At 40.8% G+C, this 57671-nt stretch carries 56 protein-coding genes (2 of these 56 cut by a window edge); 25 read left to right on the top strand and 31 right to left on the bottom strand.

The genetic code is table 11. The features are described 5' to 3' along the window. The 7 genes from CVU62_04850 to trkD form a co-directional block, all read left to right on the top strand. Positions 1-2339, top strand: partial view of a hypothetical protein gene (locus CVU62_04850; protein ID PKN38189.1) — the end only. 3025 nt of this gene lie to the left of the window's left edge; 2339 of the gene's 5364 nt are visible here — the last part of the coding sequence; the start codon falls outside the window, past its left edge; its stop codon occupies positions 2337-2339. Positions 2340-2355: 16 nt separating this feature from the next. Next, a complete protein-coding gene (locus tag CVU62_04845) occupies positions 2356-2799 on the top strand; it encodes a two-component system response regulator (GenBank protein ID PKN38188.1) in 444 nt (147 codons plus the stop codon). Positions 2800-2817: 18 nt separating this feature from the next. Further along, a complete protein-coding gene (locus CVU62_04840; protein ID PKN38187.1) occupies positions 2818-4572 on the top strand; it encodes a hypothetical protein in 1755 nt (584 codons plus the stop codon). Between the two features lie 408 nt (positions 4573-4980). Further along, positions 4981-6243 (top strand): histidine--tRNA ligase, encoded by a 1263-nt coding sequence (locus CVU62_04835; protein PKN38186.1) that lies wholly within the window; start codon positions 4981-4983, stop codon positions 6241-6243. 5 nt (positions 6244-6248) lie between these two features. Beyond that, entirely contained in the window at positions 6249-8018 is a 1770-nt protein-coding gene (locus CVU62_04830; GenBank protein ID PKN38185.1) for an aspartate--tRNA ligase, read from the top strand. Positions 8019-8040: 22 nt separating this feature from the next. Further along, on the top strand, positions 8041-9924 hold the full coding sequence (locus CVU62_04825) for a histone-lysine N-methyltransferase (protein PKN38184.1): 1884 nt from the start codon (positions 8041-8043) through the stop codon (positions 9922-9924). Positions 9925-10599: 675 nt separating this feature from the next. Further along, complete coding sequence (gene trkD / locus CVU62_04820) at positions 10600-12453, top strand: potassium transporter Kup (protein PKN38567.1); 1854 nt, start codon at positions 10600-10602, stop codon at positions 12451-12453. A gap of 41 nt (positions 12454-12494) precedes the next feature. Here the strand turns inward: trkD and CVU62_04815 are convergent, their stop codons facing one another. Then, complete coding sequence (locus CVU62_04815; protein ID PKN38183.1) at positions 12495-12929, bottom strand: HIT family protein; 435 nt, start codon at positions 12927-12929, stop codon at positions 12495-12497. A 202-nt stretch (positions 12930-13131) separates the two neighbouring features. Then, entirely contained in the window at positions 13132-15102 is a 1971-nt protein-coding gene (locus tag CVU62_04810) for an ATP-dependent DNA helicase (protein ID PKN38182.1), read from the bottom strand. A gap of 322 nt (positions 15103-15424) precedes the next feature. Here CVU62_04810 and CVU62_04805 point away from each other — a divergent pair, with 322 nt between their 5' ends. From CVU62_04805 to CVU62_04790, 4 genes are all read left to right on the top strand, one after another. Then, positions 15425-16669, top strand: a complete 1245-nt coding sequence (locus tag CVU62_04805) for a hypothetical protein (GenBank protein PKN38181.1) — start codon at positions 15425-15427, stop codon at positions 16667-16669. Between the two features lie 252 nt (positions 16670-16921). Then, on the top strand, positions 16922-18163 hold the full coding sequence (locus CVU62_04800; GenBank protein ID PKN38180.1) for a hypothetical protein: 1242 nt from the start codon (positions 16922-16924) through the stop codon (positions 18161-18163). 145 nt (positions 18164-18308) lie between these two features. After that, positions 18309-20393, top strand: a complete 2085-nt coding sequence (gene fusA, locus CVU62_04795) for an elongation factor G (GenBank protein ID PKN38179.1) — start codon at positions 18309-18311, stop codon at positions 20391-20393. Between the two features lie 66 nt (positions 20394-20459). Continuing rightward, positions 20460-20951: a molybdopterin adenylyltransferase gene (locus CVU62_04790; GenBank protein ID PKN38178.1), complete on the top strand. Its 492-nt coding sequence runs from the start codon at positions 20460-20462 to the stop codon at positions 20949-20951. On the opposite strand, the gene CVU62_04785 is transcribed toward CVU62_04790, so the two are convergent. Genes CVU62_04785 through CVU62_04770 form a run of 4 tightly spaced genes read right to left on the bottom strand, consistent with a single transcriptional unit; the run spans position 20917 to position 22726 of the window. Next, positions 20917-21432, bottom strand: coding sequence for a hypothetical protein (locus CVU62_04785; GenBank protein PKN38177.1), 516 nt, complete (start codon positions 21430-21432; stop codon positions 20917-20919). The genes CVU62_04790 and CVU62_04785 overlap by 35 nt on opposite strands. Further along, complete coding sequence (locus tag CVU62_04780) at positions 21410-21718, bottom strand: hypothetical protein (protein ID PKN38176.1); 309 nt, start codon at positions 21716-21718, stop codon at positions 21410-21412. Before CVU62_04780 ends, CVU62_04785 begins: the two co-directional genes overlap by 23 nt. 7 nt (positions 21719-21725) lie before the next feature. Continuing rightward, a complete protein-coding gene (locus CVU62_04775) occupies positions 21726-22211 on the bottom strand; it encodes an HIT family hydrolase (protein ID PKN38175.1) in 486 nt (161 codons plus the stop codon). Between the two features lie 23 nt (positions 22212-22234). Next, a complete protein-coding gene (locus CVU62_04770) occupies positions 22235-22726 on the bottom strand; it encodes a YfcE family phosphodiesterase (GenBank protein PKN38174.1) in 492 nt (163 codons plus the stop codon). Between CVU62_04770 and CVU62_04765 the strand changes: the two genes are divergently transcribed. The 5 genes from CVU62_04765 to CVU62_04745 all read left to right on the top strand — a co-directional run bounded on the left by CVU62_04765 (position 22713) and on the right by CVU62_04745 (position 27251). Further along, positions 22713-23093, top strand: coding sequence for a hypothetical protein (locus CVU62_04765; protein ID PKN38173.1), 381 nt, complete (start codon positions 22713-22715; stop codon positions 23091-23093). The genes CVU62_04770 and CVU62_04765 overlap by 14 nt on opposite strands. Next, entirely contained in the window at positions 23093-25102 is a 2010-nt protein-coding gene (locus CVU62_04760; GenBank protein ID PKN38172.1) for a DNA ligase (NAD(+)) LigA, read from the top strand. The genes CVU62_04765 and CVU62_04760 overlap by 1 nt, the downstream gene beginning before the upstream one ends. An 86-nt stretch (positions 25103-25188) precedes the next feature. Further along, a complete protein-coding gene (locus tag CVU62_04755) occupies positions 25189-25458 on the top strand; it encodes an acylphosphatase (GenBank protein ID PKN38171.1) in 270 nt (89 codons plus the stop codon). 12 nt (positions 25459-25470) lie between these two features. Next, a complete protein-coding gene (locus CVU62_04750; GenBank protein PKN38170.1) occupies positions 25471-26685 on the top strand; it encodes a hypothetical protein in 1215 nt (404 codons plus the stop codon). A 17-nt stretch (positions 26686-26702) separates the two neighbouring features. Then, positions 26703-27251 carry a hypothetical protein gene (locus CVU62_04745; GenBank protein PKN38169.1) on the top strand — a complete coding sequence of 183 codons (549 nt, stop codon included), beginning with the start codon at positions 26703-26705 and terminating at the stop codon, positions 27249-27251. 234 nt (positions 27252-27485) lie between these two features. Here CVU62_04745 and CVU62_04740 read toward each other — a convergent pair whose 3' ends face one another. From CVU62_04740 to coaBC, 7 genes are all read right to left on the bottom strand, one after another. After that, the gene (locus tag CVU62_04740) at positions 27486-27935 is read right to left on the bottom strand and encodes a hypothetical protein (protein ID PKN38168.1); all 450 of its coding nucleotides are present in this window, start codon (positions 27933-27935) and stop codon (positions 27486-27488) included. A 342-nt stretch (positions 27936-28277) separates the two neighbouring features. After that, the gene (locus CVU62_04735; protein ID PKN38167.1) at positions 28278-29459 is read right to left on the bottom strand and encodes an aspartate aminotransferase; all 1182 of its coding nucleotides are present in this window, start codon (positions 29457-29459) and stop codon (positions 28278-28280) included. 34 nt (positions 29460-29493) lie between these two features. After that, positions 29494-29805: a hypothetical protein gene (locus CVU62_04730; protein ID PKN38166.1), complete on the bottom strand. Its 312-nt coding sequence runs from the start codon at positions 29803-29805 to the stop codon at positions 29494-29496. A gap of 65 nt (positions 29806-29870) precedes the next feature. Continuing rightward, positions 29871-30635 (bottom strand): hypothetical protein, encoded by a 765-nt coding sequence (locus CVU62_04725; protein PKN38165.1) that lies wholly within the window; start codon positions 30633-30635, stop codon positions 29871-29873. A 39-nt stretch (positions 30636-30674) separates the two neighbouring features. Continuing rightward, positions 30675-31976 (bottom strand): serine protease, encoded by a 1302-nt coding sequence (locus CVU62_04720; protein PKN38164.1) that lies wholly within the window; start codon positions 31974-31976, stop codon positions 30675-30677. A 33-nt stretch (positions 31977-32009) separates the two neighbouring features. Continuing rightward, entirely contained in the window at positions 32010-32552 is a 543-nt protein-coding gene (locus CVU62_04715; protein PKN38566.1) for a uracil-DNA glycosylase, read from the bottom strand. 182 nt (positions 32553-32734) lie between these two features. Then, entirely contained in the window at positions 32735-33943 is a 1209-nt protein-coding gene (coaBC, locus tag CVU62_04710; protein ID PKN38163.1) for a bifunctional phosphopantothenoylcysteine decarboxylase/phosphopantothenate--cysteine ligase CoaBC, read from the bottom strand. Between the two features lie 252 nt (positions 33944-34195). Here coaBC and CVU62_04705 point away from each other — a divergent pair, with 252 nt between their 5' ends. Further along, positions 34196-35512, top strand: a complete 1317-nt coding sequence (locus CVU62_04705; GenBank protein ID PKN38162.1) for a hypothetical protein — start codon at positions 34196-34198, stop codon at positions 35510-35512. A 49-nt stretch (positions 35513-35561) separates the two neighbouring features. Here CVU62_04705 and CVU62_04700 read toward each other — a convergent pair whose 3' ends face one another. The 12 genes from CVU62_04700 to CVU62_04645 form a co-directional block, all read right to left on the bottom strand. Continuing rightward, a complete protein-coding gene (locus CVU62_04700; protein ID PKN38161.1) occupies positions 35562-36428 on the bottom strand; it encodes an RNase adapter RapZ in 867 nt (288 codons plus the stop codon). 187 nt (positions 36429-36615) lie between these two features. Then, on the bottom strand, positions 36616-37083 hold the full coding sequence (locus CVU62_04695; GenBank protein PKN38160.1) for a PTS fructose transporter subunit IIA: 468 nt from the start codon (positions 37081-37083) through the stop codon (positions 36616-36618). Between the two features lie 192 nt (positions 37084-37275). Further along, the gene (raiA, locus tag CVU62_04690) at positions 37276-37812 is read right to left on the bottom strand and encodes a ribosomal subunit interface protein (protein PKN38159.1); all 537 of its coding nucleotides are present in this window, start codon (positions 37810-37812) and stop codon (positions 37276-37278) included. 163 nt (positions 37813-37975) lie between these two features. Further along, positions 37976-39448, bottom strand: coding sequence for an RNA polymerase sigma-54 factor (gene rpoN / locus CVU62_04685; GenBank protein PKN38158.1), 1473 nt, complete (start codon positions 39446-39448; stop codon positions 37976-37978). A 26-nt stretch (positions 39449-39474) separates the two neighbouring features. After that, entirely contained in the window at positions 39475-40197 is a 723-nt protein-coding gene (gene lptB, locus CVU62_04680) for an LPS export ABC transporter ATP-binding protein (GenBank protein ID PKN38157.1), read from the bottom strand. A gap of 24 nt (positions 40198-40221) precedes the next feature. Then, on the bottom strand, positions 40222-40770 hold the full coding sequence (lptA, locus tag CVU62_04675; GenBank protein ID PKN38156.1) for a lipopolysaccharide transport periplasmic protein LptA: 549 nt from the start codon (positions 40768-40770) through the stop codon (positions 40222-40224). Between the two features lie 12 nt (positions 40771-40782). Then, on the bottom strand, positions 40783-41337 hold the full coding sequence (lptC, locus tag CVU62_04670) for an LPS export ABC transporter periplasmic protein LptC (GenBank protein ID PKN38155.1): 555 nt from the start codon (positions 41335-41337) through the stop codon (positions 40783-40785). A 255-nt stretch (positions 41338-41592) separates the two neighbouring features. Continuing rightward, positions 41593-42123: a phenylphosphate carboxylase subunit delta gene (locus tag CVU62_04665; protein ID PKN38565.1), complete on the bottom strand. Its 531-nt coding sequence runs from the start codon at positions 42121-42123 to the stop codon at positions 41593-41595. 220 nt (positions 42124-42343) lie between these two features. Then, positions 42344-43486 carry a hypothetical protein gene (locus CVU62_04660; GenBank protein PKN38154.1) on the bottom strand — a complete coding sequence of 381 codons (1143 nt, stop codon included), beginning with the start codon at positions 43484-43486 and terminating at the stop codon, positions 42344-42346. Positions 43487-43539: 53 nt separating this feature from the next. Next, positions 43540-44364, bottom strand: a complete 825-nt coding sequence (locus CVU62_04655) for a 3-deoxy-8-phosphooctulonate synthase (GenBank protein ID PKN38153.1) — start codon at positions 44362-44364, stop codon at positions 43540-43542. Further along, positions 44361-46385 (bottom strand): hypothetical protein, encoded by a 2025-nt coding sequence (locus CVU62_04650; protein PKN38152.1) that lies wholly within the window; start codon positions 46383-46385, stop codon positions 44361-44363. Before CVU62_04650 ends, CVU62_04655 begins: the two co-directional genes overlap by 4 nt. A 35-nt stretch (positions 46386-46420) precedes the next feature. After that, entirely contained in the window at positions 46421-47311 is an 891-nt protein-coding gene (locus CVU62_04645; GenBank protein ID PKN38151.1) for a site-specific tyrosine recombinase XerD, read from the bottom strand. A gap of 115 nt (positions 47312-47426) precedes the next feature. On the opposite strand from CVU62_04645, the gene CVU62_04640 reads away from it, so the two are divergent. The 6 genes from CVU62_04640 (at position 47427) to CVU62_04615 (ending at position 50967) form a co-directional block, all read left to right on the top strand. Beyond that, positions 47427-47876 (top strand): ribose-5-phosphate isomerase, encoded by a 450-nt coding sequence (locus tag CVU62_04640; GenBank protein PKN38150.1) that lies wholly within the window; start codon positions 47427-47429, stop codon positions 47874-47876. Positions 47877-47987: 111 nt separating this feature from the next. Continuing rightward, positions 47988-48845 carry a hypothetical protein gene (locus CVU62_04635; GenBank protein PKN38149.1) on the top strand — a complete coding sequence of 286 codons (858 nt, stop codon included), beginning with the start codon at positions 47988-47990 and terminating at the stop codon, positions 48843-48845. Then, positions 48845-49843, top strand: coding sequence for a hypothetical protein (locus CVU62_04630; GenBank protein PKN38148.1), 999 nt, complete (start codon positions 48845-48847; stop codon positions 49841-49843). The genes CVU62_04635 and CVU62_04630 overlap by 1 nt, the downstream gene beginning before the upstream one ends. Positions 49844-49955: 112 nt before the next feature. Further along, entirely contained in the window at positions 49956-50207 is a 252-nt protein-coding gene (locus tag CVU62_04625; GenBank protein PKN38564.1) for a glutaredoxin family protein, read from the top strand. Further along, positions 50207-50539 carry a ferredoxin:thioredoxin reductase gene (locus CVU62_04620; protein ID PKN38147.1) on the top strand — a complete coding sequence of 111 codons (333 nt, stop codon included), beginning with the start codon at positions 50207-50209 and terminating at the stop codon, positions 50537-50539. The genes CVU62_04625 and CVU62_04620 overlap by 1 nt, the downstream gene beginning before the upstream one ends. Positions 50540-50682: 143 nt before the next feature. Then, positions 50683-50967 carry a hypothetical protein gene (locus CVU62_04615; protein ID PKN38146.1) on the top strand — a complete coding sequence of 95 codons (285 nt, stop codon included), beginning with the start codon at positions 50683-50685 and terminating at the stop codon, positions 50965-50967. Between the two features lie 191 nt (positions 50968-51158). Here the strand turns inward: CVU62_04615 and CVU62_04610 are convergent, their stop codons facing one another. The 5 genes from CVU62_04610 to CVU62_04590 form a co-directional block, all read right to left on the bottom strand. Continuing rightward, on the bottom strand, positions 51159-51926 hold the full coding sequence (locus CVU62_04610; protein PKN38145.1) for a hypothetical protein: 768 nt from the start codon (positions 51924-51926) through the stop codon (positions 51159-51161). Continuing rightward, the gene (locus CVU62_04605; GenBank protein ID PKN38144.1) at positions 51923-52207 is read right to left on the bottom strand and encodes an integration host factor subunit beta; all 285 of its coding nucleotides are present in this window, start codon (positions 52205-52207) and stop codon (positions 51923-51925) included. Before CVU62_04605 ends, CVU62_04610 begins: the two co-directional genes overlap by 4 nt. 10 nt (positions 52208-52217) lie before the next feature. Then, positions 52218-53114 carry a signal peptide peptidase SppA gene (gene sppA / locus CVU62_04600; protein ID PKN38143.1) on the bottom strand — a complete coding sequence of 299 codons (897 nt, stop codon included), beginning with the start codon at positions 53112-53114 and terminating at the stop codon, positions 52218-52220. A gap of 3 nt (positions 53115-53117) precedes the next feature. Continuing rightward, positions 53118-54863 (bottom strand): 30S ribosomal protein S1, encoded by a 1746-nt coding sequence (locus tag CVU62_04595; protein PKN38563.1) that lies wholly within the window; start codon positions 54861-54863, stop codon positions 53118-53120. Positions 54864-54990: 127 nt separating this feature from the next. Next, positions 54991-55659: a cytidylate kinase gene (locus CVU62_04590; GenBank protein PKN38142.1), complete on the bottom strand. Its 669-nt coding sequence runs from the start codon at positions 55657-55659 to the stop codon at positions 54991-54993. A gap of 104 nt (positions 55660-55763) precedes the next feature. Between CVU62_04590 and CVU62_04585 the strand changes: the two genes are divergently transcribed. Further along, a complete protein-coding gene (locus CVU62_04585) occupies positions 55764-57194 on the top strand; it encodes a hypothetical protein (GenBank protein PKN38141.1) in 1431 nt (476 codons plus the stop codon). A 72-nt stretch (positions 57195-57266) separates the two neighbouring features. Next, a complete protein-coding gene (locus CVU62_04580; protein PKN38140.1) occupies positions 57267-57488 on the top strand; it encodes a zinc ribbon domain-containing protein in 222 nt (73 codons plus the stop codon). Here the strand turns inward: CVU62_04580 and CVU62_04575 are convergent. Next, positions 57450-57671, bottom strand: partial view of a hypothetical protein gene (locus CVU62_04575; GenBank protein PKN38139.1) — the 3' portion only. 27 nt of this gene lie beyond the right edge of the window; 222 of the gene's 249 nt are visible here — the last part of the coding sequence; its start codon lies off the right edge, out of view; its stop codon occupies positions 57450-57452. The genes CVU62_04580 and CVU62_04575 overlap by 39 nt on opposite strands.

Below are 57671 nucleotides of genomic sequence, written 5' to 3'. Positions count from 1 at the left end.
CTCTCACAGATTCTCAGGGGAACATCATTGGAATGCTCAGTACATTAATTGATATCACCGAACGCAAGCAGGCTGAAGCGGAAATAGCCGTACTTTCCAACGCTCTCAAGCTAGCCCTAGACCCCATTCTGATCGTTGATCTGGAGGGAAAGGTTATAAGCGCAAACGAAGCCGCAAAGAAACTGTTTGAGACAGAAGATCTTGGGGTAAGCGCCCTGGATTATGTCGCGCCAGAAGATAAAGAAAGGGTTACTTCAACAATGCAAGAGTTACTGATGGGCAGTGGTGTTAATGTCACCGAGTTCACTGTCATTACCAAGAGTGGGCGCAGAGTTTTCATTGAAGCAACTGGAAATCTGATAGTGGACGCAAATGGTAAAGCAAACGGGATCGTGGTTGTGGAGAGAGACATCACCGATCGCAAGCGTATGGAAGCAGCATTGCGGGACAGCGAAACAAAATTAAAGGCGGTAATCCAAGGCTCTCCTGTTCCACAGTTCGTAATAGATCAAAATCACAAAATACTTTACTGGAACAAAGCTCTGGAAGAAATATCCGGAATCAAATCGGCCGACATATTAGGAACTAACAAGCATTGGCAAGCTTTTTATCATAACGAGCGTCCATGTCTTGCCGATCTGCTGGTTGATCAACAAATAAATCTCATCCCTGAATTATATAAAGGAAACTGTAACGAGTCCAATTACTCGGAGGGAGCTTACGAAGCAGAAGGTTTTTTTCCAATCATGGGTAAAGAAGGAAAGTGGCTTTTCTTCGGTGCGGCACTGATTAGAGATGCTCATGGTAACATTATCGGTTCGGTAGAAACACTGGAAGATATAACCGAACGCAAGAAAGCTGAGGATGCTCTTCAAAAAGAATTTGTTCGCCTCCAAACCATGGTCAGCAATGCTCCGGTAGTAATATTTGCCGTCGACAAGCATGGCATCTTCATTCTGTCTGAAGGAAAAGCACTTTCGACTATGGGATTGAAGGGCGGCGAGGTCGTAGGCCGGTCCGTGTTTGATGTGTATCGCGATCATCCCGATGATCAAGAACATTTCCGTCGAGCGCTGCAAGGAGAAGCGTTCACTGCTCTTGTCAGTGTAGGGGATCGCTTTTTCGAAGCCTACCACGAGCCTATTTTAACAGCGGAGGGCAAGTTTGACGGTTCATCAGGTATCCTGGTTGACGTAACTGAACGCAAAAAAGCTGAAGAAGAGTTGAAAAGATCTATAGTTCTTAACAAGGCCATACTCGAAAGCGTTCCCGGCATTCTTTATCTCTATGACAACGCCGGTCATTTAGTGCACTGGAACAAACAACATGAAGAATTAACCGGTTATTCCGGCGACGAAATTAATGGGAGATATATACTGGACTGGTTTGGTGACATAGAGCCTGATACATCATCTATTAAAAAAGGCATAGCCGATGTTATGAACAATGGTCACGCTACAGCAGAGGGACGTCTTATAACCAAGGATGGACGGGCAATTCCCATGATTTTTACCGGAGTAAAACTAACCATCGCCAACAATAATTATCTTCTTGGAGTTGGTATTGACATTACCGAACGAATGAAAGCTGAAAAAGAACTTGAAAAATACCGTGAGCATTTGGAAGAACTGGTGCGTGAACGGACGATTAAACTCGAAGCATCCAATAAGGAACTGGAAGCGTTTTCCTATTCAGCCTCTCACGACCTGCGCGCCCCCCTCAGGTCAATTGAGGGTTTCAGTCAGGCGCTTCTTGAAGACTACTGTGATAAACTGGATATACAAGGCAAGGATTATTTGACAAGAATAAAGACAGCCACAAGAAGGATGGCGGATCTTATAGAAGATATGCTGCAGCTTTCCCGTATTACACGAATGGAAATGAACATTGAAAAAATCAATCTTACTGTGATTGCCCGGTCAGTAATGAGTGAGTTGCAAAAGTCTCAACCCCAAAGGCATGTTGAGATAAGTATTGCTGACTCTCTGGAAGACACTGCAGATTTGAGATTAATGCGCATCGTCCTTGACAACTTGCTTAGCAACGCCTGGAAATTCACAGAAAGGCAGACAAAAGCTAAAATAGAATTCGGATTATTGAAGGCGGAAGGTGGAGGAAAAGTATATTTCATCCGCGATAACGGAGCCGGTTTCGATATGGCTTACGCAGACAAACTATTTGCCCCTTTCCAACGCCTGCACGCTGATGATGAATTTCCCGGGACTGGAATTGGATTGGCCACCGTGCGGCGCATTATCAACCGCCACGGAGGCAAGGTTTGGGCGGAAGGAGAAATAGACAAAGGCGCAACTTTCTATTTCAGTCTTAATGAGAAATAAAATTAAGAGGTGCCCCATGTCAAACGACAAGAAGATATTACTGGTGGAAGATAACCCAGATGATGTTGAGTTAACTCTGCGCGCATTTAAAAAAAATAATATTATAAATAAGATCATTGTTAAGCGCGATGGAGCGGAAGCTCTGGATTTCTTCTTCGGTAAAGAAGGCGCTGTCAATGATCAGAAAAACGATCTGCCCGTTTTAATTTTGCTTGACTTGAAACTACCGAAAATAAATGGTATTGAAGTATTGAAAAAGCTGAAAGCCGATGAAAGAACAAAACTGATTCCCGTGGTAATACTGACATCTTCAAAGGAGCCGGGCGATCTTCTCATCTGCTACAAGCTTGGGTGCAACAGCTATATACGCAAACCCGTTGACTTCAGTCAGTTCATGGAAATGGTAAAACAACTGGGACTTTACTGGCTTCTTATAAACGAAGGTCCGAATTTGTTATAATTTTAAGGAGACAAAACAATGAATATTTTTCTCCGTGTTCTAATCGTCGACGATTCGGATGATGATGCCAAGTTGATAATACGTCAGTTGCGCAATGGAGGATATGATCCGAAATGGGAAAGAGTGGAGACTGCCGAAACCATGAAAGCAGCTCTTGAGAGCAAACAGTGGGATGTTATTCTCTGCGATTATAAAATGCCGCGTTTCAGCGCACCCGCCGCCCTCAAAGTTTTGCAAGACATAAAAATCGATATTCCTTTCATTATTGTGTCCGGCGCTATCGGAGAAGATACGGCAGTGGCGGCAATGAAATCAGGCGCACACGATTTCCTGATGAAAGACAAACTTGCCAAGCTCGTAGTCGCAATAGAGAGAGAAATCCGCGAAGCCAAAATAAGACAAGAAAAGAAAACCGCAGATGAAATGCTGAAAAAAAGTGAAGAAAATTTCCGTCATTCCCTCGATAATTCACCTTTAGGCATTCGCATTGTATCCGCAGATGGCAAAACTCTTTACGCCAATCAGGAAGTTTTAAAGATTTATGGTTTTGACAGCATTGAAGAATTTTCTACCATTCCCCACAAAAAAAGATACACTCCGGAGTGTTATATCGAACACGAAAAAAGAGAAGAAAGAAGACGGCGCGGCGAAATCATTCCGTATTATGAACTGAGCATCATCCGTAAGGATGGCGAAATACGCTATCTGGAAGTATTTCGCAAACAGGTGCTTTGGAATGGTGAGTTACTTTTTCAGGCGCTCTATTCCGATATTACCGAACGCAAGCAGGCCGAAAATAATCTGCTGGAAAGCGAGGAGAGGTATCGTATTGTTGTGGAAAATGCCCATGAAGCCATCATCATCACACGAGATACGAACGTCGTGTTTGCCAATAACGCCGCCGCCGAACAAATAGGTTATTCCAAAGAAACTCTAACATCCGGGTCTTTTACGAACTTTATCCATCCCGAAGATCGCAATATCGTGACCGAGTACAGCACAAAAAGATTGAAAGGAGAGAACGTCCCCTCTATATATTCTTTCAGAATTATTACTCATGATGGAAAAATAAAATGGGCAGAACTGAATGCCACTGTCATTGAATGGAACAAAAAACCGGCTACCTTGAATTTTTTGAATGACATCACTGAGCGTAAATTGTTGGAGGAAGAACGCATTGAAGGTTATAACCGCATTAAGAAAACATTGCAGGCTACTGTACAATCGATCGCGCTGCTTGTAGAAACGAAAGATCCTTATACATCCGGCCATCAACAGCGAGTTGCTCAACTGGCTGTGGCAATTTCCCGGGAAATGGGTTTAACATCCGATCAGCAGGATTTCATTTACACCGCATCCATCATCCACGACCTCGGCAAAGTATCAGTTCCATCGGAGCTTCTCAGCAAACCCACAAAGCTTACCGAAGTGGAATTCAACTTAATTAAAACTCACTCCCCTGCCGGATATAATATTCTGAAAGATATCGATTTCCCCTGGCCGGTAGCCGATGCCGTTCTTCAACATCATGAAAGAATGAACGGATCAGGTTATCCAAATCACCTTCAGGGAGACTCCATTCTTCTGGAGGCGCGTATTCTGGCTGTTGCCGATGTCGTAGAGGCCATTTCTTCCCACCGCCCATACCGTCCTTCACTGGGAATAAACTTTGCACTGGATGAGATTTCCAAGAACAAAGGCACCCTTTATGATGACAATGTTGTGGATGCCTGCCTGAAATTATTTCTAGAAAAAAACTTTGCCTTTAGTTAATAAATATTCTCTAATCCCTTCTTTTTCTTTTTTGAAATTGAAATTGTAGGGTGGAGGTTGTGTAACCTGGCATGACCTTCAGGTTATCAGGATATTCACTTTGATTACCGCCTCCGAGACTGTTTCGCAAGAATAAATATAACCATTTAATGTCCTCCGCCAGCGGAGGTGTCACGTATCGACAGAAGTGGATAAAATTCACGCAAATCGTAAATAACTAATAATATTAATTATGTTTCAAATAATTCCACCCCTGCCCCCGCCAGTGGGGACATTATTCATAACTGTAATCAATACATGCAATTAAGACACAGTCTCTTCGCGGGAATGACAGAGTAAATGAGCATTTTTCCCATTGCCAAGAATAACTGAATATGTTAGAAAATTAAATTTTAATGGATATAAGTTATGGAAAAAATTACAGCAATTCGAGGATTTAAAGACATTCTACCTGAAGACTCTCTTCTCTTCTGGAAGGTTGAGTCTATAGCCCATGAGGTTTTCAATTCGTTCGGCTATCGGGAAATCCGCGTTCCAATTGTCGAAAAAACAGACCTTTTTAAACGAAGCATTGGAGAAACAACCGATATCGTTGAAAAGGAAATGTACACCTTCGCCGACCGGGACAACGAAAATATAACCCTAAGACCGGAAGCTACCGCTTCTGTTATCCGCGCCTATATTGAACACAATATGTCCTCTTCCGAACAAATAACCAAACTTTTTACGATCGGTCCGATGTTCCGCCGCGAAAGACCTCAAAAAGGACGCTTCCGCCAATTTAATCAGATTGATGTCGAATTTTTCGGCGAAGAAAAACCTCAATCGGACGCTGAAATAATTTTTATGCTGATGCATTTCTTAACAAGCACGGGATTGAGAAATCTGGAATTGGAAATTAATTCTCTAGGCTGCCCTGATTGTCGCCCTTTATTTTCCAAAGCTGTCATTAATTTTTTAAAAGGAAGCGAAAACGATCTCTGCCCCGACTGCCAAAGACGCATAAACACCAATCCCTTGCGCGTTTTCGATTGTAAAGTGGAAACATGTGCCGCGACTATTGCCAACGCGCCCCGGATACTTGATTTTTTATGTACGGACTGTGAAAATCATTTTTCACAGGTGCAATCATTTCTTCACGATTTGAATACTCCTTTTATTATTAACGCCCGTATGGTGCGTGGGCTGGATTACTATACAAAGACAGCATTTGAAGTTAAAACAAACGCACTGGGCGCGCAAAACGCGGTTGCCGGCGGAGGTAGATACAATAGCCTGGTTAGTGATCTGGGAGGGCCCGAAGTTCCCGGAATTGGTTTTGCCGTCGGATTTGAAAGACTTATAGCCTGCCTGCCTGAAGAAGGAAGTATTAAATTTAAAACTGATTTATTCATTGCTGCACTGGGTCCAAAAGCACAGAAAATAGCTTTCAACCTGACCAATGAACTGAGACGCGCCGGAGTGATTGCAGAAATGGATTATTCTGACAAGAGCCTGAAGAGTCAACTAAAGCGAGCGGACAAATTAAACAGTTCCTTTTCTCTTATTTTCGGTGATAAGGAAATTGATAAAAAACAAGTTTTATTAAGAAACATGCAGACAAAAGATCAACAGGCAGTTCCTCTGGATGGAATGCTGGATTCAATAATTAAAATTATTAAAGAGAGGTAAAAGTTTTGGCTGATTTTTTAACAAAAGATAAAAGGACGCATTACTGCGGAAATCTGGATATTTCTCATGCCGGACAGGAAGTAATTCTGATGGGCTGGGTGCACCGCCGCCGTGATCACGGTGGAGTTATTTTTGTTGATTTACGCGATCGTGAAGGAATAGTACAGGTTGTTTTCAACCCTGAGGCCGGAAATGCCCACAGCGAAGCGCATAAAATTCGTTCTGAATTTGTTCTTGCCGTAAAAGGCAAAGTTCGCAGAAGGCCTGAGGGCATGGAAAATCCGGATTTGAAAACCGGCGGAATTGAGGTTATTGTCTCCGATCTGGAGATAATGAATGAATCCAAAACTCCGCCCTTCTCTTTTGACGATGAGGACATTTCGGAAAACATCCGCCTTAAATACCGCTATCTTGATTTGCGACGTCCGGTGATTCAAAAGAACCTTTTTTTACGCAGTCGTCTGGCCGCCGCTACCCGTCGCTATTTTGATGAAAACGGTTTCATTGAAGTTGAAACACCTTTTCTGGGTAAAAGCACACCGGAAGGCGCACGCGATTATCTTGTGCCCAGCCGTATTAACAAAGGCACATTCTATGCGCTGCCGCAATCACCGCAGCTATTCAAACAACTTTTAATGGTCTCCGGTTTTGACCGTTATTATCAAATCGTTAAATGTTTCCGCGATGAGGATTTGCGCGCCGATCGTCAACCGGAATTTACTCAAATCGACGTGGAAATGTCTTTCATTACTGAAGAAGATATTATGAGTATGATGGAAGGTCTGATGAAAGCCATCTTTAAAGCCTGCCTGGGTAAGGAGCTAACCCTCCCCCTCCCCAGGTTGACCTACGCCGATGCGATCAGCCGCTACGGCAAAGACAATCCCGATGTGCGTTTCGGTATGGAAATCGTGGATATTACCAATATTGTCAAAGATTCAGGGTTTAAACTTTTCGCGGAAGTTGCGGCTTCCGGTGGCGTAATCAAAGCGATTAAAGCCGAACAGGCTTCCGCTCTTTCCCGCAAGGATCTAGACGGATTGAAAGATTTTGTAGCCATTTATGGAGCGAAGGGTCTGGCATGGGCCAAAGTCAACGCTACCGACTGGACTTCACCCATTTATAAATTCTTTAAACCGGAGGAAGTGGAGAGCATCGGCAAAGCAATGAACACTAAAGAAAGCGATATTATCTTCTTTGTCGCCGATACTTCGCGTGTCGTTAATGACTCGCTGGGCAACTTACGAATACATCTGGCCAGGAAACTTAACTTGATTGATTCAGACGCATTGGCCTTTACCTGGATTACGGAATTCCCATTGATGGAATATTCGGAAACGGAAAAACGTTTTGTCTCTACACATCACCCTTTCACGTCGCCGTTTCTTGAAGATCTGCCTCTAATGACTACAGATCCGGGAAAAGTACGCGCCAAAGCCTATGATCTGGTACTTAACGGATCGGAAATCGGCGGCGGTAGTATTCGTATTCATCATAAGGACGTTCAGTCTCAGGTCTTCAGTGCGCTTAAATTGAGTGAAGAAGATGCAAGGCAGAAATTCGGGTTTTTGCTGGATGCCCTCGAGTATGGAGCTCCGCCCCATGGAGGACTGGCCTTCGGTCTGGATAGGCTAACTATGATTATGACCAAAGCGGAATCAATACGAGATGTTATCGCCTTCCCGAAAACGCAGAAAGCAGCCTGTTTGATGACCGATGCTCCTTCTAAAGTCAGCATCGAGCAATTGATGGAGTTATCTCTGAAAATTGTTTAATAGTAAATAATTGGAGAAAAAGATGGTTAAACCCAAGAGTGAAAAAAAATTGACTACCAAAAAAATCAAGAAATTTAAGTTAAAAGAGGTAGACAAACCAAATTTATTCAAAGAAATCTTTCCTTATACCGATGTAAGCAAGATTGTCTTCGATAACAAAACTGTTCCCCTGAATCCGGCCAAAGAAATTTTTATAACGGATACGACTTTTCGTGATGGACAACAATCCCGCCCTCCTTATACAGCGGAACAAATTGTAACGATATATGAGTTAATGAGTAAACTGGGTGGTCCCAAAGGTGTAATACGTCAATCGGAATTTTTTCTTTATAGTAAAAAAGATAAAGAGGCCGTGGAAAAATGTCAGGCGCTGGGCCTGCGCTATCCGGAAATAACCGGATGGATACGAGCCGCGAAGGAAGATGTTCCCTTAGTAAAGGAATTAGGGTTGAAAGAAACAGGCCTGCTTACTTCCGTCTCCGATTATCATATTTTTCTTAAGCTGAACAAGAAAAGAGGCCAGGCCATGAACGATTACCTTAGTGTGGTCAAATCCGTTTTGGATTTAGGCATAATTCCCCGCTGCCATTTTGAAGATATCACCCGCGCAGACGTCTATGGTTTTTGCATTCCGTTCGCCCAGGAACTGATGAAGCTCAGGGAGGAAAGCGGCATTGACGTAAGAATCAGGCTTTGCGACACTATGGGCTACGGCGTTACTTATCCAGGCGCTGCCCTTCCCCGCAGCGTTGATAAACTCGTTCACGCCTTTATCAATGATGCCGGCGTTCCCGGACGTCTGCTGGAATGGCATGGTCATAATGATTTTCATAAAGCCATGATTAATGCCACAACGGCCTGGCTTCACGGTTGCAGTGCGGCTAATTCTACCCTTCTGGGACTGGGCGAAAGAACAGGAAACCCGCCTATCGAAGGTTTGATTTTTGAATACATCGCGCTTAAGGGAAACAATGGTATTGATACAACAGTCATAACAGATATCGCCGAATATTTTGAAAAAGAAATCGGCGTAAAAATTCCACACAACTATCCTTTTGTAGGCCTGGGATTCAATGTCACAAGCGCAGGGGTCCATGCCGACGGTCTCATTAAATGCGAAGAAATTTATAACATATTTGATACCCGAAAGATTTTAAAGCGACCCATTACCACAACTATCACCGATAAATCCGGCAATGCCGGTATCGCTTTCTGGATTAATCAGCGTTTCAGTCTCGAAGGCAGCAAAACCATCGATAAAAGACATCCGGCAATTTCTAAAATTCACAAGTGGGTGACAGAACAATATGAAGCCGGTAGGGTAACTTCCATTTCTCCAGAAGAAATGGAAAAAAAAGTACGTCTGCATCTGCCGGAACACTTTATGTCGGGACTGGAAAAGATAAAATTTATAGCAGAAAAAGCGGCTGTTTCCGTGGTCAATCAAATTATCGAACATCCTTTAATGAAGAACATGGATACCGTACAGCAGGAAATGCTGATGCAATATTTTGTCGATGAACATCCTTCCATTCAATTCGCTTACGTAGTGGATATGAATGGCCGGAAAACGACCAAAAATATTACTAACATTGCCGATCGAGCCAAGTATGAGAACTATGGAGTGGGCACCGATCAATCCGACAGGGAATGGTTCATCAATCCCCGGCAGACGGGCAAAGTTTATGTTTCCGATTTCTTTATTTCCAAGATGACGGGTATTTTATGCTTCACGGTTTCCGCGCCCATCGTTAACGATCAAGATGAGATGAAGGGTATTTTTGGTGTGGATATTCAATTTGAAGACTGGGTGAAACGAGCTGAAGATATGGACGATATGGATCATATCGCCCTGCGCGAAGAATACAAGGAAGTAAAATCCAAAGCCAAGCACGGTCACCATTAATAACACTCCAATTTCGTAAGCGAAGCATAACGAAATTGGTTAGTCGCATTTATCCCGCGAATTAAATGAAGCGGGGCTAAAAAAACACAAGTTTCAGGAGCGTAGCAAACCTGAAACTTATAAGTCGTAATGAGGCTTAAATTTCAAAAACATAGTGCATCGAATTTTCTTAGCCGAATTATCCAATAGCCAAAGGCTATAGGAAACAGTCCCTCACACGAGGCGTGCGGAGCTATGTAAGCCTTCGCTTCATAAACAGAGTGCATGATCTAAATTTCACACGCTAAATCATCATTTAATTAAGTATAAACATCTAAATATTTTAATTTTATTGATTTAAAGTGAAAAGTTTCATTATAAAAATACATGCAATAACTTGATTGACAATTTCTAAAAGATGATTTAATTACCGCAAAACAAATGCCTAATCTTGATTTTCAGGAGCGGAGGAACCATTTTTTTGGGGCGCATCGCTACGGCGTAGGGTAACCTCTTCGACCCGAGCCCTTCAGCTAACTTCGCAGGCTTCGATGAGGAGAACCGACCGGAGGAGTCCGGGATAATTATTCTCCCCTAAAAAATCTTCGGAGGTTTTTTGTGTCACCATCAAGTTCTGAGAATGACGATGCTGTTTCATCCAAAGGAAAATCTCCCCGCGAGTGGTTCAATCAAAAAATCTTTTTTCTTGCTGTCGGATCGGTTGGAGTTGTCTTTGGTGATATAGGAACAAGCCCCCTTTACGCCATCAAGGCATGCTTCCACGGAAAGCATGCGATCACCCCAAACATTTTGAATATACTGGGAGTATTATCTCTTATCTTCTGGTCGATGATCATCGTTGTCAGCATCAAGTATGTTACTTTTATCCTTCGAGCCGATAATAAAGGTGAAGGTGGTATTTTTGCATTGGTCAGTCTTTTGAATACACCTGGTCAAAGTCTTTCCCGTCTCGTTAAATACATTCTTTTGTTTGCAGGGATTCTGGGTGCGGGTCTTCTTTATGGGGATGGAGTCATCACGCCTGCCATATCTGTTCTTTCCGCAATTGAAGGACTGGAAGTCGCAACCTCGGCAGCAACACCTTTTATATTGCCTTTAACATGTATTGTGCTTGTTTTGCTTTTTTCATTGCAGCGTAGAGGTACTACTCATATAGGAAAATTGTTCTCTCCGATCATGGTGCTTTGGTTTGTGTGCATTGGTGTTTTCGGCATAACGCAGATCATGAGTGAACCGACAGTTTTTCGTGCTATTAATCCGGTATATGCACTGGATTTTTTTGTGAACAATGGAACACACGGTATTATTGTGCTCGGATCAGTTGTTCTCTGTATTACCGGTTGCGAAGCTCTCTACGCCGATCTGGGACATTTCGGCAGAAATGCTATCAGGCTTTCCTGGTTTTCGTTTGTCTTACCCACTTTACTATGCAACTATTTCGGGCAAGGTGCTTTGTTGCTTGCACACCCGGAAATGAACGTCAATCCTTTCTATAAAATAGTACCGGAGATCCTGCTGTACCCAATGATCGGACTTTCCACCGTTGCTACAGTAATAGCTTCTCAGGCATTAATATCCGGTGCTTTTTCACTCACACAGCAGGCCGTGCAATTGGGATTATGTCCCCGTGTTCGGATTGTTCATACATCAAGCGAGATGCAGGGTCAGATTTATGTTCCTTTCGTAAATTATGCATTGATGATTGCCTGTATTGGAGTAGTTATCGGTTTCAAAGAATCAGGAGCACTGGCCGGTGCGTACGGAATTGCCGTGACAGGAACTATGATCATCACATCCCTTCTCTATTTCCTTGTGCTGACCCATTACAGGAAATGGTCTTTGTGGAAAGTTATACCTCTTGTCGGAATATTTCTGGCGTTCGATGTTGCTTATGTAGCCGGCAACACTTTTAAAATTGCCGACGGAGGATGGTTCCCTCTCTTTGTTGCGGCAATCATAGCCTTGGCTATGACCACATGGAAAAAAGGGCGGCAAGAACTTTATCGCAATTTAATCGGATCAAGATTTCCCCTGGAAAGTTTTCTTTCCGAATTGCCGAAAAGTCATATGCCGCGAGTGTCCGGAACCGCCGTCTTCATGACTTTATCACCTGTAGGAACGCCACCGACACTGCTTCATCATGTAAAACACAACCACGTATTGCATGAAAAAGTGGTGCTTCTTTCCATTATAAATACAGATTCACCAATAGTTCCTGCCGGTGAACGAATTAAACTGGCTGATTTGGGTCAAGGTTTTTACCGCGTTGAGGCATTCTATGGTTTTATGCAGAAACCAAATGTGCCGCAGATTATGAAAATTGTTGCCCAGTATGGACTCGTCACAGATCCGATGACCACGACATTTTACCTGGGCAGGGAAACTCTCCTTACCGGAGGAAAATCGAAAATGATGCGGTGGCGCAAAGCATTTTTCGCATTTATGTCCAGGAATGCAGGTAATCCCACCTCTTACTTTGGAATCCCGGCCAATAGAGTCGTTGAACTTGGCTCACAAATTGAATTATAATTTTTTCTGATGAAACGGACGAAATCAAAATCGGTGTGATTTCATATTCTAAGAAGTCTGGCAGCTTCTTCCATTTCCAAAGGCTCTTTCAACTTTGCCAGCATCTGAGGCGATTCCTGAAAATTCTCCAGAGCATTGAAGAATTTATCCAAGACATCTCCACTGTATGTAGGAATCAGAAAAAGATGCGTATGAGGAATCCTTCGACCACGGGCATAAAGGAAAATAAAATCCGGCTTAAAAGTTTGCATCATTTTGTTGGAGACAATTTTCGCAACATTAAAGAGACTGGTATTTTCTTCTTCCGTCAGTTCATGCCACCAGGGAACGTGTCTCTTGGAAATGACAAGACAGTGTCCCTTCGTATAGGGATGAATATCCAGAATGCACATGGACAATTCATCTTCATAAATTTTATAAGCCTTTGCTTTACCAGCAACAATATCACAAAAAACACATTTCTCTTGTTCAGGCATCTGTAACCTCCCGTGAATAATTGATTGATTCCATAACATATGTAATGTTTCTCTAGCCCCTGCACGCTTTTTTTGAGGGATACCACGGATATCGCCTATATCCTCCGCCTACGGCGGGATAATTCGGTCAGCAATTTTGTATTTGCGGGATAAGTTCGACTAACCAATTCCGCTGCGTTTCACTTTCGGAATTGGATTCGAGCTAATATTCATCGTAGAGCATCCATTGTTCAAATGGACGGTCTTCATCGTATTCTGACAGAGGAGCAATTTCTCTGATAAACCTGGACGGAGCAAGATTTAAAACGCCCGAAGACCTTGTATAATCCAAAGCAGGATAACACAGGTAAAGCTGATCTTTGGCTCTGGTCACTGCCACATAAAAAAGCCTTCTTTCTTCTTCTTCACCGTATTGTTCCTTCAATGCCCTCTGCAAAGGAATCATACCATCCGCACACCAGATTAAAAATACGTAAGACCACTCCAATCCCTTAGCCTGATGGATCGTACTCAAAGCAATTCTATCTTCATCATCTTCTTCACCGGTGTTTTCTTCTTTGGCCATATTGGTGAGCAGGGCCAGTTCATTTAAGAAATCTTCCATTTGTATAAACTGAGCGGAAAAATTTCCCAACTGGATTAAATCTTCTTCCCTTGATGACGCGTCGGAATAATTGTCCTGCAAGTAAACACGGTAGCCTCCTCTGTTCAACAAAACATCTATCACTTTTTCCGGGATGCGCTCCTTTTCAGGAAGCTCCAGAAGCAGCATTATTGTTTTACGACATTCTTCCAAGCCCGGTTTTGCAGATTTCGACATTGCCTTGATGAATTCATCTTTTAAAACAGAATTCAAAGGATTTTCTTCCTTCTTCAAATATTGCCAGATTTTATTGAATGTCGCTTTCCCTACTTTCGGATACATTATCAGCAAACGCCGCCAGGCCAACTCATCGCGCGGATTGACTAATATTCTCATATAGGAAGTCACATCTTTAATATGTGCCTGTTCAAAGAAACGGATACCTGAACGCATGTCAAACGGAATATCGCGCCGGACAAATTCCATCTGCATCTCCATGGAATGATAATGCGCTCTATAAAGAACGGCGATTTCCTTCAAGGGCACCCCTGACCGAATCAATTCCGTGACTCTCTGCGCCACAAAATCCGCCTGTTTCACGACGTTTCTGGCGGAAACCATTACCGGCCGCATTCCTTTGCCCCGTACTGCTTTTAATTCTTTCGGAAATTGTTTTTCATTATTGGTTATGCTTAAGTTTGCCAAATGCAGTATTTCCGGAGTACTGCGGTAGTTTGTCTCCAGTTTGAATATTTTACAATCCGGATAACGATGAGGGAAATTAATTATGTTGTTGAAATTAGCTCCCCGGAAGGAATAGATGCTCTGCGAATCATCTCCTACCACCATCAGGTTTCTATGACAGGAAGCCAGAAGATCAACAATGTCCGCCTGAATAATATTTGTATCCTGATATTCATCTACTAAAATATGCTCAAATCTGCCGGAAAGAGATTCCAGAACGTCGGTATTTTCCTTCAGAAGTGTACGGCAATTATTTAATAAATCATCAAAATCCATTACGACGAGATCTTTCTTCTTTTGCTCATAAAGGCACGCTATCTGATTAATCTCATTTATCAGATGAAGAAAAAAAGGATATCTTGATTCCAGAACATCATCCAGCGTGCTTTGAGTATTAACTGTCAGGCTTATAATTTCAGAAAGTATATTACTCTTGGGAAATTTGCTGAGTTTCGGATCAATTTTTAGCTCGCCCATACATGTAGAAATAATTTGACGTGAATCTTCACTGTCCACAATAGAAAAATTGGTTTTATAACCAAGATAATGAGCGTGTTTTCTTAAGACGAGATGGGCAACATGATGAAAAGTGCCGCCCATAATGTTTCTTGTGTCGGAATTAATCAGACTCTCCACCCGGTTGAGCATGGAGCGCGCAGCTTTATTGGTAAAAGTAGCCAGCAGTATATTTTGTTGTTTAATACCGCTTTCCAGTAAACGGGCGACGCGGTATGTCAACGTTCGTGTTTTTCCGCTTCCGGCACCGGCCAACACAAGAAGCGGACCTCCTTTTTCCATTACGACACGATATTGTTCCCGATTAAGCTCTTTTTCATAATCAATCATTAAATCAATTCAACCAGTAATATCATTAGATGTAAATCCTTACTATTCATCGCTTATAATTCAAAAATATTTTATCTTCAAGTTAATATATAATTTCTTCCGCAATAATTTATTAATTTCATTTACATATGCGAGATTCCAGATTTCTTATATACAAGAATATATTCCTCCTTTAGCTTAAATTTCCTTGACAAGACTAAGACTATTTTTTATAATAGCATTATATATAACTCAATAAGTTAACCTATGATCATTCATAGTTTTTCCTTTCTAAAGTCTCTTTAAAGCTATTAGGAAGTATTAAAATAAATAGAGGAACACTATGCTTTACAAACAAAGATCCCACCGGCTTAAACCGGATGTTGGCAGGCTCGTACTTTTAATATTTTTTCTGGCGTTTTTTTGGATACTGGGATCATCAACGTACGTATGTGCTTTTTCCTGGGATCTTCAACCACCAATCCCGACTTATGATTCCCCACGATGGGAAAAAGTGAGGATTCTCTGGAACAAACACTATAACGAAGGAGATGATCTTAATGATTTAATTGATACCCTGAAATCGCTGAAAGAGGAATACCCCGCAAAGATCGAGCCCGTTCTCCTGCTGGCCCGAGCTCATTATCTGCATGCCCGATATAAAAAAAATGATCGTAAAGAACATTTTGAGAAAGCAGAACAATATGCCCTTAAAGCCTGCAAAATGGATCCGAAGAATTTGTATGCCTTCTTCACACTTGTCGAAACGCTATGCTATAATCGCGACCGTGAGTATATCTTCAGCAAATACGGAACACTTATCAAATCTTATACACCAATTAAAGGAACTGGCGAATCCTTGCCCGACATGAAATACCCGGGGTGGAATGCCTTTAAAGCTCTCTGGTTGGCGCGTGTAGATGTTGAAAAGGGTAAGGCCGCAGCAGCCATGGTGGAAAAAATTGCCAAGGAAAATCCTGGGGACGGTTTGGCGCAAATCTGGGCCGCACGAGCTAATTATTATGTCGGTGAGTATTATACCGGCATAGATGAACACGAAAAGGGAATCCCATACTATAAGCAAGGCATCGCTTATTCTGCCATCGCCCGTAAACTCCTGCCGAACAGCGTGCCGGCCAATTACTATTATATGCTCAACCGATCACGCTCAATTCAGTTTACAAACATCGCCAATAAGGCACGCTATCTCAATGATATCTTGGTTCCGCTCTTATTCTGCTCTAAGGAGAATAGCGCCTATTACTTCTATGGTCCCATTATCAGCCTGGCAACTATAGTCACCAGTGGCGGGTGGATCACGGAAAGAGGAATGCGCCTTACCAATATAACGGTGGATATGGACATGAATTTTCTTGAATTGGCCGAAATGATGTTTCCTGATTATTATTACATACCCTTCGCCCGGGCAGATATTCTCGCTTATAAAGGGAAAAAGGCCGAAGCATTGGCTGTACTCGAAAAACTCATAATTCGCGATCCAAATGTCGATCCGTTAGTTCCATGCAATCATGGTTTCCTAAGAGAAGCCAAGCGCTTATACAACAAGATCAAACAGGGTAAGTACTAATCTGCTTGACTTTGTTTTGCTGAACCAGGCAGCCACCAAAAAGATTTAAACTGTTTTGATTTTATTTATCAAACAAGCTAAACTAACATGTTTTGGAATGAGCCAGCAATTTCCTTGACAAGACTAATGTTTTTTTCATATCATTTGACAGCTTAGCATAACCGTTTAGTTAATCTATAAACAATTGAATTTATTCCTTTCTAACGTCTCACTAAAGCTGTTAGCTAGTATTTCATTAAAAAGAGGGATCTTATGCATAATAGAGAAAGCGCTCCCCGGCTAAGACGGGGCAATGGTATCCACTTTTTTTTTACATCTTTTTGGGCGTGTTTTTTGATCATGGCCCTCTCCACATGCGTATATGCTTTCCCCTGGGATCCTCAACCGCCAATACCGAATTATGATCCCCCGCGATGGGAAAAAGTAAAGACCCTCTGGAACAATCACTACGGAGGAAATAATCTTGATGAATTAATCTCTACCCTGACCTCGCTGAAGGAGGTCTACCCGGCAAAGATCGAGCCTATCCTCCTGCTGGCCAAAGCGCATTATCTGCATGCCCGTTACAAAAGTCAGGACCGCAAAGAACACTTTGAAAAAGCGGAACAATATGCTCTTCAAGCCTGCAAAATGGACCAGAAAAACTTATATGCCCTCACTACGCTTATTGAAACTCTATGCTATAGCCGCGACCACAATTATATTTTCAGCAAATATGGAACACTAATCCGATCCTATGCTCCGATTAAGGATACCACAGAAGCTCTTCCGGACATGAAATACTCCGAGTGGAATGCTTTTAAAGTACTTTGGTTGGCGCGTGTAGATATTGAAAAGGGCAAAGCAGCCGTGATCAGGGTAGAAAAAATGGCCGGGGAGAATCCTAAGGACGGACTGGCACAAACCTGGGCTTCACGCGCCAATTATTATATCGGTCAATATTATACCAGCATCGATGAACATGACAAAGGCTTGCCGTACTATAAGCAAGGAATAGCTTATGGGGCCAGTGCTTGTAAACTCTTGCCATATAGCGTACCGGCAAACTACTGGTATATGCTCAATCAATCACGCTCAATCCAGTTTACAAGCCTGGTAAATAAATCATTCTATCTAAAGAGCATTTTGGATCCGATCTATTTCTGCTCTAAAGAAAACAGCATCTACTTCTTCTGCGGTCCCGTTATCAGCTTGGCTACCATAGTCACCAATGGCGGATGGATCACAGAAAAAGGGATGCATCTTGTCAATATAACACTAGAAATGGATTTGAATGGTCTTGAAATAGCTAATATTCTTTTCCCTCACTACTATTACATACCTTATGCCTGGGCTGATGTTCTGGCCTACAAAGGGAAAAAAGCGGAGGCATTGGCCATCCTCGAAAAAGTTATAGCAAGCGATCCGAACGTTGATCCGCTAATTCCGGAAAATCATTGTTTCATACGATTGGCCAAGCGCTTATACAACGATATCAAGCAGGGCAAGTACTAATGTCTGTCACAAATCCGGCTTTAATCACTATTACTTATAAGTATAAAATTGTCTTGATTTTACTTACCGGATAAGCTAAACAAGCGCCCATTCAAATGAATTTTCTTTTTAAGAAAAGCATAGAGAGATATTGAAAGGAGTTTTCATGGCAAAGTACGAATCTAAATCCCTGCGAAATTTAGCGATAGTCGGACACGGCGGAACCGGTAAAACATCACTCTGTGAATCTTTGTTATTCGTCTCCGGAAAAAGCGAACGATTAGGAAGAGTTGATGACGCAACCTCCTGTATGGATTTTGAGCCTGAAGAACAGAAACGGCGAGTATCAATCAGTTTGGCGGCAAATTTTGTCGAATGGGAAAAACATAAGATTAATTTTATTGACACACCGGGCGATTCCAATTTCGCCTATGATATAAAATGCGCAATGAGCGTTGTCGAAAACACTATTATTGTAGTTGACGCTGTCGGCGGCGTTGAATTTCAAACACAAAAAGTATGGGAATTAGCCGAGGAATTCAAACTTCCCCGCGTAATTTTCATCAACAGACTGGATCGGGAACGTGCTAATTTTTCCACGGCGCTCGAAAGCATTAAAAGTAAATTCAAGAAAAAAGCTACTCCGGTTTGCCTGCCCATCGGCTCTGAAGATAAACTAAATGGCATTGTTGATTTAATTGAAATGAAAGCTTATCTTTTCAGCGATAACAACGGTACCGGAAAAGCCATGGATATTCCTGCGGAAATGAAGGACGACGTAAAACTCATGCGCGACTCCATGGTGGAAGATATTGCCGAAACTGATGACGAACTGATGAATAAATACCTGGAAGCGGGTGAACTTTCCGACGAAGAATTAAAAACAGGATTAAAGAAAGGTGTTTCCGCCGGGAGTCTAATTCCGGTAGTCTGCGGCTCTTCAATAAAAGGCGTTGGAATTTCCTTCCTGCTTGACCTGATAGTTGATTCTTTTGCCTCTCCGCTTGATCGCGGTCCGATCAAAGGCAAAAAACCGAAATCTGACGATATTGAAGAAAGACAGCCTTCGGAAGACGCGCCTTTCTCGGCAATAGTTTTTAAAACAATAGCCGACCCTTACGCCGGAAGATTGACTCTGTTCCGTGTTTATTCAGGCACGCTAAACTCAGATACTCCGGTTTACAATTCTTCAAGAAAAATTACGGAAAAATTCGGCCATGTTTTCTTTCTGGAAGGTAAAAATCAGAAACCTGCTGAAACCCTAATACCCGGAGACATTGCCGGCGTGGCCAAACTCAAGGAAACAACAACAGGAGATACTTTATGCAATGAGAAATCTCCGATCATCTTTGAAAAAGTGGCCGTTCCACCGCCCATCATGTCTTACGCTATGGAACCGAAAACCAGAGGCGACGAAGACAAGATTGCTTCATCGATTCACCGCCTGACAGAAGAAGATCCGACAATCGTATTTACCCGCAATGTTGAAACCAAGGAAATGATTCTTTCCGGAATGGGTCAGGTGCACATTGAAGTCAACATCGAAAAGATGAAAAGAAAATTCGGCGTCGAAGTAAACTTGAATACGCCCAAAATTCCCTATAAAGAAACCATTAAGGGAAAAACCAATGTACAGGGCAAATACAAGAAACAATCCGGCGGACGCGGCCAGTTCGGTGATTGCTGGATTGATATCGAGCCACTGCCTCGCGGCGGCGGTTTTGAGTTTCATGACAAAATAGTCGGCGGCGTTATTCCGGGGCAATATCGTCCGGCTGTTGAAAAAGGCATTGTGGAAGCAGCGGCTAAAGGCGTTATTGCCGGCTATCCTGTGGTTGATTTTAAAATAAATCTGACTTTCGGTTCTTATCATACTGTTGATTCGTCGGAAATGGCTTTTAAAATCGCCGGCTCCATGGCCTTTCAAAAAGGCGTTATGGATTGTCAGCCGATCCTGCTGGAACCGATTGTAAATATTGAAATAGAAGTACCTGATGAATATATGGGCGACGTAATTGGGGATTTAAACAGCAGACGCGGACGTGTTCAGGGAATGGATTCCAACGGTTCCAATCAAGTAATTAAAGGTCAGGTACCGCTGGCGGAAATATTGAAATACGCGCCTGATCTTCGTTCCATGACCAGCGGCAGAGGAAACTTCACTTATACTCATTCACATTACGAAGAAGTTCCCGCTTATATCGCTGAGAAAATTATCGCCGAGTATAAGAAAGATAAAGAAGAAGAATAGCTGCCGGCAGGAATCGGATAATTCGATTTTAATGCTTTTCGCTTTTCAATACGGAGTTATGCAATAATGATCAGCGCCGGAATTATAACGGTAAGTGACAAAGGCTCGCAGGGTAAACGCGAAGACTTAAGCGGCCCCGCAATCGCAGAAATGCTGGCGGGTATCGCTATAGAAATAAAACAAACAATCATCATACCTGATGAAAAAGATCAAATTCAGGAAGCGATCATAAATCTCGCGGATGTACAAAAACTGGATTTGATTCTGACTACCGGCGGCACAGGCGTCAGCCCCCGTGATCTCACACCGGACGCCACACTTGCCGTCATCGATAAAGAAGTTCCCGGCATGGCGGAAGCCATGCGTCAAAAGAGTTTGCTGATTACACCTCATGCGATGATTTCCCGCGCTGTTGCAGGAATTCGCGGACGCTGTTTAATAATTAATCTTCCCGGAAGCCCCAAGAGCGTTAAAGAAAATCTCGCTGTAATTCTACCCGCACTCAAACACGCCATTGAAAAAATCAAGGGAGATGACTCGGAATGTGCTGTTCCATAAAACTTAAGGCATTTCGCGGATGCGTTCCCATCCAATAAATCTTACCACAACGCGGACATTGATTATACTTATCACAATTTTCAAAAACGTAAGGTGGCACTAAATCACGAACTTCATCTTTTTTAACATGGTGAAGCTTTTGATTGCACTCCAGACAAATCCAGAACATATTCTGCCTGTTGATCTTCAGAGAAAATTTATCAATAACAGCTTTGAGTTGTTTACTTACAATGACATCTGTGATTAAAAAAAGAGTTCCGGAAAACTGACGCTGAACCATGTCCCTTCTTCTGGTTAGAACTATTCTGCCTTCAGCGTCGGCCTGCCGCAGCATTTCACGACCTGCTTCTTTTGAAAAAACGGAAGTATCGTAGCCTAGAAGACGCATCCATTTGGCCAATCTTACCAAACTTGCATCAGTAATAAATTTTAGATCTTCAGCAGAAGAAGATTTAAAATTATTTTGGAGTTTTACGTTCATCAATCATTGGTGGAACTTCGTTGGCGTGAAGTTCTTTGCGTAAATCGCGAACGATTTTATTTAAACGTCTGATTGTTCGATTTAAACGAAACCTCTCTACAATGCCCCAGAAACCTGTAATGATAACTCCAAATAGAACGGAAACAAAAATAAGCAAATAAACCGGCACGGGAGGAATTCTCAAAAAATCATAATATTGCAAACGTACCGGTGTTAAATTTTGCTGAGAAAAAGTAACAATGAATAATGCAAAAATTATAACAAGAATCAAATAAATTATTCTCATAATAACATCATCCCTCCTGATGATACTTCTTAAAAAGGGGGGCAAGATTAGCCGCCGTTTTGGTTATATCCTCCGGTATTACTCGCACATTTGTAACCACACTCATGAAGTTAGTATCTCCTTCCCAGCGTGGAATAACATGAACATGAAAATGGTCTTCAATTCCGGCGCCCGCCGCTTTGCCGATATTTACGCCAATGTTGAATCCATCCGGTCTCATGGCTTCTCGCAGTGCCTTAATCGCTGTTTCCAGAAGATCAAATATTTCTTTTCTTTCTTCCTGAGTCAGTTCTTCAATTTTCCCCGTATGCCTTTGTGGTATTATCATTAAATGTCCGTTTACATACGGATATCTGTTCATCATTACATAAGCGGTTTTGCCTTCAAACAAGATAAATTCCTCACACCTGATAGAGCACTTGCAGAAAACACAGCCGTCAGGTTTTTCTCCTTTAATATAGTCCATGCGCCAGGGTGCAAATATTGTTTCCATACTCAAAACCAGCCTGCTTTTAATCAGATGTTAATTATCCTACCTTTTATATCTTTGTCAATTTCTAATATGCCTACCGTCCTGGAAGACCCCATAGATCTATCTACTGCCGATCCGGGATTGAAGAACAGGACGGAACCCTGTTTATGATTTGCCGGTTTATGTGTATGTCCATAAATAATGCAATCTACATTTTTAAATCGGGTTGATATCTTTTCTTCAATGTCCAACGGAGATCCCCAGCCATGAATCAGCAAGAATTTAAACCCCTTTATATCAAAAAGCAAATGCTCTGGAAATTTCTCTTTTACGAAAACATTATCCATATTACCGCATACCGCTCTAATTTTCTTACCCTCGAATATTTCCAAAACCCGAAGATCAACTAAATCTCCGGCATGAAGAATCATATCTACATCGTTGAAATGTTCTACGACGCATCTTCTCATTTTTTCATCATAATCTGTCAGATGAGTATCGGAAATTACGCCGATTTTTATTATGTTATTTTCCATAATTTATACTGTAATTATTAGCTGCAAGCGGCAAAAAAAACAAGCTTTTAATTTGACTTTAGTGCTAAGTAAAGTTATTATTTTAAGTATGAATAATCTGGAAAATTCTCTACAAAATATTGCTGAAAGCATATTGCATTTTGATGAAGCTTCCCTCACCTCTTTATGGGAAAAATACAAAAATCAAATAGAACAATTTTCTACTTCTCCCGACTGGGAAAAAGCTGTAATTATATTTTCGATAATAAACGCTGTGCGAGCTAAAAATGCTATTTTTAACGAAATGCTGTTAAAAAATAAAGCTCCGGTAAAAACAGAACAACCCGATAAACCTCAAGGCAAACCTCATTTAAAACTGGTTAAGTAATGGATAAACAAGCCGATTTAAAAAGGATCGCCGAGTTAAGAAATATCATTGAGTATCACAATAAACGCTACTATCAACAGGACTCTCCTGAAATCTCCGACACTGAATACGATCGTTTAATGCGGGAACTTCAGGATTTGGAAAGCCATCATCCTGAAGAATTTTCCGCCACGTCTCCGACACAAAGAATAGGCGCCTCCCCATTGGCCAAATTTGCTCCTTTTAATCATCCTTCGCCTATGTTTAGTCTGGGTAATGCTTTCTCTAACGAAGAGATAATTGAGTTTGATAACCGAATCAAACGCCTGGCTGGAGTGGATAACATTTCCTACATTGCCGAACCGAAACTTGATGGCCTGGCTGTGAATCTAATTTATGAAAACGGCATTTTCAAGCAGGGAGCTACACGTGGCGACGGAACCACCGGTGAAGATGTGACTCAAAATCTCAAGACTATTCCTTCCCTGCCCTTAAAAATGAAACATACATCAAACAATCCTGCTCCTTCTTTTATAGAAATAAGAGGCGAAGTTTATATAGAGAAAGAACCGTTTCAAAAATTAAATCTCCGGCGTATCGAAGATGGCGAAGAACCGTTTGCTAATCCCCGCAATGCCGCCGCCGGTTCTCTGCGACAACTCGATTCCAAAATAACCGCACGCCGTCCTCTCAATATTTTCCTCTATGGCATCGGCGATGCGAAAGATATAAGCTTTTCAACTCACGGGGAAGCACTGCATACTCTTGCGGGTTGGGGTTTTCCTGTAAATAAAAACATTGAACAGACCCGTGATATTAACGCCGGTATTAAATATTTCGAACGCATCGGCATTATGCGCGAAAGCCTGCCTTACGAAATCGATGGCATAGTCTTGAAAGTTGATAATCTGGCTTTACAAAAAAAATTAGGTAATGTCTCTCGCAATCCCCGCTGGGCACTGGCCTGCAAATTTCCTGCGGCACAGGCAACTACGGTTGTTAAAGAAATTCTTGTCGGCGTTGGACGCATGGGCACGTTAACACCTGTTGCCATAATGGAACCCGTTAATGTTGGCGGCGTCATGGTCAGCCGTGCCACATTACATAATGAAGATGAAGTTATCAAAAAGGATGTTCGCGTTGGCGACACGGTTATTGTTCAACGCGCCGGCGACGTTATTCCTGAAGTCGTCAGGGTAATTCCGGAAAAGAGAACGGGTAATGAGAAGAAATTTAAAATGCCTGCCAAATGCCCCGAATGCGGTTCGGAAATCGTCCACTTTGAAGGAGAAGTTGCGCACCGCTGTGTCAACATTTCCTGCCCGGCGCAGTTAAAAGAACATATCCGTCATTTCGCATCGCGCGGAGCGATGGATATTGAAGGCCTGGGAGAAAAAGTATCCGCTCAGCTTTTCGATGCCAAATTGATTGCCGATCCGGCCGATCTTTATTTTTTAAACAAGGAACAGCTTGTTGCTCTTGATCGGCAGGCGGAAAAATCGGCTCAGAATTTAATCGAAGCCATCGGAAAATCCAAAAATCCTCCTTTGGATAAATTCATCTACGCTCTGGGTATAAGACACGTGGGAGAACGCACCGCCAAACTTCTGGCCGCGCGTTTCGGCAGCATGGAAAATCTCATTACGGCAAAACAGGAAGATTTGACGGCTATAAATGAAATCGGCCCGGAAATAGCCGCAAGTATCGTGGAATTTTTCCACGAACACAAAAACATTGATGTCATGAATAAATTCAGCAAAGCCGGTGTAAAACCACAGAGAAAAGAAATAGATAACAATGCCCCCTTGCAAGGCAAGTCATTTGTTTTTACAGGATCAATGGAAAGCATGGGAAGAAACGATGCCAAGACCATTGTTGAGAATCTTGGTGGCTCAATCCATTCCAGTGTAACAAAGAAAACTACTTATGTCGTTGCCGGAAGTGACCCCGGTTCCAAACTGGACAAGGCAAAATCCTCAGGAGTTAAAATTATCAGCGAGGAAGAATTTCTAAAACTTATCGGCAGGTAATACAGAAGGTTGTCATTCCCGTCCCGCATGCGCGGGATTATACTCCGGCGAGAATCCAGTTTTGCCGAAGAAAGAGAACGGTATTCATGAAACGTGTTCACGTATATGTTAGCGGCAGAGTACAGGGAGTATTCTTTCGCGCGGTAACACAACAAACAGCCAAGGGTTTCAACCTTACCGGCTGGGTGCGCAATATTGCCGACGGCCGCGTAGAAGCTGTCTTTGAAGGTAACGATGAAAACGTGGATAAAATGCTGGATTGGTGTCATATTGGACCACCTTCGGCCAGGGTTGAAAAAGTTATGACTGAGGAAGAACCCTTTATCGGTGAATTCATGGATTTCCATATCAAGTAAGGCAGCATATTTATGGAAGACTATCTCCGCAACATAGTAGAATTGAGTCTGGGCAGCACACCGGAAGAGTTGCTCAAGGCCTCGCTGGAAACCTGCATTAAGCTTACCGGCGCGACAGGCGGCTCAATTCTCGGCGAAGAAGGTGTGCATCTGCAATTCCTGTTCTCCGATGTTGTCGAACTCATCGGTGTTCGGGTGCCTTTCGATAGCATTGCCGGAGTTACAGTCAACGAGAGCAAGGTCGTTTATACTTACGCACCTACCGATAAACGGCATTTCGATGGTGTGGACACGCAGATTCAACATAAGACAAAATACCTGTTAAGCATTCCTATCCAATCCATCCTAAAATCCACAGATGGAGACCATGTGGCAAACAACACCGGCGCCCTGCAACTGCTGTTTGAGCACAACATTTTCCCGGAAATCGATGTAGAGCACGGTGCGCAAGAATTTTCGTTAACATCTTTTAAAGAAAATATGCCCTTCATGGATCGGCTGAATGGTGTATTATGGATTCTGCCGATTGTTGCGTTCGGCATGGAAGTGACGAGACTGCGTCAAACTTCGTATCAGGCAATACACGAGCTCAAAAACAAACTTATATCAGGATTGTCATGGATTAAATATCTAAAAGAAGATATTCGCCGGAAGACCCCTGCTATTCTTGACGATGAAAACATCAAGCAGGATTTCGAGCTATCGGAAAGTGCAATCAAGGAAGGCGCCAATCTTGCCAGGATGTATCTTGAGTTTACAAATATATACAGCCCCAATTTCACCCCGGTGAATGTCAACGATGTGCTGGTTGAGACTGGCGAATCGGTGAAAGCTCTGGCGGTTGAACTCAAAGCCTCTGATTTTATCGTAGAGCTTGACCTTGACAAGAAAATCGGATTAAAAAATCTTGATGCGTCGCAACTGAAAATGGCATTTTTCAACCTGTGCAAGAATGGAGTTGAAGCACTTGTTGAACACAAAGTGCCGCATCCCAGGATCAGAATTTCATCAGCGGAGCAAAACGGGCATGTTGTTCTGGTAATCAGCGATAATGGTCCAGGTATGCCGCCGGAAATAGCTAATAATCTTTTTGTGGCGTTCAAAACGAAAAAAGAAGGCGGCAGCGGTCTCGGATTAACAATCACAAAGAAAATTATTGACGTGCACGGCGGAACGATAAAATGTGATATAGACAACAACGGAACAACGTTCACTATTATACTTTAGCATAAAGGAGGTTCATCATGATAGATAATCCTATTGATATCACATCTTCTGAAAAAGACGATTATTCGAAACTTCTGGATTCCATTAAACGTAACATGGATCCGAAAAAAAACACTGTCTTGATTGTGGATGATGAGAAAGGTATCAGAATGAAGATCGCCCGGGATGTCAAAGCATTTGATTCATCCGTCGTTGTTTTCGAAGCAACCAACGGCGCCGAAGCCTTGGAGACGCTTGGTTTCATCCGTTCCAAGTATCTTCGAGACCCGATCCTGATCGTGCTTGATCTGAACATGCCTGTAATGGATGGCTGGGAAGTTATTAACAGGCTTAAAAAAGAATACGAAAGCAAAAGGAAAAACGCCGGTATCCCCATAGTGGTTCTTTCATCAACAAGTGGCGAGAAGAGCAGATTTTTGAGCAAAAAAAGCGTTCATGAAGGCAAATCCGGTTACACTCCGCTTGTGAGTATCGCCAAAGAAACCTGCATTGATAAAAGTCATTATGATGCAGTGGGCGAAAAAGGTTTCCTGGCGTGGATTGAGATATTCATGGGAAAAGAATAATCTTTCCATTCCTAAATCAAGTGCTATCTTTGTTGGCTTCGTCGTCGGCTTCCTCGACGTATGTATAATACGCCTCGTCGCCTCCTCCTAGCCGCCGCGATATCATCATTGATTTAGAAATGGAATTCACGAGAAAATCATTCGGAGCATCCCAGCAAGCTGCGATCGGCTTGAGTGGCTTGTTTGATATTTCTCAGGTTATTTCCTTTCATCAGTGACATACTTTTTTTGCTTTTACTTATTTAATTTTTTGCCCTTGCCCTTGCTCTTGCTCTTATTCTTACCTTTACCTTTTTGGCCATAGAGATCATCACCGCGTTTGAGGGCATGGAACTCTGGAGAACCGGGTTTAATACCCAGACTTTTTGCCAGTGCACCCCACCCTCGACCTTTACCTTCTTTGTATTGTTCAGTCACGTAGTCAATTGGTTTTCCGGACATTTCTCCCAATCGCAGAGCGACATAGGCATCCGCAGGTTGGGAAAAATTACTGAGTACGGTTGTGATCTGTGCATCCCCGATATTAAAACGAGTGGCGATCCTTGCACGGAATCCAGATGGATCTGCTTGTGCTTGAATATTAAATTTTGGCATCCAATCGAATTCAGATGCTGTGGCTAGTGATGCTAATGAAACAAGCAAAAATATAACCGATACTAATAACAATGTTTTTCGTAGTTTCATTTAATCCTCCTTTGGTCATTAATTTTATGTCCAACATTGTTTATATGGATCTTGTATCACGGGTCTCTGCCCCTCCGTTTTGCGGGATATTTCAGTTTACAAATTCTAATTTACTGCGTTTTTAAAATTTGAGCTTCACTGTAATATCATAAACACCGCAAATTTGCGAAATAAACCCCATCGAAAATACTTTAAGTCCTATATCTAAATATATGATTTAAAAACATTATCTATTGTCATACGAGACGGCAAGGAGGAATCTCCCGCATTTGATCCCGAATAGCTTCGCTTTCGGGATCAATTCCACTTACGCTTCAAACTTCATCCCGTCGGGATTCGTTTTTAGCGAGTGTCATTGATTGCTTCCGCAAAACCCTTCATGGAATTGATGATTGTCGCATCATCGACACAATAGGCAATACGGAAATAGCCTGGTCCACCGAAACCGCTCCCGGGCACGACAAGTATATTTTTTTTCAAAAGCATTTTGACAAATTCTACATCATCGGGAATCGGGCTTTTTACAAATAAATAAAATGCTCCCTGTGGTTTTACAAATTTGTATCCTGCTTTAGCCAAACCTGCACAGAGCAAATCACGCTTTTTCTGATAGACTTTCACATCAACAGCCACATCCTGAAGTCTGGCAACTATCCGCTGCATCAGAGCCGGCGCATGCACAAATCCCATAATTCTCGTGCATAGAATCAGCGCGTTGATTAAATTGTCGGATTCATGAATTTTCGGATTGACGGCAATATAACCAATTCGTTCTCCCGGCAAAGACAAAGTCTTGGAATAAGAATAGGCCACAATGCTGTTGGCATAAGCCTTCAGTACACTGGGCACGGTGACACCATCAAATACTATTTCCGCATACGGTTCATCAGAGATAAGATAGATTGCCTTGTTGTATGCCCGGCCCTTTTCTTTCAACAGCCTGGCTAAATCCGTGATATTTTTTTTGCTGTAAACCTTACCGGTCGGATTATTGGGCGAATTAATGATAATCGCCTTTGTCCTTCTGTTAATCGCCTTGGAAATAGCGGCGATATCCAAAGAAAAATCAGCTTTGGTTTGAGCATACTTGACGACACCACTATAATTTTCAATGTAAAAAGGATATTCAACAAAGAAAGGTTTAAGAATAATCACTTCATCACCGGGATCAAGGAGTGCCTTAAAAATGACGTTTAGCGCTCCTCCGGCGCCGCAGGACATCACAATATGATCTGCTGACATCTTCAACCCTGTTGTCCTATTGATTTTGCCGGCAATAGCCTGTCTTGTCTCGGGATATCCGGCATTGGGCGTATAACCGTGTTTCAAGTGGATAATTTCATGGGCCAGGTTAATCAGCTCGGATTTAAATTCGTCCGGCTGTTCCACGTTGGGATTCCCCAGACTGAAATCATAAACCTTATCCGTACCATGTTTTCTTTTAAGAAGAATTCCTTCCTCAAACATCTTGCGGATCATCGATGATTGAGACATTGATGATTTGATTTTTTTAGCAATAGTCATATTTATAAAATCCCGTTCGGTAATTATTACTCAATCATTTTTTCTTTCGTCTTAATATAAGAAATATTCCCAGTAAGACCAGGACTGCAGGCAATAAATATTTGTTGAATTTGGAAAGTTCAAGACCATAAAATTCATTTGCGAGAAACAATACTCCCGCAATTGTTATAAACCAGCCGCCAAAATCTTTTGCTCTCTGAAAAATTGTGGAAATTCCAATAACAATTATCAATATCGGCCATGTTTGACCAAAACTATAAATTGATGTCCTGCTTACAAAGATTAATATACCTAAAGTAATTAAAATAAGACCACCGGTAATAATATTGCGCTTTTCGTTAGGCATAAGTTTCCCTCCAAAAATAAAATTATATTTTGCAGGCAGGAGTTTATACTCCTGCCTTACATTTTTTAAGATTTTTCAGCCAATTTTAAAAATGGTTTAAAAAGATCAATCGGTATCGGGAATACCGTTGTGGAATTATTTTCCGACGCAATCTGGTTCAACGTCTGCAAATAACGCAGCTGCAATGACATCGGCTGAGTTTCCATTAAAGCCGCAGCTTCAATTAATTTCTGCGCGGCCTGGAATTCACCTTCCGCGTTAATGACCTTTGCCCTTCTTTCTCTTTCCGCTTCGGCCTGTTTCGCCATAGAACGTTTCATTTCTTCGGGTAAATCAATGTGTTTGACTTCCACCAGCGATATTTTAATGCCCCATGGTTCAGTGCTGCGATCGAGAATTTCCTGCAAACGCATGTTAATCTTCTCGCGTTCGGAAAGGATTTCATCAAGTTCCATCTGGCCGCAGACACTTCTGAGTGTGGTCTGGGCGAGCTGTGATGTGGCGAAGAGATAGTTTTCCACATTGGTCACGGCGGAATTTGCATCCATAACGCGAAAATAAACAACGGCGCTTACTTTGATCGAAACATTGTCTTTCGTTATAACATCCTGAGGAGGAACATCCATGGTAATTGTCCTCATATCTATCTTCACCACTCTGTCAATGCCGGGAATAATAATAATCAATCCCGGTCCTTTGACATCTCTGATGCGGCCTAAACGAAAAATAACAGCCCTTTCGTATTCGTTCATTATCTTGATTGCGGATGCCAAAAACATTACAATCAATACGATAACAACAACTAAAGGCAAAGAAAAAGTACCAATCATTATAATTATCCTCCCTTAATTTATTCCTTAAAATATTAGTTATTTTTTTATTTCTTCCACGATTAATCTCAGACCTACAACCTTAACAACCCTTACTTTTGCCCCTTTCTTAACCGGTTCTTTACTTGAAGCTTTCCAGTACTCTCCCATTAAAAATACTTCCCCTTCTTCGTCAATATCCTTCATCACTTCCGCCTCGGCACCGACCATTGCTTCCGATCCTGAAAAATGTTTCCGCATTTGCGCTTTAATCGCCAGCCAGATAACCACAATAAAGAAACCGGAAGCAACCAAAACGGCCGGAATCAAAACCTGAAAAGAAAGGCGTAAGGCAGGCTCCGTTGTATCAAATAATAATAATGATCCCATAATTAGTGAAATTATCCCTCCGACAGTAAGCATGCCGTGACTCATAACTTTTATCTCCGCAATAAATAAAATTACACCGAATATTATCATTAATATTCCGGTATAATTTACCGGCAATGTGGACAGACCAAAAAACGCCAGCAAGAGCGATATGCCGCCGATTACTCCGGGTAATATTGCTCCGGGTGTGGAAAGTTCGAAATACAAGCCTGCCAATCCTACTAACAAAAGAATATAAGAAATATTCGGATCGGAAATAGCAGCAAGAATCCCCTGACGTGTCCCCATTTTCTTATTATTAATTACGGCATTTTTTGTTGATATTTTCTTTTTACCTTTGGCCAAATTTACTTCTTTTTGATCAATGGCAACTAAAAGTTTCTCGATATCAGGAGCTACAAAATCAATAACTTTTAGTTTAAGCGCTTCTTCGGCAGTTATTGATTCGCTTTTGCGCACAGCTTTTTCGGCCCATTCTTCAGAGCGCCCTCTTGATTTTGCAATACTGCGAGCGTAAGCGGCAGCGTCGTTTTCCACTTTCGCAGACATTGTTTTATCCATATCCTTCCCGCCGCCAAGACCGATCGCCACGGGATGAGCGGCTCCAATATTTGTACCGGGAGCCATTGCGGCTATGTGAGCCGCTTCCGTAATAATAACTCCCGCCGATGCGGCACGAGCTCCAGGAGGAGAAACGAAAACGATTACCGGCAGTGGCGCATTGAGAATACTTTTAGCGATATCGCGCATTGCCGTGTCCATTCCGCCAGGTGTGTCGAGTAAAATTATCAAACCTTCAGCATTATCTTTTTTTGCATCTTCTATGCTTTTGGAGATATATTTTGCCGTCGGCGATGTAATAACGCCATCGATTGTAATAACATTAAATACCGGTTTCTTCTCTTCGGCCCAAGTTCCAAAACTCATGAGTAATAAAACCGCAATCAATGTGAAAATTATCTTCCTGGACATTGTTTCACCTCTTTCGCTAATTGTTTTGAATGATTAGGGCTTAACTTCTTTCATAATCATCTGGACATCTTCCCAGACTTGTTTTTTGGCCGAAGGGTTACGTAAAAGATATGCCGGATGATATGTCGGCATTAATTTTATTCCCTCGTAGGAATGAAAACGGCCGCGTAATGCGGATATGGGTATATCAGTATTTAATAGCGTCTTGGCGGCAAAGGTTCCTAAAGCACATATTATTTTTGGTGTAATAATCTGCAATTGTTTTTTTAAAAAAGATTCGCATTTGCTTATTTCATCCGGTTGTGGATTGCGATTACCCGGCGGACGGCATTTGAGAATATTGCAGATGTAAACATCTTTACGTTGATAACCCATCGCCTTAATAATGTCCGTCAAGAGTTGTCCAGCCCTTCCTACAAAGGGCAGCCCCTGTTCATCTTCATCAGCCCCGGGCGCTTCCCCGACAAAAACTATTTTCGCTTCGGGATTACCAACGCCAAAAACAAGATTTTTTCTTGTTTTTCCCAAGGGGCAAAGCTGACAGTTTGCCATTTCCTGATGAACTATTTTCAACATGTCTTCTTTTGTTGAGCCACCGGTTTTCACATGACTGACTGATGCGGACACCGGACGTGTCTTTTTCCAATCAATCCCGACAGACAAGCTGTCTCTGTTTATCACTTGCCCCTTCAGCGCCTTAACAGCTTTAAGCAATTCCCTCTGTAATTCTTCCGCCGCCAAATTAAAATGTTCTCCCGTTATTTTTTACCATTACTTTTTTTAATTATTTTTTTGACGCGATCAAGAATCGCGCCCGCCGCTTCTATTTTAGTCATCTTCTCTAAAGACTCTGCTTTACCTGCGCGATCAATTATCGTAATTATATTTGTATCTGTCCGGAAACCGGCGCCTTCTTCCCGTAAATTATTGGCAACAATCAAATCCATGTTTTTCTTTTTGAGTTTCTCTCTGGCGTTAGCCAACAGATTTTGCGTCTCCATCGCAAAACCAACTAGTATGCGCCTGCCTTTATTCCTTCCGACATCGGCAATGATATCAGGATTATTTTTCAATTCCAGAGAAAGAGTTTTCTTGTCTTTTTTGATTTTTTCCGTAGCTAATTCTTTGGGGCTATAATCGGCTACGGCAGCGGCTTTAATAATAACTGCAGCTTTTTTATAATTATCCATAACTGCTTTGTGCATTTCTTTTGCCGTACGCACTTTGATGATTTTCCCTACCGGTGGCAGGGGTAAATTTGTCGGACCGCTGATTAAAGTAACTTCAGCGCCTCTTCTGTGCGCTTCGACGGCCAATGCATAGCCCATTTTGCCCGATGATAAGTTGGTAATAAAACGTACAGGATCCAAAGGCTCTTCAGTAGGACCGGCTGTAATTAAAATCTTCACGCCGGCAAAGTCTTTGGGAGTAAGAAGGATTTCTACTGCTTCGACAATTTCCGCAATATCCGGCAAACGCCCCTTCCCCTTTGTTTTGCATGCAAGCTCGCCTTCCGCACTTTCCATTACAGCGTAACCGAATTTTTTAAGTTTATTTATATTTTTCTGAACGATGGGATTGGCAAGCATTTTGTCATTCATGGCCGGACAAATAAGCGTTGGTTTTTCCTGAGCCATAATTGTAGTAGATAACAAATCATCGCCAATGCCCGAAGCAATTTTTCCGATTATGTTTGCCGTTGCCGGTGCAATAACAAACGCGTCGGCAAATTCCGCAAGAGTTATGTGTGCCATTTCATATTTATCCGCCGGAACAAACATATCCGTATAGACCTGATTCTGTGAAAGTGTCTGCAGTGTTAAGGGCGTGATAAATTCTTTTGCGCTTTTCGTCATGATAACTTTTACCTGCGCCCCTGACTTAATGAGCGCACGAATTAATTCCGCCGCCTTGTAGGCGGCAATGCCTCCGGTAACACCTAAAACAATTTTTTTGTTCTCCAGCATATCACTAATCTTCCCGATATATTGTTATTCAAACCGCTCATCAGAAATACAACTGCACTCAATCTATTTACGAAATATAACAGCGCTTTTCAACAATATCAAGGCATAATTATCTTTATTACCTTCAATATATTTTAGAAAAGTTTAGTATTGAACTAACCTTTATTTGGCGCGGAGATTTGTCTTGCAAAACATCATTAAAGTTATTATAAGCCCCGCAGACGCATCATCTCACATTTTTAGGGGATTATTATGAAAAGATTCAATTTATTATATATCAAAATTTCTATAGCCATTTTAGTTATCGTTGCTCTGGGTTGGTTTTTCTTCGGCAGTTATGTGGAATTAGGGAAACCCGCAATCAAATTTGTTCAAGGTGTTACCGCCATCGGCAGACAAAAAATATTGGAAATTAATTTTTCCGATTCACAGAGCGGTCTTTCACATTTGAATGTGGAAATTATCCAGGATAACAAAGGCCAGATTTTGGCAGATAAAAAAATCCCCTCCAAAGGGAAAAAACAGGAAAGCTTATCCATTGCTGTAAATACAGCTGATTTGAAACTCCATGACGGCCCGGCCACTATCAAAGTTTCGGCTACGGACTATTCTCTTTTCAAAAATCAAAATATTTTATCCCAAAATGTGAAAATTGATACAATTCCGCCACAGATTAATCTGCTGAAAACCGTCAATTACATAAATCAGGGTGGTACAGGCTTTATCGCTTACCAGTCATCTAAAAAAATTACTGATACAGGAGCTTACATTAATAATTGTTTTACTCCCGGCCAAGCCACACTGATTGACAATAAGGCTTCTTATGTCATTTATTTCGCAGTACCGATGGATGCAGATAAAACCAAGACCAGAATAATGATTTTCGCTCGTGATGAAGCCGGTAACGAAACAAATGTTGCCTTCCCCTGCGTTATTAAGGCAAAGAAATTCCGTCACGATAAAATGAATTTGAGTGCAAGTTTTTTGCAGCAGAAAATGCCTGAATTTCAAGCAATGATTCCGTCTTTACAAGGCAAAACTCCACTGGAAGTATTTACCTATATCAATTCTCAAACGCGTAACGAAAATTTGCTGACCATTCAAAATATTTGCAAAAAGTCTACACCTAAAGCTCTTTGGGAAGGAACTTTCCTGCGCATGAGTAATGCGGCTCCCATGGCTCTTTACGGTGACAAGAGAGATTATGTCTTTGATCGTAAAATTGTCGGTGAATCTATTCACACCGGGGTTGACCTGGCATCCAACGCTCAGGCACCTATTGAGGCCGCCAACAGCGGCGTTGTTGTCTTCATGGGAACATTGGGCATTTACGGAAACGCTGTTATTATCGATCACGGACTGGGCTTGTTCAGCTTATACGGTCATTTATCCGTCATTAATACGAGCGTCGGCAAGAATGTAGCGAAGGGTGAAAAAATCGGCAATTCCGGATTGTCCGGTCTAGCTGGTGGAGATCATCTACATTTCAGTATTCTTGCCGGTGGACAATTTGTCAATCCGCAGGAGTGGTGGGATCCGCATTGGATTAAAGACAATATCATCAGGTAGTATTATTCTTTTCCTTCTCTCTAATAAAGAGAAGGTTTCAAGAACTCTTCTAATTTTTATTAATATCGCGATGATTTAGATTGACCAAATACTTCATCGACGAGAAATGCGAGGCCAGTTTATTAGCCATAACTACAGAGCGATGCTTGCCGCCCGTACAACCCATGGCAATATTCAAGCGCACTTTCCCCTCTTTTTCATATAGGGGAATGAGTAAATTCATCAAATCCAATATTTTTTTCAGAAATTCTTTGCTTTGTTTGTTATGCATAACGTAGTTATGCACTTTAACATTATGCCCGTCATAATTTTTTAAATTTTCAACAAAATAAGGGTTGGGCAGAAACCTTACATCAAAGACAAGATCAGCATCAGCAGGCAACCCATAACGATAGCCGAAGGAAGTCATATTAATGGCCATTTTCTTCTTTCTGGAGGATGGCAAAAAATGACGTTGCACTATATCTTTTAGCTGATGAACATTAACAGAAGTTGTATCAATAATTTTGTCAGCCATTTTTTTTAAGGATGACAACTTTTCTCTTTCCATCAGGATGCCCTCCATAATCATTCCCCTTTCGGAAAGAGGATGAATACGTCTGGTCTCACTAAAGCGATGTAATAGAGATTCGTCGCTGGATTCAAGGAAAAGAATCTCAATTTTGTATCCTTTTTGTTTTAGTCCCGCAAATATTCGCTCGTACTTATCGAGAAAGCTTCTTTCCCGTAAATCCATGACCATGGCCACTCGTTTTATTTCCGGAGAAGAGACTGTTGTTATGGCAAGAAATTTCGGCAACAAAATAACAGGAAGGTTATCGACGCAGAAGAAACCAATATCTTCCAAAGCCCTGAGTGCGGTACTTTTACCCGAGCCGGAAAGACCGGTGATAATCACGACTCGAAGATTTTTCATTTTTCTGTCACCTTTTAGTCTAATATGTAATTTTTTAGCAGATTTTTATTAAAATTGCCAGAAAATGGAACTTTCTTTTTAAAACAAGGTCCGTATAACATTTCTAGGGAAGTGGAAATCTGTTCGATATAAGTACTAATTCAGATCAGTGAATTGGTGGTTGGACAATGTATTCTCGGTTTAATCTTTAAGAAACGCAAATTTTATCTTGATCAATAATTATTTTATACAAATCGCCTGGAGATTTTGCTTTCAAAAGCATTTTACGGAAATTGTCTATTTTTAACATTTTTGAAATCTTAGCCAAAACTTTTAAATGATGACCAGCCGAGTTCTCTGGCGCCAGAAGCAGGAAAAAAAGATGTACCGGTTTCCCATCTGATGAATCATAATCGATACCTTCTATGCTGCGCCCGAAAGCAATAATAAGATCATTAATCGCGGATGTTTTCCCATGAGGAATGGCGACTCCATCGCCTATCCCGGTAGAACCAAGATTTTCTCTCTGTTGTAAAGTTTCAACAATCAATAACGGGTTAAGATTACGATCACCATGGATTAAGGTATTAACTAACTCAGTCAACACTTCAACTTTTGTTTTGGCCAACAAATTGGCATTGATAAATTCAATTTTTAAAAATTGATCCAGCTGCATTTACCATACCCTTTTAAATTTTCAGCAAAACATTTTTCCTTATTTTCTTAAATTCTTTTTTTTTCAGCCACACAAATACCTTTTCAATCAGGTCAGTTATTACGACTTCCCTTTGATTAAAGCTATCAAGAATTACCAAATTTTAAACGCTTTAATTTTGATTTTATGACTAAGCTTAATTTAACCCAACAGCTAGCTATTTGTCTCGATCAGGACATAATTTCCATCATCGCGACGATAGACCAGACTTACGTTTTCAGAAGAAGAATCTCTATAAAGAATAAAGCGATCTTTTGTACCCTCTATCTCCATGATCGCTTCATCAAAAGACATTGGTTTTAATATTACTTTATGCGTTTCCGCAATTTTACTTACTGTTGGTTCTTCAGCTTCTTCTTGATCAAGTTTTTCCGTGCTGCGGCGAATGCTTCTGGGCTTATGCTCTCTGATTTTTTCTCTTTGTTTTTTAAGTTGTCTTTCAATTTTTTCTATACAGCTATCGATTGCGAGATGCATATCTTTTGCTTCTTCTTTTGCATTTATGTTCCAGCCACTGGAGCTTAGATTTATTTCTGCAAAATGCCTGAATTTTTCCATGGAAACTACAATATGAGCTTCAGCAGGTGCATCCAAATATTTTTTCAGTCTTTGAATTCTTTCTTCTGCGTAAACTTTTTGCCAGTTTTCACCTTCACCGTTTCTAAAAGTTACGGAAATCTTCATAATCATTCCTCCTTAATTAATTTAATCAGCTCAACATTACAATAATCTTAACTTTTGAAACTTATCTGGGCTGACAATAAAGGCAAGTCATATATTGATGTAAAAACTAAATGTCAATCAATATTTTATATTATCCTGCTTTTAATGTTCCCACTCAAATACATTTTTATTAAAAATATTTCTTCCTCTTAGAGGAGGGTAATATTCCCATCATGTCCCTATACTTAGCAACAGTGCGTCTTGCTATATTTATCCCCTTTGCCTGCAGTATTTCAACAATTTCGCAGTCACTGTATGGTTTTTTTGGTGCTTCGCCGTTGACTATTTGCTTTATTTCTTCTTTTACACTCTTCGAAGCAATATTTCCCTCGGATGTTCTTTTAATGGAACTGCCAAAGAAATATTTCATTTCAAAAATACCCTGTGGCGAATGCACATATTTGTTATTTACTACACGGCTAATGGTGGATTCATGCATTTCGATATCATTGGCAATATCGTGCAGCACCAGAGGTTTAAGGAAATCAATACCGAGGTCAAAAAAATCTTTTTGAAATTTGACGATGCTTTCCACAACTTTATATATTGTCTTCTGCCTTTGCTGTATGCTTTTAATCAGCCATGTAGCCGACTGCACTTTATCTTTTATATATTTTTTCCCGCTTTCTTCCTCGTTATGACCATGATCAGCAAGTCCCGCCATAATTTCACGGTAAAAATTACTTATGCGTAAACGCGGTAAACCATCATCATTAAGAATGATTTTATATTCATCTCCCACTTTTATAATATAAGCATCGGGAATGATCGGTTGAATCTTTTCTTCGGAATAAATACCGCCTGGTTTGGGATTCATTCCGCTGATCAATAATACAGCCATTTCCACTTCGCGCAGAGGAACTTTTAATTTATGCGCAATATGGACATAATTTTTTAATTCCAGATCTTTAAGATAATCCTTGATGATAACGTCAATGATTTTATTTTTCACGCCCAGCATTCTGGCTTGAATTAAGAGACATTCCTGCAGATTACGGGCGGCAATTCCAGGTGGATCGAATTCCTGAACCTTTTGTAAAACAGTTTCGACAAATTCCTCGCTTACATTTTCCAGCTGCATGATTTCTGAAACGGTCGCGCATAAATAACCATTTTGATCAAGATTGCCGACAATTTGAGTACCGATACGCGTTTCATCTTCATTAAAAGATGAAAGATTCATCTGCCACATCAGGTGTTTTGTCAGCGACTGGCCTTCGGTAAGAATATTATCCCATGATGTTGCTTCACCATCTCTGCCGCCGTAAGTTACGCCTACCGGACCGTAATCCTCAAGATAATTAGCCCAGTCAAATTCTTCGCGACCATCTCCTTCCCCGGTCAATTCTTTTGCCCGCTCGACTGCTTTTAAATCTTCACGTTCAACAGATTGGACATCTTCTTCAATTTCCGCATGAGCGTCCTCTTCATTTCCTTCCTCAGGGGCAACTTCTTCCAAAAGAGGATTTTCTTCCATTTCCTGACTAATTGTTTCGATAAGTTCCTGCCGGGACAACTGCAACAACTTTATAGCCTGCTGCAGTTGAGGGGTCATGATCAACTGTTGAGTAAGTTTTAAACTCTGTTTTAGCTCAAACGCCATAATAAAAAACTTATTTTAAATAATTCCTATATATTAAAAGTATCGCCGAAATAAAATTTTCGCGCCAGTTCGCTTTGAGAAATCTTATCCGGAGGACCTTCAACTAATACCGCGCCTTCATTTACAATGTAGGCGCGGTCGCAGCAGGAAAGAGTCTCCCGCACATTATGATCGGAAATAATTATACCGATTCCTTTCGTTTTTAACTTTTCGATTATTTTCTGAATGTCGGCGACAGCCAACGGATCAATTCCGGCAAAAGGCTCATCTAAAAGAATATATTTGGGGTGAGTAACCAATGCCCTGGTGATTTCTACTCTTCTTCTTTCGCCACCAGACAGAGAATAGGCATGATTTTTTGCCAGCGCTGTCAGATCAAGTTCCCGGAGGAGCTCTTCTAACCTTTCGTTTCTTTCTTCTTCCCTCAAATCAAGTGTCTCTAAAATAGCAAGAATATTTTCTTCCACCGTAAGTTTACGGAAAACGGATGGCTCTTGTGGCAAATAATTTAAACCTTTACGCGCTCTTAAATACATGGGGAATTTAGTAATATTTTCGCCATCTAAAAATATTTCACCGACATCCGGCTTAATCAATCCGACAATCATATAAAAAGTGGTTGTTTTGCCTGCACCATTAGGGCCAAGCAAACCGACAACTTCACCGGGTGAAATCGACAAATCAATCTGATTGACGACTTTTCGTTTGTTGTATATTTTAATTAAACCTTTTGCTGATAAATTACCCATAACTTAAAACGCATGATGCTTGCGCTAGTTGCTCCCTGCCTTCTTTTTTTCCTGAGGATAAATTATTGCTTTAACTTGTTTTTGCGTGTTACTTTCAACAATTCCTCTATTTTCATTAAGAAACACTATAACCCTGTCTCCCTTGATAAGGTTTTTACCTTCTTTCAACATAGCATTACCGGTCATGATAACTTTATTACTTTCTCTAAAGTATACTGCTTCGTCTCCCGTTGCTATTCTTTCTCCTTGCGTTAAGGAAACATTTCCTTTCGCTTCTATTTTCTCCAAGTCACCGGCATTTTCTGTTTCAATTTTTCCGATTTTATTTTTTTTACCGGATTCTTCTTTATAATACAAACGCAACTGGTCTGCTTTCAGCACTTTGTTGCCCTGTTTTGCTAAGGCGTTGCCGGAAAATACGACGAGCTTCTTTTCGTTAAAAGCCTCCATCCGGTTGGAAGTAATTTCGATGGGATCATCTGATTGTTTAATCAAGGGATTATTATCAGCATGAACGCGAAGAACTGAAATTAAAGCAATAAATACGACAAATAAACAAATTTTTTTAATCATTCAATTTCTCTATCAAATTATTTTAGCTTTAACCATCGAGGGAATATTCAATTCCCCTTTATTCATAAAGAGAGTTAATCCTCTTCCTGTTATCTTCATACGCTTATTTTCCATTGTCACCGGCGCATCGGTATAAAATTTCTTTTCAGCATCGCTGTAATTCAAATAATCGGTGGAAAATTTATCGCCGGTATCTGAATTTATGACTACATTACCTTTTATATCAATGCTTTTTTTCTTTATCAGCATCTGCCCTTTATCCGCTGTCATTACAAAGACCTTACCATCTGAAGTTGTTAACTTTATTTGAACTTTATCAAATATAGCAAGATCCTGCTTTTTATCATATGTGGCGGTTTCGGCTTTTACTTCCCATTTGGCATTGGCTTCACCAACTTCCGTATAAACGAAGCCTTTTATTTGCAGGTCTACGCTATTCTGAAGTGCTTTTAACAAATTTTTGGGTTTATTTACACCGACCTTGATCACAGCCACAACGGCAATCAAAACCACCAAAGAAACAACTGCTATTGAAGATATAATGGCTGTTTTTTTGTTTAATTTCATTTAATCAGTGACATCCTGCTTTTGGCACTATTTTTGCTGTTATTATATCACTGTGAATGTCTCGTGTAAAGAAATAAGGCTAAAAATGATGGCAAAAGTAAGAAATAATGCAGTTTAATGAGATTGAGAAGCATCATATTGAGGGCTGTTCAAAAATGCTCAGATGCAAGGCGCGCAAAAAACCGTACCGCGAGGCGTATATGGATATACGTTGAGCTGTGCGGTTTGCAGCGCAACACAGCAGGTGAGCGTTTTTCAACAGCCCTTTTCACTAAATTCGTATCTTTCAGAAACCTCCTGCCACTTTCCCTGAGCTTGCAGAATCATTTCACAAAGTTCTCTTACAGCACCATATCCGCCTCTGTTTTTAGTCACGTAATCAACCGATACTTTTACTACATCCAAAGCGTCGGCGACCGCTGCCGAAAATCCGGCTCTTTTCAGTACCGGTATGTCCACTATATCATCGCCTAAATAAGCAGTTTCCTCTGCAGATAATTTGCGCTTCTTGAGAATTTTTTCAAACACTTCTTTCTTGTTTAAAGCGCCTTGATAAACATCTTTAATCTCCAGATCCTTAGCCCTATATTCCACTACTTTAGATTTTCGACCTGTAAGTATAGCAACCCCAACTCCATAGCGTTGTAATATCTTTATGCCATGTCCGTCGCGAACATTGAAACTTTTTAATTCGCACCCTTTATCATCCATCATTATCCTGCCATCCGTCATGACACCGTCTACATCCAGAATCAAAAGTTTTATTTTGCATAGTTTTTCTTTAATATTCTTTTTCATTATCGTTATTATCCTTTATAAATTTGGACCCCGATTAAGATAACATTAAAAAACACCAATCTCTTATTTACTTTATTTTTACCATGAGCCAAGAGGAGATTTGATTCCCTCTTTGTTTTTGTTTGTTATTGATTTTATTTAGAATAAACATAAATATGCCCCCTGTCAAGGCAGGATGTGCTTTTTTTGTTTTATCAATCAATATCTATTACTGAGACCGTCCGAAAACAGCCTCTACACTTAAAAGAATGCCCGGTGTAAATTGATGGTCTCTGTCACTTGGAAACCGGCATTGCGGAGCAATATTAAAATATATCCAGTTATGCGACAATAAATTATACCTGTAGCGGACACACAAAACGGTATCCGTCAACTTCCCTGTCGGTTCTGTCTCAAAGCTGCTGATCCATTCGTAGTTTAGAGCATTTGTTCTGTCGAGAGGTTGAAATAAAACTAAACTGAGATTGTAAAAGTAACCCGGCTTATCCTGAAACCATGAACCCTCGGCAGTAGTTCGAAAAAATAATGAGCCTATCGGTCGCTCCAAATCAAACCGCGTTGTTTCCTGCCACCTTGTATCTGTTCGATACATGACTTCCTGGGTAAACCGGAAATTCCATGAATCTACGGGTATCAGGAGACGATAGCGCGGAGCGCCAAATACGACAGGTTCTATACCACTGAACGTTAGTCCTGAACGTATGGAAATATTTTGATTTTCTGTGGATTCCAGGAAATACTGCAAGGCCGTCGTAAAACGTCGTTTATCGCTTACGGGTGTCTGTGGCTTATTCATGATTACCTGCGAGCTATTAGTAGTATCCTCCTTGACGGCTGTACCACCTCCAAGTGGTTCATCCGGCTCTATGGAAAAGATGAAATGCATTTTTTCTTTAAGTTTTGGCAATACCACCCTTGCGTCGACTCTGGGATCATTGGATATGCCGGATGAATCTTCTAAAAATAAGTTATACCGCAGAGTGACATAGGTATGGTTTTCTTCTGCCAGAGACCGTTCATTTGCAAAAAAAGAATCAACCCAGACAGCACTGTTGATAATCCGCTTTGATATGTTTCCATGGACGGCATCCGCCAGTCTTCCTGCCTTCTTCAACCCTTTATCTCTTGCAGGTGGTGCCAACTGTTCCACCGGTGTTTCGGGCGAATCTTCATCCTCTTGCTGTATGGTTGATGGTGTTGCTTCCGCAGATTTTAGGGGCGTCTGTATAATTCTTTGTTCTGTATTTACCGGTGCGGACGTCAGCTCTTCGCACAATGCGCCGGCAGTCATTGAAAAGATGATGATGGGAACAAAGACTATGAGGGAAAGAGTTTTTATTGCATTGATCATCACAGGCCAGAATATCGACAAAATTATCCTTTCGCAAACAGGAACTAACTGCACTAACTTTTTATTTTTACCAGGCTGTCGATTTTTTTTAGCATAATCAGCAACTCTTCCAGCTCGGAAAGATATAGCGAATTAGAGCCGTCGCACAAAGCTTTTTCCGGATCGTGGTGAACTTCAAAAAAGATACCATCTACTCCGGCCGCCACTGCCGCGCGCGCCAGATATTTCACCATATCCCGCTGTCCTCCCGATGAAGTTCCCTCTCCTCCGGGTAATTGCACGGAATGAGTAGCATCAAAAATTACCGGATACCCCATATCTCTGAGAATGGGTATAGAACGAACATCGAAAACAAGGTTATTATAACCAAACGATGCCCCTCTTTCAGTAATCATAATATTTTCATTACCTGCTTTTCTGGCCTTATCTATAACATTGACCATATCCCAGGGAGCTAGAAATTGCCCTTTCTTGATATTAATCACGCCGGCCTTCCTCGCAATCTCCGCAATAAAATCTGTCTGCCGACAAAGAAACGCCGGTACCTGAACAACGTCCAATACATTTGCCGCCGCGTCAATTTCTTCGAAACGGTGTACGTCGGAGAGCACCGGAACATCCAATTCCCCTTTAATCTTTTCCAGTATTGCCAATCCTTTTTTTGCTCCAGGCCCCCGATAGGACTTTATCGAAGTTCTATTCGCTTTGTCATATGAAGCTTTAAAGATAAAAGGGATGTCCAATTTTGCAGTAAGTCTTTTTAAATACCTGGCCGTATCAATTGCTGATTTTTCGTTTTCCAAAACGCACGGACCGGCAATCAGAACGAATTTCTTATTATCTCCAATAATAAATTTACTGATCTTTATTCGCTTCATTCTTCATCACTCCTGATTTTTTTCTGAGCTTTTTCCTGCAAAAGTTTAATTTTCATTTTCGGTATTTTTTGTGCTGCTTTTGCCGATTCCGGATTAAGCGCATAGGCACTGTTGTACGCTTTCAATGCTTCCTGATAAAGACCTTTTTTCTCGTAAGCCTCACCCAAGCCGGCGTAAGCCTCATCATCTTCGCGATCATATTTTAAAGCAATCCGGTAATGTTTAATGGCCGCGTCCAGATCATTACATTTGGTGTAAGCATATCCCAAACTTTCGTAGGACTCAGCTTTTTTCGGTTCTATTTGTGCAATTTTTTTATATTGTTTAATTGCCACCGCGCAATTCTTTTCTTTCAGATAGAATTGACCAAGAATACTCAGCACCTCTTTCGTCGGCGGAGATATTTTTTCATACTCGGCAATTGCTTTTTTTTCTTTTCCCAGTTTATCGTATGTATAAGCTAAGTTATAATGCAAGTTAGAATTTTTAGCGCCGTACTTAATCGCTTTTTCGTAATTTTCGGCTGATGCGGCATATTTTTTCATTTCACCATAGGCAAAACCTAAATTGGCAAAAATAGTACCATTTTTAGAGGATTTTGCCGCTAATTTCTCGTAATATTTCACGGCCTGAACAAATTTCTTATTTTTAAGCGACAGGTCACCGAGACGTTCCAGAGCATCAGCATCATCAGGATTAACTTTTAATACGTGTTCGTATTCTTTAATCGCTTCGGAGTTCATGCCTTTTCTATCATAAGCCGCGCCCAGATTGAATCGGACTGTTGGCTCATTAGGACTTAAAGAAACTGCTTTTTTCAAGTTATCCAGCTCTTCCGGCCATTTTCCCGTTCCGGCATAAGCAGAAGCAAGATTGGCATAAGCGGCAACCGATCGCGGTTGTTTCTTTATAACTTCTTTATAATATTTAATTGCAGATTCGTATTTTTTAAGTTTTAAATAAATATCACCCAAAGAAAGCAACGCCAAGTCGGCTTCTTTCGAATGGTCAGCAATATATTTATATTCTTCAATAGCTGCATTCATCAGGTTTTTATTTTTATAGGCTTCCGCCAGTTTTAATCTGACAGGATAATTATCCGGTTCAAGCCGCACAGCTTCACGATAATTTTGTATTGCCTGATCCCATAGTCCCTTTTCAGCGAAGGAAAGACCGACGCTGATATAAGCTTGTACTTCTTTTGGATTGATTTTGATAATCTGTCTCGATATCTTGATAGACTCGTCATATTCCTTTTTCTTTATATAGCATTTGGCCAATTCCCCCAAAGCTATTGTATCATCGGGCTTAAGTTCCACGACATCTTTATACTGGCCGATGGCCTCATCCAACCTGCCCTGCCGCGAATAAACACCGGCAAGAATCTTTCGAACACTGATATCGTTTTTATTTAAGTCTATCGCTTTTTTTAAATATTCGATTTGTTCTTTTACATTTGAAGAATCCTTGGCAAAACGAAACCAATCCTGTGGTGTAATAACAACTTTAAGAGGAACAGAAGCTATTTTTTTGTTGCGATAATTTATTAAGATTTTGTAGTCGGATACGATTCCGGAGTCATTTATCATAGTTCCGCTTTTTATTATTTTATCAACGAGCTCAACACCTTTTAATAAAACTCCCAGATCATTTTTACCTTTGTTCAGGCCCTCTACTTTAACATTCATATATTTGCCAGTTAAATCGTCACTTACTACAGACTTGATCACAAACTCATCACGGTAAGTCACATCTAAAGCTTCGTTTTCACCGGCACGAATATCCTTTCCATTTTTTTCCATTTCCAGATAATAAAAGTTAGGTCTGGAATTTAATACGTAATAAGAAAATGTGTTTTTTACCCTGGAGGCGTAGAAAGCAAAATAACGGAAAGGTTTAGGATAAAGAAAAAATATAAGGATAAAAATTAAAATTACGCAAACGACCGCAATCAATATTTTATTTATCGGGAATAATGTTTCCCTGTGTTGTCCTTCATTATTTAAACGTCGATTAATCATTAATCCCTCAATGAATCATAGGTTCTCTGCAGCAATCAGCCTCGTGGATGATATTTATGGTGAATTTCTCTTAATTTCTCGCGCGTTACATGTGTGTAAATCTGCGTTGTGGAAATATCGGAATGCCCCAGCATTACCTGTACCGTACGTAAATCTGCGCCGCCTTCCAAAAGATGCGACGCAAAAGAATGACGAAAAGTATGCGGATAAACCTTTTTTTTCAATCCGGTCTGCCGGGCGTAACCGACAACTATTTTCCAGAAACCCTGCCGGGTAAATTTTTTTCCAAAGCGGTTTAAAAACAAAACATCCGTACTCTTTTTCTGCATCAATTGCGGCCTGGCCTCATCAACATAACGTCTGGTGCAATCGTAAGCTATTTTGCCGACAGGTACAATTCTTTCTTTACTCCCTTTACCCATGACAACCAAAAAACCAACCTGCCAGTTGACGCTGTTCATTGTCAGGTTAATCAATTCAGAAACGCGGATTCCTGTAGCATATAGAAGCTCCAGCATGGCAGTGTTGCGTATGGCTGTAATTGTTTGATCACCCGGTTGAGCCAAAATGGTTTTCATTTCCTCTTTACTGATCGTGTCGGGTAGTTTCATCCAGACTTTGGCTAATTCAATATTGGCTAACGGATTTTCATTAATTATTTTTTCGCGAAGCAGATACTTATAAAACCCTCTTAACGCGGCAAGCGCCCTATTCATGGAATTAGACGCCAAGCCTTCATTTCTGATATGTTTCAGATATTCAACAACCGATTCCGGATTTACATCCTTTATATCCGTTACCTTTCTTTTCTCCTCAACAAAGGAAACAAACCGGCGTAAATCACGCCCATAAGATTCCAGTGTGTTTTGAGCTATGCCACGTTCGATTAAAAGGTAGTTAAAATACTTCGTCAATAATTCCCGCATGTCGCTTTTTAACGCAAATATGCCTGTGAAGCAAAGATTTTTTATTGACTTATTTTGTAATCTCGTAAAAATAAGAACTGAATGATTAAAATAATTCTTTTGGGGAAAGATACTAATGAAGAAAATTATTATTGCCTCAGATCATGGAGCCATTGCCTTAAAAAGTGAAATCGTATCTTTTTTAAAAACAAAAAATTGTGACGTAAAGGATATGGGGGTAAACAGCGAAGATCCTGTAGATTATCCCGATATCGCCGTCATTGCTTGCAACGAATTTAAAAAAGGCGGATATGATTTCGGCATTCTTCTTTGCGGCACAGGAATCGGAGTATCTATCACCGCAAACAAAATAAAAGGTATCCGGTGCGCTTTAATTCATGACTTGTTTACTGCAGAAATGGCCAAAGCGCATAATGATGCTAATTTTATCGCGTTCGGCGGCAGAGTACAATATTCCGTCCCGGTTACAAAAATGATTGAAAAATTTATGGATACTGAATTTGCCGGAGACAGGCATTCAAGAAGAGTAGCCAAAATAATGGATGCTGAAAAATCACGGGTATGAAACCCTCCGCTTCGCGGGATTGTTCAACTTACCAATTCCGCTGCGCTTCGCTTTTGGAATTGGAGTTTCAACAACAGTGTTAAAGTAATCCTTTAAATTTAGGAATATAAAATGGCGGATATTCTGGATAAGAAAAAGATTCGCAAAGTATTTCGTGATGTACAAAAACATCTGGCTATAGCCCAATTAATTCGTCAGTTTTCCACCAATAAAGAGGACATCAGAAAAACAGCCTTAAATCACGTTGACCTCTCTAACTGCCATAATGTCCTGGAATTAGGATGCGCTTTTGGCGCTTTTACCGAAGCTCTGAAGGATAGACTTCATGCAGACGCAACTATCACCGGCATTGATATCATTCCTGAATACAAACCTTTTTTTCTGGATGCCTGCCGACGCGCCGGATACTCGGGAACATTCTCTTCTTCCGGTATCGATCAAATAAGAAAACATTCCGACAATTCTTATGATTTGGTTATTTGCAGCTATGCCTTATATTTCTTTCCTAACATGATTCCCGAAATTGCCCGCATTCTCAAAAAAGATGGGCTTTTCATTACCATCACCCACTCCCGTGAGGATATGCGGGAAATGGTAGGTATCGTCAAAAAAATTCTTAAACAGAATAATTTTCTCGATCACACGCAACAACTGCCGATAGAAATTATTTTCGATCAGTTTTCCGCTGAAAAAGGCAGATCACTTCTTCAACCGTCTTTCGGAAAGATACAGACAATTGATTTCAAAAACACTCTGGTATTTCAGTCTCATGAAATGGACCACTTTCTGGATTATTTTCAATTTAAAAAATCTTTTTTCCTAATGGGAACTGAGGCTCACAACAAAAACATCATCCACCAGCTTCTGAGCGAACTGCAGGACACAGCCATGAAGAAAAATTTTGTCACCATGTGTAAGGATGACAGAATTTTTATCTGTTCACGCCCCATAAAACCAGAGGAAATATAATGAAAAAGCAACGAAAACACTGTATTTACTGCGGCGAAATAACGATAAAGAAATACGAGGACAACGTCCAGAGGGATTTTTGCCCCGCCTGTAATTCCTATTTTTATGAAAATCCTTTACCGGTGGTTTCCACAATTCTTGAATCGTCGCGTCAGATACTCCTGGTTAAACGCGACAGAGCGCCATCCAAGGGATTATGGTGCCTGCCTACAGGATTTGCCGAAGCAGGAGAAAGCATTGAGGAAGCTGCTCTGCGCGAACTGGAAGAAGAAACAGGCATCAGGGGTAAAATTGTAAAACTACTGGATGTTGATTCCTACAAAAGCCGTTTTTATGGCGATCTGCTTTTCTTGACTTTTGTCGTGCAGCAAATCGGCGGAAAGCTTTGTGCCGGCGATGATTGTTCGCAGGCCCGGTTCTGGCCGGCAAACAAATTGCCACCGCTCGCCTTCCGCTCTAACAAACTTGCACTGGAGGCTTACATTAAAAGCAGAAGAGATTACTGGGCAATATTCGATTCCATTGAGCACACTGATAAAAAAACCCTTCCGCCCGCAGTCGTGAAAAATTCTTTAACACGCCGTCTGGTCAATGTAATCATTAAAAACAAAGAAAAGATTATTGAACAATGGCTGGATGATGTACTGGTAAATCCTTCCACCGCTGAATACCATAAAATGGAAAGAGATGTTTTATATAATATCTGTGATAGAATTCTTTCCCAGTTGACTCTGTGGCTTGGCGGATTGCACGATGTCGAAAAAATCAAAAGCTTTTATACCAAGCTCGGCAGAGAAAGAAGGAAATCCGGTTTTAAAATCAGCGACGTATTAAGCGCACTCAGTCTCATCCGCAAACATATCTGGACTTTCGCGCTGGCACAGGACGCCCTGCAGAAAAATCTTGAATTGTTCATGACCTTCGAACTGCAAAGACGCATGACTATCTTCTTTGACCTTGCCACTTTTTATCTAACCCGCGGGCATGAAGAGAAGTAAAATGCTCTTTTTACCAACCGGATCGGTTTTTCTTTTTAAAATAAAAAAATATCCCATTGTCATTTTTTTAAAATCTGCTTTAATAAAGACATTAAAAATCAAGGAGAAAAACATGGCCGCTAAAGTCAAAATGTTTACATTAAGCACGTGCAGTCATTGCAAAGCGACAAAGAAATTTATGCAGGATAACGGAATTCCTTTTGATTGTATTGACGTTGATTTGTTGCAAGGAGATGCCAGGCAGAAAGTTCTGGAAGAAGTCATGCAATACAACCCCGATCGTTCTTTCCCGACCATTATCATAGGTGATGTTGTCATTATCGGTTTTAAGGAAAACGACATCAAGGAGGCTTTAGGCATTTAATGTCTCCCTCTGAACTATACGATATGTTAAAAAAGGCCCAGGAACCCAAAGGCTTTTTCTTTAACAAAGACAAAGATTGGGCTCTAAGCATCTTAGGTGATCTTTTGATCAATAAAGACCGCTACGGTTATATGGCCTGCCCCTGCCGTCTGGCATCCGGAACGCGCGAAAAGGATGTCGATATCATCTGCCCCTGTCAATACCGGCCGGAAGATATCAAGGAATATGGCAGTTGTTACTGTAACTTATACGTTTCTCCCGAATGGAATGAAGGGGAAATTGCACATCAATACGTTCCCGAAAGAAGACCGTCAGAAAAAAATAGTTTTTAAAAGACATTTGATTTCATTTATTATTTTTCGCATTTATTCCAGATAAAGACATTTTTTTACTTGATTTCCCAAGATAAATAATTATATTCAACCCAAGTTAAACATCTGACTTGGAAAAATCTGGGAAATAAGGAGTTATCTCCATGATTAATCTATATACATGCAAAAAAAAGAATATTCTCATCAGTGAAATCTGTACCGATACAACCTGCGAATGGCGTCTGAAAAACGAATCCTTTCTGAACTGCACATGGGTCGCCTGCAACTATGGGCCATTTACTCTGGAAGAAGTTGGAGATATGATGGGGGTAACCCGTGAAAGAATTCGTCAAATTGAGGCCAAAGCCCTAAAAAAACTTCAGCATAAGAAAAGAAGAGACCAGCTTAAAGATTTTGCCACACAGGGAAACGACTGGGATAATTTGTAGATATTGTTAACTCAGATTACCTTTGCGTCGGTGATATTTCTCTGCACACTTTACACAAGGAATAGTCTACATCAGCCTCTGGCTATTGGATAGTTCGACAACGTAGTCCACGGAAAATCTTAGAGCGAATTACCCTGCCAACTTTAGGTGGCATGGGCAAACTTCGCTACGCTCATTTTCAGCGAGTTTCACTATTTTTTCTTGCGGGATTTTTTCAGAGATATTACTTCCCGCATTTGGGCTTTACGCTCATCACGGGCAAACAGCAAAGCGCATATAGATGATTCTATGTCCATCGCAGCCATTTTATCCATGCGCGGCACGATAGAACAAATATTTCTTAATTCTTCCAAAGCTTTAACCGAACGTTTCGCCAATGTTTCAGCCATATTTTCCGCCACCTGCATAAACTCCTCCGGTGGCGCAACTTTATTCACTAATCCGATTTTCAAGGCTTCATTAGCACCGATAGGCTCTCCCAGCATTACTATTTCTTTGGCTTTTATTATACCGACAATTTGACTCAAAGGATAAAAAAAAGGATTAAATCCAAATTGTAATTCGGGATGACAAAAGATTGCGCTTTCAGAGGCAACTACAAGATCGCAAATAGTAACCAGATTAAATCCCCCTCCTAAAGCAATACCTCCTACGGCCGCAATTATTGGTTTTTTGTAAGAATAAATCTTTTTTAAATATTTCATCATTGATTCAAGAAATTCATCGCCTTCCTCATTAGGCAGGCTGGACATTTCTTTTATATCCATGCCGGCTGAAAAAACATATTCTCCACCGGTAAGCACTATCGCTTTAACTTCCGAATCAACCTCCAGATCAACAAAAACCGTATATAATTCCTTCCTCATCGTTTTAGAAATCGCGTTCATTTCGTGAGGACGATTCAATTTGACTACAGCGTACCCTTTTTTCTTTTCAACAATTATTGATTGATACGTCATTTTTTGTTATTTACCATTATTCGCAATTCTTTGCCGGTCTTAAAAAAAGGCACTTTTCTTTCTTCTAATTTTACTTCAGCACCGGATTTCGGATTTCGGCCCATACGCGGTTTTCGTTCTCTAACTTCAAAACTGCCAAAACCTCTTAACTCAATACGTTCTCCGCGTTTTATTGCATCCGTCATAGAATCGAATATTATGTTTACTATACAAGTTACATCCTGAAGGGAATAGGATTTCAACTCTTCCTGTAATTTTTTAATTAAATCGTTTTTCGTCATAAAATTTACTTTATCTTCCCGGATAATATATATAGTTTAAACCGCTCGTACTTTCCATCTTCTCTTTAAAAGAACTGCTTATTTTACTTGCCGCATTTTCCAGAAAATAATCAAACACGGAGAAACGTTTTTTACCGGGATAAACCAATTCATACTCGCCTGTTCTTCCCGCCATCTTACCTGCCAGTTTAGCCGCAAATGTCATGTCGCCAAGATAATCTACCAATCCCAGTTCTTTCGCCCTGCGGCCGGAAAATACACGGCCATCGGCAATTTCGATAACCTTCTCCCTGGTAAGTTTCCTCTCCTTTACAATTACATCAATAAACTGATTGTAAATATCATCAACCAGATCCTGAACAATCACTTTTTCCTCAGGAGTCATCTCTCTCAACGGAGAACCGATATCCTTATACTGGCCGCTTTTTACTACTGAAGATTTTACTCCAACTTTTTTAAGCAGTCCTTCGAAATTAGCAAACTGCATAATTGCTGAAATACTTCCCGTAATTGTGCCGGGGTTGGCTACAATTTTATCCGCGGAGCAAGCCACAAGCAATCCGCCGGAAGCGGCAACTGAACCCATGGAGGCAACAACTTTTTTCTTTTTCTTGAGTTCAATTACAGCATCGTAAATTTCCTGAGAGGCAGCTACACCGCCGCCGGGAGAATCCACCCTTAAAACTACGGCAACGATGGAATCATCATTGCCAAACTCATCCAATTGCTCTGTTATGGGTATGGAATCCGTAATTACACCGTCGACATGAACAACGCCTATTTTATCTTTTAAAGAAAAACTTTTATTTTTGCCTGAATATAAACCGGCTTTATAGAAAAAAAAGTAAAACGAGACACCCAGAATAAGAAGTATGAGCATTCCAAACATTACGGGATGTTTTCTCATTCGTTATTCACCTTTTTGCGAATTGTTAATTTTTAAATCTGCTAACGCCTGACTAAGATTAGATCCTATATTTTCTGTATTGTTAATATATTGATTGGATGTCGGGGCTGGTGCCGGAGCTTCCAGTTCTTTTATACTTAATCTGATTTTTTTAGATTTAGGATCAATACTCTTGACTACTGCAGATACAGTGTCGCCGATAGAATAAAGTTCCGAAGAAGTCTTTACTCGCTTTTGACTTATTTCAGAAATATGGACAAGTCCTTCAATCCCTTCTTCAATTTCCATAAAAATTCCGAAATCTGTAAAGTTTGTTATTTTACCAGTTACAGTGCTGCCAAGTGCATATCTTTGGGATAAATCATCCCAGGGATTTTTTTCAATCTGTTTTATACCCAGAGAAAATTTTTCATTTTCTACATCCACATTCAATACTACTGCCTCAACTTCCTGGCCTTTCTTAAAAAATTCAGAAGGATGAGTTACCCTGTGTTTCCATGAAATATCAGATACATGAATTAATCCGTCGATCTTTTCTTCAATCCCTACAAAAACTCCAAAATTAGTAATATTTCTGACAACACCCTTAACAATTGTTCCGACCGGATACTTTTCTTTAAGTTTCTCCCATGGATTCGGAGTTGTTTGTTTTAAACTTAGAGAAACTCGTTTGGTTTCCGGATTTACCTCTAGAACCATAACCTTTATAGTTTCTCCTATACTCAATACTTTCGACGGATGTTTAATCTCCCTGGTCCAGTACATTTCTGATATATGTACCAGTCCTTCAACGCCCGATTCCAATTCCACAAAAACTCCGTAGTCCGTTAAATTTACAACTTTGCCTTCGACAACTGAACCTACCGGATATCTCTCTGTGATTTTCTCCCATGGATTATCCATCAACTGTTTGAGACCTAAAGAAACCCTCTCTTTCTCAGCATCAAAGGAAAGAACTTTTGTTTGAATCTTTTCACCTTTACGGAAATTTTCCGAAGGCTTGGCAATTCTGCCCCAGGAAATATCTGTAACATGAAGCAATCCGTCAATGCCGCCCAAATCAATAAAAACACCGTAATCGGTGATATTTTTTATCACACCTTCTACAACGTTGCCTTCCTGAATGGATTTTAAAATATCTTTCTTTTCCGCTTCTCTTTCCAAAGCCACTATCGAACGGCGAGACAAAACTACATTATTGCGTTTTCGGTCATATTTTAAAACGTTAAAATCCATGGTTTGTCCGACAAATTTATCTAAATCTTTAACTGGACGGACATCTATCTGAGAACCGGGAAGGAAAGCGGTAATCCCAATATCAACCGAAAGACCACCTTTAACTTTTTCAACAACAACACCTTCTATCAGAATATTATTTTCACAGGCATTTTTAATATCTTCCCATATTTTTAATTTGGATGCCTTGTCTTTTGATAAAACTAAACTGCCTTCAGAATCTCTCTTATCAATAAATACATCTATTTCATCGCCAACTGAAATATTCATATTACCTTGTGCGTCTTTCAGCTCTGTGGCGGGAATGTAACCTTCAGTTTTCCAACCAACATCAACCATCACCCTATCATCTTTGACCTGAACAACTTTACCTCTGGCAATATCGCCATACTGGAGTTGATTAAGGCTCTGCTCAAAAAGGGCTTTAAAGTCCATACCGTCTTCTTTGGTTTGAGATGATTGAGTTTTTGTTGCAGAATGCGCGTCTATCTCATTTTCTTTTGTTAAGTTCATGTTATTATGGTTAACCATTAAACTAATCCCCCTGTTTTTTATGAAACTCTTTTAATTTTTAAGGTTTAACACACTGAATATTAAATATCAACATAAAATCAAGTATATTTTTTCATGTTTTTTTATCTTATTTAATCGAAATATAAGAAATAATTCTTTCTACCACACCCCTAACAGAGAGATTATCCGAATCAATTATTACCGCTCCTTCCGGAACTTTTAAAGGCGCTATCTTACGCTGTTTATCCTGTTTATCCCTTGCCAGCATGTCTTTTTGAACTGATTGATATTCAACTGAGACACCTTTGTCCAGAAGTTCTTTGTAGCGCCTCCTTATTCTTTCCTCTAACTGCGCATCAAGATAAAACTTATAATCCGCATGTGGAAAAACCACTGAACCCATGTCTCTTCCTTCGGCAATAATACCGCCGTTAGCGCCAGCTTCTCTTTGCAGATTAAGTAATTTTTCACGGACCACGGCAAACGTTGATATTTTAGAAGCAGCCATACTTACTTCTTCTGTACGGATTTTTTCCTCGACATCTTCTCCATCCACATACACTTTCATTCGACCGTCTATATTTTTGAGGACTACGGCAGTACTGGAACACAGATCAGCCAAGGCGGGAATATCTTCTAAAGATATTTTTTTCTTTAGCGCTTTATATGCAAGAGCGCGATAGAGGGCTCCTGTATCAAGATAAATATAATCCAGATTCTGCGCCAGAATTTTGCTTATTGTGCTTTTACCGGCACCTGCCGGCCCATCGATAGTTACAATAGACTTTTTTCCCATATAAAATAATCACCACCGATATTTAGAATCTGTCATGAAATGAAAACTTGTCTTAAAATTATAAAGAAGGTAATATATTCACTGTTAAAATAACTATTTTAAAATTGCTTATGCGTAAATTTATTCAAAATCAACATATTTGTTTTGTAGTTTTCATTTTTATCTTACTTTGTCGGGTAACCCCCTGCTTTGCCGAATTCACCCTTGAAGATGAAAGAAAAGTAGGCAAGGAGTTCTATGATAAATTAATAGAAAATAAACTCATCTTCAAAAATAAAAACCTCAACGATTACATAACAAAAATCGGCACTTTAATTCTGGAACAAACTCAAAAAGCTCCTTTTGATTTTCGCTTTTCTATCGTGGACAGCGACGCAATAAATGCATTTGCCACACCCGGCGGTTACATCTACATCAATAAAGGACTAATATTAGCTTCAGAAAATGAAGCTGAACTGGCCGGCGTTATTGCTCACGAAATCGGCCATGCCAACGCCCGTCATGTCGCCAGCATTATTGAAAAGTCTCAAAAATTAAGCATTGCCACATTAGCCGCGATTATTGCCGGAGCTTTTCTTGGAGGCGGTGGCGAGGCCACTGCGGCTATTGCCGCTTTTTCCGTGGCTGGCGCCAGCACCCTGACGCTCAAGTATACCCGTGCACATGAAGAAGAGGCCGACCGATTGGGTTTAAGCTATCTTGTCAGTGCCGGCTATTATCCGGCAGGAATGATTGATTTTCTCAAAATCATGAAACAGAATGAGTTCCTTTCCAAAACCATGCCTTCTTACCTGCTAACACATCCTGGAACTGACGATCGTATCTATTACATGGACAGTTTAATTTTAACGCAATACCATCAAAAAGGTAAAAAAAATATCATCGGCAATTTAAGCAGAATGCAATCTCTCATCTCTTTGGATCAATCTGATCTAGACACAAAATACAGAGAACTGACGGAATCATTAAAAAAAGATCCTGATAATGTTGATCTGCTTTATAATCTCGCAGTAATTGAAGACCAACTCGGTCAAACCTCCGCCGCTCTCCAACACTATCAAAAAGCACTTAGTTTATCTCCGCGAGATGAAGACATCTTAAAAAACATCGGATTAATTTATATCAAGACAGGAAAAGCGGATCTTGCGCAGGATTATCTTCTCCGGGCATCAAATCTAAATCCCGACAATGATGAAATAACTTTAGCTTTGGGCAAAGCGTATTTTGCTTCCGGCAAATATCAAAACGCGCTTGATTGTTACCTGAAACTCAAAGACAAACTACTCGATAATGAAGACATTAATTATTCCCTGGCCATGACCTACGGCAAACTTAACCATAAGGGAGAATCGCATTACTATTTCGGTTTATTTTTTAAAAAGGAGGGGAAGAAGGAAAGCGCACTGTTTCATTTTAAAGAAGCACTCAATTATTTCCCGCAGGGTTCGGAGCGAAATACTGCCATTAATCAGGCAATAAAAGATTTGGAAAGCAACAAGAAGCCAACACCACCAATGGACAGACAAAAGCGCTGAAGCGACAAATATTTTTTTTGAGACTTGACATTATTTAATTGCGGTATATCTTAAAAAAAAGGATAAAAACAAATGCCTATTTACGAATTTAAATGCAAAAAATGTAAAAATATATTCGAAAGCATAATTTTCTCGTCGGCTGATGAAAAAGACCTTTCCTGTCCGAAATGCGGCACAAAAAAAGCCGAAAAAATAATGTCCGTATCCGCTAAAAGAAAGTCTAAGGGTTCATCAGGTTCAACTGGATCATCGTGCTCAGCCACCTCCTGTCCGCCCGGATGCTCCTGCCACTAAAATAGTTTTAACAATTACTCGCATTTTTAAAACATCTAGTGCTCGAAACTGTTCAAAAATGTTCAGATGCAAGGCGCGCAAAAACCGAATCGCGAGGCGTATATGAATCATACGTTGAGCGGTGCGGTTTGCAGCGCAACGCGGCAGATGAGCGTTTTTCAACAGTTTCTTATCTACTTCTTT

Source organism: Deltaproteobacteria bacterium HGW-Deltaproteobacteria-2 (genome assembly GCA_002840505.1).
In the GTDB taxonomy this organism is placed as follows: Bacteria; Desulfobacterota; Syntrophia; order Syntrophales; family Smithellaceae; genus Smithella.
Note: the sequence above shows the minus strand (reverse complement) of the source record. Positions and strands in the feature narration are given on the sequence as shown.

Bases quoted from the DNA above. Each gene is read 5' to 3' on its own strand.
- CVU62_04845 (PKN38188.1), top strand. From the start codon at position 2,356: ATGTCAAACGACAAGAAGATATTACTGGTGGAAGATAACCCAGATGAT.
- CVU62_04815 (PKN38183.1), bottom strand. From the start codon at position 12,929: ATGCCTGAACAAGAGAAATGTGTTTTTTGTGATATTGTTGCTGGTAAA.
- CVU62_04730 (PKN38166.1), bottom strand. From the start codon at position 29,805: ATGCCTAACGAAAAGCGCAATATTATTACCGGTGGTCTTATTTTAATT.
- CVU62_04595 (PKN38563.1), bottom strand. From the start codon at position 54,863: ATGAACTTAACAAAAGAAAATGAGATAGACGCGCATTCTGCAACAAAA.
- CVU62_04775 (PKN38175.1), bottom strand. From the start codon at position 22,211: ATGGAAACAATATTTGCACCCTGGCGCATGGACTATATTAAAGGAGAA.
- CVU62_04640 (PKN38150.1), top strand. From the start codon at position 47,427: ATGAAGAAAATTATTATTGCCTCAGATCATGGAGCCATTGCCTTAAAA.
- CVU62_04840 (PKN38187.1), top strand. From the start codon at position 2,818: ATGAATATTTTTCTCCGTGTTCTAATCGTCGACGATTCGGATGATGAT.
- sppA (PKN38143.1), bottom strand. From the start codon at position 53,114: ATGAGAAAACATCCCGTAATGTTTGGAATGCTCATACTTCTTATTCTG.
- CVU62_04620 (PKN38147.1), top strand. From the start codon at position 50,207: ATGTCTCCCTCTGAACTATACGATATGTTAAAAAAGGCCCAGGAACCC.
- CVU62_04765 (PKN38173.1), top strand. From the start codon at position 22,713: ATGTTATTTTCCATAATTTATACTGTAATTATTAGCTGCAAGCGGCAA.
- rpoN (PKN38158.1), bottom strand. From the start codon at position 39,448: ATGGCGTTTGAGCTAAAACAGAGTTTAAAACTTACTCAACAGTTGATC.
- CVU62_04635 (PKN38149.1), top strand. From the start codon at position 47,988: ATGGCGGATATTCTGGATAAGAAAAAGATTCGCAAAGTATTTCGTGAT.
- CVU62_04615 (PKN38146.1), top strand. From the start codon at position 50,683: ATGATTAATCTATATACATGCAAAAAAAAGAATATTCTCATCAGTGAA.
- CVU62_04715 (PKN38566.1), bottom strand. From the start codon at position 32,552: ATGTTGAAAATAGTTCATCAGGAAATGGCAAACTGTCAGCTTTGCCCC.
- CVU62_04695 (PKN38160.1), bottom strand. From the start codon at position 37,083: ATGCAGCTGGATCAATTTTTAAAAATTGAATTTATCAATGCCAATTTG.
- CVU62_04760 (PKN38172.1), top strand. From the start codon at position 23,093: ATGGATAAACAAGCCGATTTAAAAAGGATCGCCGAGTTAAGAAATATC.
- fusA (PKN38179.1), top strand. From the start codon at position 18,309: ATGGCAAAGTACGAATCTAAATCCCTGCGAAATTTAGCGATAGTCGGA.
- CVU62_04835 (PKN38186.1), top strand. From the start codon at position 4,981: ATGGAAAAAATTACAGCAATTCGAGGATTTAAAGACATTCTACCTGAA.
- CVU62_04610 (PKN38145.1), bottom strand. From the start codon at position 51,926: ATGACGTATCAATCAATAATTGTTGAAAAGAAAAAAGGGTACGCTGTA.
- lptB (PKN38157.1), bottom strand. From the start codon at position 40,197: ATGGGTAATTTATCAGCAAAAGGTTTAATTAAAATATACAACAAACGA.
- CVU62_04770 (PKN38174.1), bottom strand. From the start codon at position 22,726: ATGGAAAATAACATAATAAAAATCGGCGTAATTTCCGATACTCATCTG.
- CVU62_04800 (PKN38180.1), top strand. From the start codon at position 16,922: ATGCATAATAGAGAAAGCGCTCCCCGGCTAAGACGGGGCAATGGTATC.
- CVU62_04655 (PKN38153.1), bottom strand. From the start codon at position 44,364: ATGAAGCGAATAAAGATCAGTAAATTTATTATTGGAGATAATAAGAAA.
- CVU62_04650 (PKN38152.1), bottom strand. From the start codon at position 46,385: ATGATTAATCGACGTTTAAATAATGAAGGACAACACAGGGAAACATTA.
- lptC (PKN38155.1), bottom strand. From the start codon at position 41,337: ATGAAATTAAACAAAAAAACAGCCATTATATCTTCAATAGCAGTTGTT.
- CVU62_04810 (PKN38182.1), bottom strand. From the start codon at position 15,102: ATGATTGATTATGAAAAAGAGCTTAATCGGGAACAATATCGTGTCGTA.
- CVU62_04705 (PKN38162.1), top strand. From the start codon at position 34,196: ATGAAAAGATTCAATTTATTATATATCAAAATTTCTATAGCCATTTTA.
- CVU62_04590 (PKN38142.1), bottom strand. From the start codon at position 55,659: ATGGGAAAAAAGTCTATTGTAACTATCGATGGGCCGGCAGGTGCCGGT.
- CVU62_04745 (PKN38169.1), top strand. From the start codon at position 26,703: ATGATAGATAATCCTATTGATATCACATCTTCTGAAAAAGACGATTAT.
- CVU62_04825 (PKN38184.1), top strand. From the start codon at position 8,041: ATGGTTAAACCCAAGAGTGAAAAAAAATTGACTACCAAAAAAATCAAG.
- CVU62_04625 (PKN38564.1), top strand. From the start codon at position 49,956: ATGGCCGCTAAAGTCAAAATGTTTACATTAAGCACGTGCAGTCATTGC.
- CVU62_04605 (PKN38144.1), bottom strand. From the start codon at position 52,207: ATGACGAAAAACGATTTAATTAAAAAATTACAGGAAGAGTTGAAATCC.
- coaBC (PKN38163.1), bottom strand. From the start codon at position 33,943: ATGCTGGAGAACAAAAAAATTGTTTTAGGTGTTACCGGAGGCATTGCC.
- CVU62_04700 (PKN38161.1), bottom strand. From the start codon at position 36,428: ATGAAAAATCTTCGAGTCGTGATTATCACCGGTCTTTCCGGCTCGGGT.
- CVU62_04805 (PKN38181.1), top strand. From the start codon at position 15,425: ATGCTTTACAAACAAAGATCCCACCGGCTTAAACCGGATGTTGGCAGG.
- CVU62_04735 (PKN38167.1), bottom strand. From the start codon at position 29,459: ATGACTATTGCTAAAAAAATCAAATCATCAATGTCTCAATCATCGATG.
- CVU62_04725 (PKN38165.1), bottom strand. From the start codon at position 30,635: ATGATTGGTACTTTTTCTTTGCCTTTAGTTGTTGTTATCGTATTGATT.
- raiA (PKN38159.1), bottom strand. From the start codon at position 37,812: ATGATTATGAAGATTTCCGTAACTTTTAGAAACGGTGAAGGTGAAAAC.
- lptA (PKN38156.1), bottom strand. From the start codon at position 40,770: ATGATTAAAAAAATTTGTTTATTTGTCGTATTTATTGCTTTAATTTCA.
- CVU62_04720 (PKN38164.1), bottom strand. From the start codon at position 31,976: ATGTCCAGGAAGATAATTTTCACATTGATTGCGGTTTTATTACTCATG.
- CVU62_04740 (PKN38168.1), bottom strand. From the start codon at position 27,935: ATGAAACTACGAAAAACATTGTTATTAGTATCGGTTATATTTTTGCTT.
- CVU62_04580 (PKN38140.1), top strand. From the start codon at position 57,267: ATGCCTATTTACGAATTTAAATGCAAAAAATGTAAAAATATATTCGAA.
- CVU62_04755 (PKN38171.1), top strand. From the start codon at position 25,189: ATGAAACGTGTTCACGTATATGTTAGCGGCAGAGTACAGGGAGTATTC.
- CVU62_04645 (PKN38151.1), bottom strand. From the start codon at position 47,311: ATGCGGGAATTATTGACGAAGTATTTTAACTACCTTTTAATCGAACGT.
- CVU62_04780 (PKN38176.1), bottom strand. From the start codon at position 21,718: ATGAGAATAATTTATTTGATTCTTGTTATAATTTTTGCATTATTCATT.
- CVU62_04790 (PKN38178.1), top strand. From the start codon at position 20,460: ATGATCAGCGCCGGAATTATAACGGTAAGTGACAAAGGCTCGCAGGGT.
- CVU62_04750 (PKN38170.1), top strand. From the start codon at position 25,471: ATGGAAGACTATCTCCGCAACATAGTAGAATTGAGTCTGGGCAGCACA.
- CVU62_04630 (PKN38148.1), top strand. From the start codon at position 48,845: ATGAAAAAGCAACGAAAACACTGTATTTACTGCGGCGAAATAACGATA.
- CVU62_04660 (PKN38154.1), bottom strand. From the start codon at position 43,486: ATGATCAATGCAATAAAAACTCTTTCCCTCATAGTCTTTGTTCCCATC.
- CVU62_04785 (PKN38177.1), bottom strand. From the start codon at position 21,432: ATGAACGTAAAACTCCAAAATAATTTTAAATCTTCTTCTGCTGAAGAT.